The sequence below is a fragment of the Kiritimatiellia bacterium genome (assembly GCA_025054615.1).
In the GTDB taxonomy this organism is placed as follows: Bacteria; Verrucomicrobiota; Kiritimatiellia; order CAIVKH01; family CAIVKH01; genus JANWZO01.
On sequence record JANWZO010000015.1, the window covers coordinates 1 to 57,671 of the forward strand.

Annotated in this window: 47 protein-coding genes and 2 tRNA genes (1 of these 49 running past the window's edge); 16 read left to right on the forward strand and 33 right to left on the reverse strand. The window is 60.1% G+C overall.

Annotated elements, in window-relative coordinates; all coding sequences use genetic code 11:
* The 13 genes from NZ740_07845 to NZ740_07905 form a co-directional block, all read right to left on the reverse strand.
* The coding region (locus NZ740_07845) for a glycosyltransferase family 4 protein (GenBank protein ID MCS6771921.1) at positions 1-659 on the reverse strand (659 nt) is incomplete at its 3' end.
* A gap of 43 nt (positions 660-702) precedes the next feature.
* Positions 703-2,202, reverse strand: coding sequence for an O-antigen ligase family protein (locus tag NZ740_07850; protein ID MCS6771922.1), 1,500 nt, complete (start codon positions 2,200-2,202; stop codon positions 703-705).
* Positions 2,203-2,261: 59 nt separating this feature from the next.
* On the reverse strand, positions 2,262-3,755 hold the full coding sequence (locus tag NZ740_07855; protein ID MCS6771923.1) for a hypothetical protein: 1,494 nt from the start codon (positions 3,753-3,755) through the stop codon (positions 2,262-2,264).
* Positions 3,752-4,804 (reverse strand): glycosyltransferase family 4 protein, encoded by a 1,053-nt coding sequence (locus tag NZ740_07860; protein ID MCS6771924.1) that lies wholly within the window; start codon positions 4,802-4,804, stop codon positions 3,752-3,754. Before NZ740_07860 ends, NZ740_07855 begins: the two co-directional genes overlap by 4 nt.
* Positions 4,797-4,931: a hypothetical protein gene (locus NZ740_07865; protein ID MCS6771925.1), complete on the reverse strand. Its 135-nt coding sequence runs from the start codon at positions 4,929-4,931 to the stop codon at positions 4,797-4,799. The genes NZ740_07860 and NZ740_07865 overlap by 8 nt, the downstream gene beginning before the upstream one ends.
* Positions 4,932-5,814: 883 nt before the next feature.
* Positions 5,815-6,699 carry a glycosyltransferase family 2 protein gene (locus NZ740_07870; protein MCS6771926.1) on the reverse strand — a complete coding sequence of 295 codons (885 nt, stop codon included), beginning with the start codon at positions 6,697-6,699 and terminating at the stop codon, positions 5,815-5,817.
* 158 nt (positions 6,700-6,857) lie between these two features.
* Positions 6,858-7,097 carry a hypothetical protein gene (locus tag NZ740_07875; GenBank protein ID MCS6771927.1) on the reverse strand — a complete coding sequence of 80 codons (240 nt, stop codon included), beginning with the start codon at positions 7,095-7,097 and terminating at the stop codon, positions 6,858-6,860.
* Positions 7,090-8,619: an oligosaccharide flippase family protein gene (locus NZ740_07880; protein ID MCS6771928.1), complete on the reverse strand. Its 1,530-nt coding sequence runs from the start codon at positions 8,617-8,619 to the stop codon at positions 7,090-7,092. Before NZ740_07880 ends, NZ740_07875 begins: the two co-directional genes overlap by 8 nt.
* Positions 8,616-9,386, reverse strand: a complete 771-nt coding sequence (locus NZ740_07885; GenBank protein MCS6771929.1) for a cephalosporin hydroxylase family protein — start codon at positions 9,384-9,386, stop codon at positions 8,616-8,618. The genes NZ740_07880 and NZ740_07885 overlap by 4 nt, the downstream gene beginning before the upstream one ends.
* Complete coding sequence (locus NZ740_07890) at positions 9,383-10,294, reverse strand: NAD(P)-dependent oxidoreductase (protein ID MCS6771930.1); 912 nt, start codon at positions 10,292-10,294, stop codon at positions 9,383-9,385. Before NZ740_07890 ends, NZ740_07885 begins: the two co-directional genes overlap by 4 nt.
* Complete coding sequence (rfbC, locus tag NZ740_07895; protein ID MCS6771931.1) at positions 10,291-10,821, reverse strand: dTDP-4-dehydrorhamnose 3,5-epimerase; 531 nt, start codon at positions 10,819-10,821, stop codon at positions 10,291-10,293. Before rfbC ends, NZ740_07890 begins: the two co-directional genes overlap by 4 nt.
* Complete coding sequence (locus NZ740_07900; protein MCS6771932.1) at positions 10,818-12,053, reverse strand: class I SAM-dependent methyltransferase; 1,236 nt, start codon at positions 12,051-12,053, stop codon at positions 10,818-10,820. The genes rfbC and NZ740_07900 overlap by 4 nt, the downstream gene beginning before the upstream one ends.
* Complete coding sequence (locus tag NZ740_07905) at positions 12,050-13,474, reverse strand: DUF362 domain-containing protein (protein ID MCS6771933.1); 1,425 nt, start codon at positions 13,472-13,474, stop codon at positions 12,050-12,052. The genes NZ740_07900 and NZ740_07905 overlap by 4 nt, the downstream gene beginning before the upstream one ends.
* 143 nt (positions 13,475-13,617) lie before the next feature.
* On the opposite strand from NZ740_07905, the gene NZ740_07910 reads away from it, so the two are divergent.
* From NZ740_07910 to NZ740_07940, 7 genes are all read left to right on the forward strand, one after another.
* Entirely contained in the window at positions 13,618-14,187 is a 570-nt protein-coding gene (locus NZ740_07910; GenBank protein ID MCS6771934.1) for an HAD family hydrolase, read from the forward strand.
* A 72-nt stretch (positions 14,188-14,259) separates the two neighbouring features.
* Entirely contained in the window at positions 14,260-15,285 is a 1,026-nt protein-coding gene (locus NZ740_07915) for a glycosyltransferase family 4 protein (GenBank protein ID MCS6771935.1), read from the forward strand.
* A 96-nt stretch (positions 15,286-15,381) separates the two neighbouring features.
* Complete coding sequence (locus tag NZ740_07920) at positions 15,382-16,362, forward strand: exosortase/archaeosortase family protein (protein MCS6771936.1); 981 nt, start codon at positions 15,382-15,384, stop codon at positions 16,360-16,362.
* Positions 16,317-17,066, forward strand: a complete 750-nt coding sequence (locus NZ740_07925) for an exosortase-associated EpsI family protein (protein MCS6771937.1) — start codon at positions 16,317-16,319, stop codon at positions 17,064-17,066. The genes NZ740_07920 and NZ740_07925 overlap by 46 nt, the downstream gene beginning before the upstream one ends.
* A 69-nt stretch (positions 17,067-17,135) precedes the next feature.
* Positions 17,136-18,107 carry an SDR family oxidoreductase gene (locus NZ740_07930; GenBank protein ID MCS6771938.1) on the forward strand — a complete coding sequence of 324 codons (972 nt, stop codon included), beginning with the start codon at positions 17,136-17,138 and terminating at the stop codon, positions 18,105-18,107.
* Between the two features lie 215 nt (positions 18,108-18,322).
* Entirely contained in the window at positions 18,323-20,833 is a 2,511-nt protein-coding gene (locus NZ740_07935) for a glycogen/starch/alpha-glucan phosphorylase (GenBank protein ID MCS6771939.1), read from the forward strand.
* A 3-nt stretch (positions 20,834-20,836) separates the two neighbouring features.
* A complete protein-coding gene (locus NZ740_07940; GenBank protein ID MCS6771940.1) occupies positions 20,837-21,454 on the forward strand; it encodes an exonuclease domain-containing protein in 618 nt (205 codons plus the stop codon).
* Positions 21,455-21,704: 250 nt separating this feature from the next.
* Here the strand turns inward: NZ740_07940 and NZ740_07945 are convergent, their stop codons facing one another.
* The 7 genes from NZ740_07945 to NZ740_07975 form a co-directional block, all read right to left on the reverse strand.
* Positions 21,705-23,690, reverse strand: a complete 1,986-nt coding sequence (locus NZ740_07945) for a hypothetical protein (protein ID MCS6771941.1) — start codon at positions 23,688-23,690, stop codon at positions 21,705-21,707.
* Between the two features lie 70 nt (positions 23,691-23,760).
* Positions 23,761-24,330: a hypothetical protein gene (locus tag NZ740_07950; protein MCS6771942.1), complete on the reverse strand. Its 570-nt coding sequence runs from the start codon at positions 24,328-24,330 to the stop codon at positions 23,761-23,763.
* A gap of 40 nt (positions 24,331-24,370) precedes the next feature.
* Positions 24,371-24,970, reverse strand: a complete 600-nt coding sequence (locus NZ740_07955) for a PEP-CTERM sorting domain-containing protein (protein ID MCS6771943.1) — start codon at positions 24,968-24,970, stop codon at positions 24,371-24,373.
* Between the two features lie 140 nt (positions 24,971-25,110).
* Positions 25,111-26,298 carry a M48 family metallopeptidase gene (locus NZ740_07960; GenBank protein ID MCS6771944.1) on the reverse strand — a complete coding sequence of 396 codons (1,188 nt, stop codon included), beginning with the start codon at positions 26,296-26,298 and terminating at the stop codon, positions 25,111-25,113.
* Between the two features lie 48 nt (positions 26,299-26,346).
* Complete coding sequence (locus NZ740_07965) at positions 26,347-26,907, reverse strand: LemA family protein (protein ID MCS6771945.1); 561 nt, start codon at positions 26,905-26,907, stop codon at positions 26,347-26,349.
* 10 nt (positions 26,908-26,917) lie between these two features.
* Positions 26,918-27,301, reverse strand: coding sequence for a zf-TFIIB domain-containing protein (locus tag NZ740_07970; protein MCS6771946.1), 384 nt, complete (start codon positions 27,299-27,301; stop codon positions 26,918-26,920).
* A 183-nt stretch (positions 27,302-27,484) separates the two neighbouring features.
* Entirely contained in the window at positions 27,485-29,278 is a 1,794-nt protein-coding gene (locus tag NZ740_07975; protein ID MCS6771947.1) for an SLC13 family permease, read from the reverse strand.
* Between the two features lie 207 nt (positions 29,279-29,485).
* Here NZ740_07975 and NZ740_07980 point away from each other — a divergent pair, with 207 nt between their 5' ends.
* The 7 genes from NZ740_07980 to NZ740_08010 are packed head-to-tail and all read left to right on the forward strand — an operon-like array spanning position 29,486 to position 36,851.
* Complete coding sequence (locus NZ740_07980; protein ID MCS6771948.1) at positions 29,486-30,463, forward strand: peptidylprolyl isomerase; 978 nt, start codon at positions 29,486-29,488, stop codon at positions 30,461-30,463.
* A gap of 27 nt (positions 30,464-30,490) precedes the next feature.
* Entirely contained in the window at positions 30,491-31,492 is a 1,002-nt protein-coding gene (gene pdxA / locus NZ740_07985) for a 4-hydroxythreonine-4-phosphate dehydrogenase PdxA (GenBank protein ID MCS6771949.1), read from the forward strand.
* Positions 31,480-32,298 (forward strand): 16S rRNA (adenine(1518)-N(6)/adenine(1519)-N(6))-dimethyltransferase RsmA, encoded by an 819-nt coding sequence (gene rsmA, locus NZ740_07990; GenBank protein MCS6771950.1) that lies wholly within the window; start codon positions 31,480-31,482, stop codon positions 32,296-32,298. Before pdxA ends, rsmA begins: the two co-directional genes overlap by 13 nt.
* Positions 32,295-33,755, forward strand: a complete 1,461-nt coding sequence (locus tag NZ740_07995; protein ID MCS6771951.1) for a TolC family protein — start codon at positions 32,295-32,297, stop codon at positions 33,753-33,755. Before rsmA ends, NZ740_07995 begins: the two co-directional genes overlap by 4 nt.
* Entirely contained in the window at positions 33,752-34,954 is a 1,203-nt protein-coding gene (locus NZ740_08000) for an efflux RND transporter periplasmic adaptor subunit (GenBank protein MCS6771952.1), read from the forward strand. Before NZ740_07995 ends, NZ740_08000 begins: the two co-directional genes overlap by 4 nt.
* On the forward strand, positions 34,951-35,646 hold the full coding sequence (locus tag NZ740_08005; GenBank protein MCS6771953.1) for an ABC transporter ATP-binding protein: 696 nt from the start codon (positions 34,951-34,953) through the stop codon (positions 35,644-35,646). The genes NZ740_08000 and NZ740_08005 overlap by 4 nt, the downstream gene beginning before the upstream one ends.
* A complete protein-coding gene (locus tag NZ740_08010) occupies positions 35,643-36,851 on the forward strand; it encodes an ABC transporter permease (GenBank protein ID MCS6771954.1) in 1,209 nt (402 codons plus the stop codon). The genes NZ740_08005 and NZ740_08010 overlap by 4 nt, the downstream gene beginning before the upstream one ends.
* Positions 36,852-36,869: 18 nt before the next feature.
* On the opposite strand, the gene NZ740_08015 is transcribed toward NZ740_08010, so the two are convergent.
* From NZ740_08015 to NZ740_08025, 3 genes are all read right to left on the reverse strand, one after another.
* Complete coding sequence (locus tag NZ740_08015) at positions 36,870-39,722, reverse strand: alpha-amylase family glycosyl hydrolase (protein MCS6771955.1); 2,853 nt, start codon at positions 39,720-39,722, stop codon at positions 36,870-36,872.
* Positions 39,723-39,818: 96 nt separating this feature from the next.
* A complete protein-coding gene (locus NZ740_08020) occupies positions 39,819-40,886 on the reverse strand; it encodes a hypothetical protein (GenBank protein MCS6771956.1) in 1,068 nt (355 codons plus the stop codon).
* A 55-nt stretch (positions 40,887-40,941) separates the two neighbouring features.
* A tRNA-Gly gene (locus NZ740_08025) sits at positions 40,942-41,016 on the reverse strand.
* Between the two features lie 814 nt (positions 41,017-41,830).
* Between NZ740_08025 and NZ740_08030 the strand changes: the two genes are divergently transcribed.
* Positions 41,831-43,270 carry a hypothetical protein gene (locus tag NZ740_08030; GenBank protein MCS6771957.1) on the forward strand — a complete coding sequence of 480 codons (1,440 nt, stop codon included), beginning with the start codon at positions 41,831-41,833 and terminating at the stop codon, positions 43,268-43,270.
* Between the two features lie 1,009 nt (positions 43,271-44,279).
* Here the strand turns inward: NZ740_08030 and NZ740_08035 are convergent.
* Complete coding sequence (locus tag NZ740_08035; GenBank protein MCS6771958.1) at positions 44,280-44,516, reverse strand: thioredoxin family protein; 237 nt, start codon at positions 44,514-44,516, stop codon at positions 44,280-44,282.
* Positions 44,517-44,645: 129 nt separating this feature from the next.
* Here NZ740_08035 and NZ740_08040 point away from each other — a divergent pair, with 129 nt between their 5' ends.
* On the forward strand, positions 44,646-44,978 hold the full coding sequence (locus NZ740_08040) for a helix-turn-helix transcriptional regulator (protein ID MCS6771959.1): 333 nt from the start codon (positions 44,646-44,648) through the stop codon (positions 44,976-44,978).
* Positions 44,979-45,136: 158 nt separating this feature from the next.
* On the opposite strand, the gene NZ740_08045 is transcribed toward NZ740_08040, so the two are convergent.
* The 9 genes from NZ740_08045 to dnaE form a co-directional block, all read right to left on the reverse strand.
* Positions 45,137-45,406: a hypothetical protein gene (locus NZ740_08045; GenBank protein MCS6771960.1), complete on the reverse strand. Its 270-nt coding sequence runs from the start codon at positions 45,404-45,406 to the stop codon at positions 45,137-45,139.
* Between the two features lie 493 nt (positions 45,407-45,899).
* Positions 45,900-45,991, reverse strand: a tRNA-Ser gene (locus tag NZ740_08050).
* A 150-nt stretch (positions 45,992-46,141) separates the two neighbouring features.
* A complete protein-coding gene (locus tag NZ740_08055) occupies positions 46,142-47,986 on the reverse strand; it encodes a trehalase family glycosidase (protein ID MCS6771961.1) in 1,845 nt (614 codons plus the stop codon).
* Between the two features lie 19 nt (positions 47,987-48,005).
* Positions 48,006-50,444 carry a hypothetical protein gene (locus NZ740_08060; protein ID MCS6771962.1) on the reverse strand — a complete coding sequence of 813 codons (2,439 nt, stop codon included), beginning with the start codon at positions 50,442-50,444 and terminating at the stop codon, positions 48,006-48,008.
* A 74-nt stretch (positions 50,445-50,518) separates the two neighbouring features.
* The gene (locus NZ740_08065) at positions 50,519-51,565 is read right to left on the reverse strand and encodes a polysaccharide pyruvyl transferase family protein (GenBank protein ID MCS6771963.1); all 1,047 of its coding nucleotides are present in this window, start codon (positions 51,563-51,565) and stop codon (positions 50,519-50,521) included.
* Positions 51,562-52,386 (reverse strand): LamG domain-containing protein, encoded by an 825-nt coding sequence (locus NZ740_08070; protein ID MCS6771964.1) that lies wholly within the window; start codon positions 52,384-52,386, stop codon positions 51,562-51,564. The genes NZ740_08065 and NZ740_08070 overlap by 4 nt, the downstream gene beginning before the upstream one ends.
* Positions 52,383-53,549, reverse strand: a complete 1,167-nt coding sequence (locus NZ740_08075) for a mandelate racemase/muconate lactonizing enzyme family protein (GenBank protein MCS6771965.1) — start codon at positions 53,547-53,549, stop codon at positions 52,383-52,385. The genes NZ740_08070 and NZ740_08075 overlap by 4 nt, the downstream gene beginning before the upstream one ends.
* Before the next feature lie 161 nt (positions 53,550-53,710).
* Positions 53,711-54,502, reverse strand: a complete 792-nt coding sequence (locus NZ740_08080; protein MCS6771966.1) for an undecaprenyl-diphosphate phosphatase — start codon at positions 54,500-54,502, stop codon at positions 53,711-53,713.
* A gap of 114 nt (positions 54,503-54,616) precedes the next feature.
* Positions 54,617-57,671 carry the 3' portion of a DNA polymerase III subunit alpha gene (gene dnaE, locus NZ740_08085; protein MCS6771967.1) on the reverse strand. 497 nt of this gene lie beyond the right edge of the window, so the window shows 3,055 of its 3,552 coding nt (coding positions 498-3,552); its start codon lies beyond the right edge, outside the window — the gene reads right to left on this strand; the stop codon is at positions 54,617-54,619.

Here is a 57,671-nt window from a genome sequence, read left to right on the forward strand (position 1 = left end):
AGGACCGTTTCGGGGTCTTTAATCCTATTGAGTGAACCGATGCAAAGGGCGATCGGCTCGCGATACGTCGGTCGGTTCTCCAGAAAAGCCGTGTCCATGGCATGTGGGATCAGCGCGATCATACAGCGCGGGTTATGTCCGCGAGCCCAGTCTCGCGCGAACGTGGTTTCGGCCACCAGCGCGTCAGCGTCGAACAGAGCGCGGCGCTCATCCCGCAGATAGGCCCGCAGACGGAAGGGCAAAATATCGCGAAATTCTGAAGTTTTTTCGATAATACCCTGAATGAACACGACGGATGGATAGGCCTGTCGAATGGCAAGGCGCGCGCAACCGCCTTCCACGCCAAACCCGATCACGAGGTCCGGAGGGTCGGCGCGGAGTTCACGTGCAATTCGAATCGCGCCGGGAATGTAACCATGCAACGGATCTGTCCGGATAGGTTCGCGTTTCGGAACAAAGACGTATGTGACCTCGTCTGCCCGGACTTCGTGGCGACGCGTCACGGCGCGGCTGTCCACCAGCACGCGGACGTTCACCTGACCGCTCCGGGCCAGTGCGGTTGCAAGCGCGCGCACCCAGGGCGCCGGATGTTCCGTGTGATAACGGGGCCGGAGCTCGGCCAGCGGCAGCAGGGCGGAGGCCGGATAAGGCGCGATCATCGCGACTTTTAGAGGTGGGCAGTGGCTGTCCATGTGGTGCCGTTCAACTGATAATTACCCGGCGAAAATTGCCGGTTTCCACAGATTGAGGAGGACCAGAGGATGGCGAGCGGTTTGAATTCAATATGGCATGCATCATCATCAGATTGACAAACATCGCCGGAAACGATTCGCGGACATCGCCAAAAATGAGGTAATAAGAGAGGACGCCGAATATATGATTCGCCAGCAGAAATAGGTAGGCTCTTCGCGCAACTCCGCCGCCAATAAGAAGCCGACGGCTGCGGAACATTTCAACACACGTCAAAACCATAAAGAGAGAGCCGAATAGGAACCCGAACAATCCGGTGTCCAACAACAGGGAGAGGGGTCCGCTGTGATAATTGTGTCCCACAAACGATGACAATACCCAATCGGACCGCACGCTCGGGGAAAACAACTCGTTGGGATTGATGGTGAATCCCTTGCCAATCAGCAGATATTGAGGCACCTCATTCCACGCCAATTCCCATACCAGCAGGCGGGTCGTTGTCGAAAGGTTCGCTTCCAATTTGATCACGAACGGAATGTTGATGTTAGGCAACCAGGAGATGGCCCGCTGAATTGAACTCGGCAAATTTGGGGCGGCCACATACAGACCGGCAATCGATATTATCAGAATCGCAATGCCGAACCAAAATCGCCCCCATCGGATACGGTCACCTTCAATCATCCCGACAGTGAAGAGCATCGCCACGACATATAACAACCTCGCTCGAAATCCGGAAAGCCCCGCCATGATCGCCGAGGCGGCGATGAGGAGGCCAAAAAGCAATTTGGATGCCGGCGTGGAACGATCAACCAAGATAAAGGTGATCATCAGGAGGGAGGCAGAAACGCCACCGAGCGCATGGAAGCGGGCGGCTCCCCCGGTGTCTAGAGCCTCCAGCGATTGAATGAGTCCGCCGATATACGGCTCGATAAACAAATACTGATGGTAAATCTGGCCCCCGCTCAGAAGGAACACCACCTGAGCCACGGCGGGCAACAGGCTGAACGCCAACATCATGTAAAGCGCACGACGAAGAAGGTGTTCCGAAAGCGAAATTGATTTTGCCGCCAGAAGCAGTCCACCCGTAATGAAAAGCTTCAGGTAGCTCATCCCCCCCCACGATTCCGCGCCAAATGCGCGAAATCCAAATCCGCGGACATAGGCCGTCATTGCAAGCACGCCTAAAAACATGAGCAAAAACAGGTCCGACCACGTCCGCTTGCGGGCGAGCTCTTTACGAATGGAGCCACGGGCAATCAGCGTCGCCAGCAGGCCTGCCATCAGAATGTGGGCGACATGCAGCCCTGTCGGCAAGCCCGGGATAATAAGCTGGCTATGGACGATTCCGATCACCAGGGCCAGCCAAAGATCCGGACGGCCGACTAAAAAAACAACGAGCGGTGCGAGAACAAGTGCCAGATGAACTAGATAGCCGCGCGTTGAGAAGCCGTACGCCGCGATTGCCACCACAATCGCAACAGCCACGATGGAAAGGATTGCCTGGGGAAGCATGCGCGCCGACCCTGGTTGACCTACCGAAACACTGCGATCATTAGGCTCATCATTCGGCTTCAGAATGTGGCGAAAATTTTCCTCCGGCGCGATCGCTGTGCTGCCACTTTTTCGACCTCGACCGAGTTCAATATCGATTGCATTAGCGACAAGTTTATAAGGATCGGGGGAAGGGACTCACGCACGTCACCAAATACGATGTAAAAACTAATAACGCTGTAGATGTGGTTGGCCAGTAAAAAAACGTATGCCCGCCTGATCAGCGGGAATTCTTTCACATCCGGCAAAAACCGTGCGAAGTAAATACAGGAAGAAACCAGAAAAAGCGTGCCAAACACAAATCCCGGAATACCGGTGCACACCAGCAGGGATAGAGGGCCATTGTGAAAATTGTGGCTGAGATAAGAGAAGAGCACCCAGTCTGCAATAACGCTCGGCGACTGAAGCTCAATCGGATTTATCGCAAATCCTTTGCCGATCCATAAGTATCGGGGCACGTCATTCCAGGCCATCTCCCATACGATCTGACGATTCATCGTCGACATGGTGGCTTCCAGTCGTATGTGCCAAGGAATTTCAATTCCCGGCAGCCATGAAAACGCCCGCTGGACCGAACCTGGCAGGATCGGTGAGAGCAGGTAAATCGATGGGGTGAGGAGCGCTAGGAATACAACCACCGGCCAGAGACGTCGGAATCGGATCTCACCGTCCCTCAACAACTCCAACACCGCCAGCATGAACAACATGTACAGAATTCGTCCGCGAAAGCCCGACAAAGCGGAAAAGGTCACGCAGATCAGCGCTACACCCAGGTATAATGCACGACTTATGATTGATCGCCTTTCAATAAGAATCGCACCGATCATGAACATCGTGAACGAAACCTGCCCCAACATGTGCAAACGAACGGGACCACCGGTTTCCAGCGCCTGAAGCGACGACACCAATCCGCCGACATAAGCCTCGAGAAACAAATATTGCTGATAAATTTTGCCTCCGCTGAGTAGAAAGACAATCTGGCCGATCGCGGGCAGCAGGCTCATCGCCAGCATGAAGTAGATTGCGCGAACCAACTGTCTTTCGGAAAGTTCCAAGGCCTTTGTCAGCAGGAAAAAACTTCCGACGATCCACAGTCGGATATAACTCATCCCTCCCCACGTCTCAGCTCCTAGCGCTCTTAGACCCAACCCCCTCACAGCCGCCGTCACGATCAAAACGCCCATAAACGCGATGAGAAAAAAATCGGTCGCGCCCCTGCGCCGTCCCAAACCGATTTTTTCGATCGCAAGCCGACCGGCCTGCAGGCCGACCATGCCGGCCATCAGCGCATGAACCACCTGCAAACCCTGCGGCAACCCGGGAAAAATCAACCCGCTTTGGGAAAATGCGTAGATCCATATCATCCAGACTGCCGGGTGGTTGATCAGATAGATGAGAACCGGCACCGCGATCAACGCAAGGTGGATGGCATATGCTCCGCTCGCAAACCCATAGGCCGCGATCAGCACCACGACGAGAACCGCCAGGGTCGATACAACAAATTGCGGAATCATGCTTTCGCTTTGTCTAGAGATCGATACAGAGTCCGATGACGGTCGGCGAGGCGCGGCCAGTCACACCGTTCAACTGCGCGAGCCCGCGCGGCGCGTCCGAGTTGGATACGACGCACTTCATCCCCCACCAACGCGCGAATCGCGGAAACCGCCGACTCTGCAGATCCGAGACGAATATACACCGCGGCATCGCCCGCGTACTCCCGTGTGGCCGTAAGGTCGGTAAGTACCATCGGACAACCAGTGGCGAGAGCTTCGAGAAGGGCGTCATTGCCCATATCATTGTGAAGCGGGAGGAAGAAGAGTGTCGCACGCCGATAGAGAGCAAGCAGCGCCTCATCGGAGATTCCGTGCAAAAATCGCACGTTCGCGCGCGACGAACCAAGCAGGCGGGCGGCCTCAGCGAGTGTGTCGCGGTTCGCGACGACGACGAATTCCGCCTCCAACCCTTCGTCCGCGAGACGCCGGACGCTTTCCGCCCAGACCGCGTAGTCGCGCAGCCAGTCGCCGACCGTGAGTATCAAAGGGCGGCCCGGTGTCGTCGGTTCCGCGGGCGGTGTGAAGAAGGAACAGTCCACCCCGAGCGGAATGTACGTGGGGCGGGGAATTTTCGATGCGGACGCGAACGTCTCGACATCGCCGGTGGTTTGCACAATCACCGCGTGACAGGCTTCGAGCGCAGTCCTATACATCGCGCGCCGAGGGTTGCCGTCTTCTTCGAGAATGCGCTCCAGTGGTTGATTGCAGGTGGCAACAAGCCGGTGATCGCGCTTCCAGCGATGGTCGCGAAACATTGTCTTTTCGGAGAGATAGTGATGAATTACGCACGGCCTGTCGCTGCGGTAGTAGGGTAGTAGACGATACTCAGCGTAATACAACCAGCGCCAGTTGAGACTCCAATCAAGCCAGTGTGGCGTCCAGCGCGGCCGAGGAGGACTGACATCGATGACGATTGGGTCCGACAGCTCCCGCGCCAGCCCAAGAACCGCCGTGTGCAGCCCATGATGTCGGAACGAAAATCCGAAGAAAACAGCGCAAGGATCATTCACGGCGGAGTGTCTCCACATCCGCAGCTTTGAAATCAGCGAGGAAAAATGAGCGGCGCACAGGCCGGATCATGTAGCGATATGCGGTTCGCAACGCGGATTCGGAATCGGGAAACGTCAACCATCGCATGCCGGGCGGGGTCCATCCCGCGGCTGCACAAGCGCGCCACAGCCGATTGAAGGCCTCGCCTAGAAAGGGCCAAAGGAGTTTACGCGCGCTCCGACGTACACGCGCCGCAAGCGGCATGCGCTCTGCAGAATCTTCTTCGCGTGCACCTGGAATCATAGCCAAGAAATGCGCGCGGGCGGTGGAATCCTCGAAATGGAGCAGTTGTTGGCGCAGCTGTGCGTGGTAACGCGCGAGATCGAGCGGCGGGAAAACGCATTCCGAGCCATGCCGAAGGCGGTATTCTTGGATCTGGGTATTGACAGCAGGGCCGGCGATCTTCGGAATCAGAGATCTTCCTTTCAGGATGAGGCACCGTGACAAATGACTTTGGGAATCCGACCGCTCCGCGCTCGAGTATATGAGATCGGATGCACAACTATTGTTCAGCACCATCCCGAGTTTTACACTAAGTGCTTCAGTGTGTGAGACATAATTTTTCACCCCATCGGCTCTCATATCGTTGCTCCTCTCACCGCTGTGTAAATCGCTTGCTCTATCAACGAACTCAAATACGTGCACGCAGGTAAGCACCCGGCCTCATTACACCGAATTCGGAAGTTCGCATTCTATAGCCTAATTAGATGCCTGCTCTATTCTTGGAGTCTTCGCGACAAGAAACTGCAGCGGCACTTATTTGCAACATCTCTCATAGCGGTACGGATTCTAGACATCGCCCCCAATCTGTATCTATGAGATACTCATCGCCATAAGCGATCCACATCTCATTTCCTGGTCCATCTTCTCTCATATGGCCCTATTGAATCCCGCCTACTTGATCGAGTTGGATGTCCTTTTGCGGAACATTGGACCGCATTCCTTACCCCATGCATAGGAATTCGCATGTTTATGTATCTTTCGCTATCCCTGCGAGCGACTCTCGAAATATCCGATGCCGAATATGAAGCGCATGATACGCGGATAATACATTAAGCAGCGCAGCTGCTCGCGTTGGGCTATGTTTCCAAAATACATTCAGATGAGCGAGGATCATTTCACGATACATTTTCTTCAGCTTTTTTTTATCCGGTAATCGCCCAAAGCACCGGATCAAATATCTTCGAGTGTACTCCTGATGCGTGGCGCACGCGCTATCCGTCATGCGCGCCAGGCGAAGTGGCTCGTCCACGAATATAAACTCCCCGCGAAATGCAAGCTCCAAAAGCAGAACCACATCTGCCCCAATAACTGGGAGCATGAGTCCGGTGTCGGCGAGGACGCTTCTTCGAATGAGGCCATAAATTGGATTCGCATATCCCAATCCATACATTAGAACGATTGCTCGAGACTGAGCATCGCTTGTCCCGCGCGTATCAATTTGGTTTTCAAGCACGCGCCCAGTCACATTGTCCGTTTCATCGATCCAAAGCGCAGCGGTATGGCATAGGCAGGCTTCCTTCCGATTTTCCAGTTCCCCCACACACCGAGCTATACAGTCAGGGTGCATTAAATCGTGGCCTGATGCCCAACAGAAATAATCACCGCGAGACGCTTTAAATACGAAATTGAAGTTTGCAAGCGATCCGATGTTGTGATTGTGCGCGTAGACCTCGATGCGGGAGTCTTGTGCGGCATAATCACGCGCAATCTGAAGAGAGTTATCGGTGGACGCATTGTCCGCAATAATAATTTGGAGATTAGAATAGGTTTGAGCGCAGATCGATTCCAGCGTGCGTTTAAGATACCGTTCTTCGTTTCGAAGAGGGATGGCTATGCTAACTAGTTTATTCATGGTCAAATAATAGGCGGTATGTCTTCCTCGAGGATACCTTTAATCCATCTGATTTCGGTTGTGGGGTGTTATTCTTTATTATAATCTTTATGAGAATAAGAAACATACACAAACAACTTGAGATCAAATAATTCAGCCAGGATCAGAGTGATTGTTGTTCATAGCGGAGGCTCATTTCGATGTGTGGACCTCAAGCACGGCTCGGCACATTGAATGTAAGTCGCCTTGAATGTGGCGCAGAGAACGCACAGCGCGTCACGCGCGGAGGATTCGATCGAAGGGTAGGAGACCACCACACGGACACTGTCGGGTCGCCCCTCGGCGCAGGAGGCGAGCGCCGCGCGCATCTGCTCGGGTCGATTTCGCGTGGGAATTACGATGGCGTAATCGTTACTCATGCCGTCGCTTAACGAAGGATAATACGCGCTGCTTGGTTGCCGACCATCCCAGCGCGCCAATCATCAGGACAATAAATGCAGCCATTGCGAACGGCGCTCCAATCACAAGTCTCGAAAGAGGCGAATCGACGTTCAGCACGTGCGCCGCCGCGCGCGCGGCGAGCATGAGGCACGCTCCTGTAATCGAGCTCCATCCGAGCAAATGAAGATAACGTATCCACGCGAATCGATCAAGATGATGCCGAAAACTTGCAGTCGCGAGCAGGATGAGAGTCAGCCCGCAGTAAGCCAACCAGCTCGCGGCCGCACCAGCCAAGCCCCACGATGCTGTCAGGCCTGCCAAGGCGAATGGATACCACACCAGCGAAAAGGCGTTAATCCATGCGGGCCAATGGACAAACCCCTTCGCCACCATCAGGATGTAAAACACCGAGGCGTACGCTTGCGCGACGCAGCCGATGAGATAGATCGACATGACCGCGGCGCCCTCTCGGGCAATCTGATCATTTCGCGTCCAAAACCTCAAAACCTCGGGGGAGAAAAAACAAAGATAGAGTCCGAAGCTCATGCACAAGGCGGCAACGATTTTGGCGTTTCTAAGCACGTGCCGCGTGATCTCGGCGGGTTCCGCGGACGCCACAACCTTGCAGGTTTCGGGATAAATCGCCGTCAGAAAAGGCGTGTAGACGAGGCTCGCTAATTTTCCGCCAGCCGAACCTGCATTGTAAACGGCAAGCATCGTGGCGGGCACCCATTTGGCAAGCAGGATGCGATCCATTTGTGTGATCAGCACTCCCGTGCCCGAGGTCCAGATGAGGCCGGCCGACAAGCCCCACAGGCGCTTCAGCTCCGACCATTCGAAGCGGGGTCCGTTTTCCTCAGCGGGCAGTATCGAATGGGCAGCGATTCGTTGCGCGACCACCAGCGCAACCGACGCCGCCGCCTCTGCAGCGCACAGAACGGCTATATTCCGGGTCGCGATCGCAGCGGCGGCCCCGGCGGCAGCATGCACTAAGGAGCCCGCCACGGTCACGAGGTTGCCCAATACCTGCCGCTCCGAGCCTATGAAAATGGACTGATACAAACCATAGAGGAAATAGGCGGCAATCTTCAGGGCCAGGAAAGTTAGCGCGAGCGCGACTGTTGGAGCGTTGACTTGCTCCAATGTGACCCAATGGCGAGCGATCGCGCCGGAGGCAGACGCGATGACAGCTGCGCACATCAAGCCAATCGTTCCGTAGAGCACCTCAAATGTTCGAGTCAGGCGACGGCTCGTGGCGGCCTGCTTTGGATCCGCGAGGCGCCGAGCGAGTTCACGCTGGAGGGCCAGAGAGATCCCCTGAGAAAAAATCGCGAGCACCAATTGCAGCGCGGCGAAAAATCCGATCAATCCGTAGCTCTCCAAACCCAAGTAATGAATGTAAAGAGGAACCAGTAGAAACGAAAGCAGGGGCCCCGTCAGCTGGCCGATCGCATTCGCGAGGGTATTCGCAAGCAAGATTTTTCGTCGCTGCACCGTCATCGCAGCCTGCGAAGCCAGGCATCAGGCCAATGAGTCACATTGCGGCTTAGGCTGCTTTCATTGAACGGCCACGGCGGTTGTTCGAGTATGAATTCCGGATGCGCAGCCGCAAAATCGCGCGCCGCGCGGGCTGGATTGTCTTCCGCCCAACGGGGGTCTCCGCGTGGCACGTCCGTAAGCTCTTGCATGAAGCCATCGGTGGCCACAATGTAGGAGTCGCGCGTCACCAGCGGAGCGTAGGCGCGTAATTCCTCGAGTACATGTTGATAGCTGTGATTCGAGTCCAGAAAGACCATGACCGATTCCCCTGGATGAACGAGGGACCGAACGCGCCGAACAATATCCGGGTCGGTTGAGCTGCCTTCGATCAGGGTGATGAGGGGAAAAAGTTCGTGCGCTTCAAGAGCCTTCCGATTGTGCGGACGGATCTCAATGTCCACCCCGATCACGCGGCCCCGCCCCATCGCCTTGCAGAGCGAAGCGTAGAAAACGAGCGATCCCCCATGAGCGATTCCGGTCTCAATGATGACGTCCGGTTTTATGCGGTAGATAACCTCCTGTGTGCGCATCAGGTCATCCGGCAACTGGATGATGGGCCGCCCCATCCAAGCGAAGGTATAGGTGTATTTTTGGTTCCAATTTACCTTCAGCCAAAGCCGGCCAATATGGTCGAATGCCTCCTCTCCATACAGAGGAAGCGTGCGAGCCTGACCTTCGCCATCGATGATTCGCAGCGTTCCAGCCCGGGTATCGATCTCCATTTTCATTGGATTCGTTCCTTCCACCAGGCCATCGTGTCGCGCAACCCTTCCTTAAGAGATTGGACCGGCGACCAGCCGATTTGCCTCAATTTCGAATTGATGGCAACGATGCGCGGAGGGTCGAGCAGATTTTCCGGTCGTGCTCCCCAGCGAATGAGGTCGGACCGCCCCGTCAGCTCGGCAGCCATCTCCACCACCTGCCGCACCTCCGCCGCCTCTCCACTCCCGATATTCACGGGTCCTCGAAGATCCGATTCGACGACTGCCGCAACGGCCGCCGCGGCGTCTGAAATGTGAAGGAAATCCCGAACCTGGCGCCCCGAGGTCACTGGACATGGTTTCCCCGCGAGGAGATTCGCGAACAAATCGGAGACCAAACGATTCGCTGGCTCGAATGGGCCGTACAAGTAGAACAATCTGCACCAGGCGAAGGACATGCCCGTTTGGGCGGCCATTTGTTCCCCGAGCAGAAAGACGGATGCTTTGGCCGCTGCATAAAGCGTCGTAGGGCGCAGGGGCGTCTGTTCATCAAGGTCGCCAACCGACGTGTCATATTCGGCACAGGATCCGATTCCGACGAACCGCTGGATGCGCAAGCGCGCGGCCGCCTGCAGGAGTCGGATAGAAAACGAGAGACAGACCAGATTCTCCGGCGCCGTCAGGTAGCGGCCGGGCACGGCGTACCAGGCGGCATGCACGCAGGCGTCCATCCCGCGAATTGCGTCCTCGAGCATTGATTCGCTGGCAACTGCCAGATCAAGCGGCAGCCGCTCCACATCGGGGGCGAGGGCATTGAGCCGATCCGTCGGGTCGGCGGGCAGGTAAACCGCCCGAACCGCGTGCCCGCGCGCGAGCAATGCGCGCGCCAGATGGGCGCCGACAAAGCCTGAGGCACCCGTCACGAGAATTTTCATGGCGCAAAGTCTGGATACGACGCGTCCTTTTCGGACAGGAAGGGAAGCTCGGTGGGCCACTTGATGCCGAAGGCGGGGTCGTTCCATCGGACGCCGCGCGCCGCCTCCGGGCGATAGGCTTCTCCCATCTGATAGAAGACCTCACTATTATCCTCCAGCGTAAGAAAGCCGTGCGCGCACCCCGTCGGGATAAACAAGGCCCGCCGATTTTCGGCGGACAATTCGATGGCAACCCAGCGGCAATAAGTCGGAGAATCGCGCCGTAGGTCGAGCGCCACGTCCCAGATCCGCCCGCGCGTGCAGCGGACCAGTTTGGGCTCCTCATGCGGCGGGGCCTGGTAGTGCATGCCCCGCAGTGTATGGCGACTGCGGTTGAAGGAGATGTTGCATTGCACAAGTCGGGCGTCGAGCCCGTGCCGCGCGAATTCATCTCGGCACCACGTCCGCGCAAAAAAACCGCGGGGGTCTTCGCGCGGCTCAACGTCGACAATCCAGACGCCAGGTATGTGCGTCGGCGTGAAGATCATTCGAACACCAGTACATCCGGAATTGCGACAAAAAACTTGCCGCCCCAAGCCCGGATTCCCGCCATCTGCTGCATCACCTCATCCTTGAGGTTCCACGGCAGGATGAACAGGTAATCCGGTTTGTAATCAAAGATCCGATCGACGGGGTGAACCGGAATTCGCGTACCGGGCAGGTATAACCCCTGTTTGCGGGGGTTTTTGTCCACTGTGAACGCGATGAAATCCGTGCGTATGCCGCAATAGTTGAGCAGCGTGTTCCCCTTTGCTGGGGCTCCATAGCCCGCAATCTTCTTGCCCGCCCGCCGGGCCTCGATGAGAAAGGTCAGCAGATTTTGTTTGATGCGCTCCACCCGCTCGGCAAACCGCCGATAGGGCTCCAAAGTATTGAAGCCCGCGCGAATCTCTCGGTCGCGCAGCGCGCCCACGGAGGGCTGAGTCGGTTGGGCGGCGTTCTCCTCGTGGGTGACGAACAGGCGCAGGGAGCCGCCGTGGGTGCCGAGCTCCTGCACATCGAAAACCCGCAGACCATGCCGCGCGAGCGCAGCCTCCGCCGCTATGAATGAAAAATAGGAGAAATGCTCATGGTAGATGGTATCGAACTCATTGTGCTCGATCAGCCGTTCCAAGTGGGGGAATTCCAAGGTGATGACGCCGGTGGGTTTGAGCAGGATTTTGAAGCCGGCGATGAAGTCGTTGAGGTCCGGCACGTGCCCGAAGACGTTGTTACCGATGAGCAGGTCCGCATGAAGCCCCGATGCCGCCATGCTCTTCGCGGTTTCCGTTCCGAAAAATTTAACCAGCGTCGGTATGCCCTTGGCGAGTGCGGCCAGCGCAACATTCGCGGCGGGCTCAACGCCCAGCACGGGGATGCCTCGCTGCACAAAATATTGGAGCAGGTAGCCGTCGTTGCTTGCTAATTCGACCACTCGGCTCTCGCTGGTGATTCCAAAACGGGGTATCACCTCGTCCACGTACCGAGCGCAGTGATTGAGCCATGTCGTGGAGAAGGAGGAGAAGTAGGCGTAGTCGGTGAAAATGTTTTCAGGCCTGACAATCAGCGGAAGCTGCACGAGCCAGCAGCGGTGGCAGACCCGCACAGTCAACGGAAAAAAGGGCTCCATCTCGTCGAGCTGTTCCGGCTTCAGATAGCTGTTGGAGAGCGGAGAGGCCCCCAAATCAATAAACACATGGTGCAACGGCTCGCCGCACGAACGACAGGAATAAATTTTCATGCCCGGCACCTTTCTTCCGGAACAGATTCACAGTGGCCGCGCCAGCCCGAAGCGGGACGGAGAGCCCGAGGGGGAGCGACCCCGTCGGTAACCACCTCGATATCGGCCGGGCCGAACCCCGCCAGAGGGTGGGGCCGAGTGTCGAATGCGCGGCAAATGATCGGGATTCGGCGTGGATCCAGGCCCATGGCCGTTGTGACCGCCCAGTCGTGGGCCGCGGCGTTGAGTGCGGCCGTGACGAGCCCAAATGGAACAGGGTCCGGCCGAAGCGGGCCATCCCCCTCGCCGGCAATAATGCCGTCGCCGACATGTAGGGTCACGCGCTGGGGCATTTCGCGCAAGCGACCCTCGCGATCGGCATAAAGCAAAATCGTGTTCAGATCAAGGCACATGCGCCAGACTGTGTCATTCCCGTGCCACCCGCCCTCAACATTCGCAGGCAGCCCGCGAATCCGGTCGAACCATAAAATCTTGTAAGCGATCCGATTCATTACCCCGTACAGGTTGGGCTTGTCGAGCGCGTGTCGGTTCATCCAATCGAGCACATCCTCCAGCAGTGCCTTGGGCAGGGTGCGCCGTTCGTAGTTGTCCCCGCCGGAATCCGCAGCGCCCTTCCGGTGGTGCGGCAGGAATTCCTTGCTGCCGTTGATGCCAACGAGGTTCTTCAGCGCCAGGGTCACGCCCGCCTTCATGTGCGTCTTGACCTTCGGCACGTTGATCACGAGGTCGGCCTCCAGCACATCGCGAGCGATCAGATAGCGATGGCGTCCGGGCGCGTGGGCGACCGGAAGGTCATCCGGGTTGTACATGGTCACGCGGAATTTGGAGAAATCCGCGGAGATGGGTTCCAGAAGGCTCTCCGCTCCCAGATCTACTAGCCGGTACTCCTCCATGGGCCGCAAACGGGTTTGCACCCGAACCGAGTGCGATCCGCGCACGGTAATGGTCCGGCGGAAATCTTTCACTTCGATGGGGACGCCCTGGGTCCGGTACCACTCCGCGACTCGCTCGAATCCCAAGCCGAGAAGAGCATCGAACCGGCATACCTGCACCGGCGCGTCGCCAACCACGAGCATTGCGGGCCGCGCCCGCAGCGCGTAGTCAATGACCGCCCGCAAAATCGACGCATGCGTGATCAGGCAGTCCGTTCCGCCCGGCCCTTCGTTGGCATGCAGCACCCAGTTGGGCTTAATCACGATCCGAGAACCGGGCGGAACCAGCTCACCGATGGGATTCCAATCGGGTCGTCCCAACCGTTTCGCGTCCAGATTCAAATTCGCGAGCGCGCGCCGAACCGCCGCATACACCGGGTTGGGCGTCTTCCCCAACGGACCGTTGTATTCCGGATACGACTCGGATGGATTGTATGGCGCGGCGGAGATAGGTGGATAACCGAGCGCGCCGTCCTCTAGCCATACCATGGCCACCCGAGGATCCGATCGAGGGTCTGGAATGATGGAGTCCACTGAAAACCTTTAGTAAATCATCCCCGAAAACAGGATTGAAGCGCGGAATCAAACCTTGGGATTGCCCCCGAGATACAGGCCGCTACGCTACATGGGCCATGAAACACGGCAGAGGAACGCCCTGTGTCTTTTTCGACCGCGACGGAATCGTCAACCATCCGCCGGACGACGAAAAACGCTATGTTCTACATGAGGACGAATTCCACCTGCTGCCGGGCTTCACAGACGCGCTCCGCGTGGTGCTGGCAAAGGGCTACAAGGCCGTCATCGTCACGAATCAATCCGGCGTCGGACGCGGCCACATGACCCAAGCCGACCTCGACCGGATCCATTCGAAAATGCACGCCCTGCTCGCCGCGGAGGGTCTCGCCGTTCACGACGTCATCGAATGCACTTCCACCGACGACACGCATCCAAACCGCAAACCCAATCCTGGCATGCTCATTGAAGCCGCCCGCAAGCACAACCTGGACCTATCACGCTCCTGGATGATCGGCGATCAGGAGAAGGACGTGATTGCGGGCCGGCGCGCCGGAGTTGCCAAAACGGTTAAAGTCAAAGGCGGCCGCGCGCCGACCGACGCCGATTATCATCTTCAGTCGATGAACGAACTGGCGAAATTTCTCGCAGAACATCTCCCGCCAGCGGCGGCAGACAGTCGCACCTAAGATTCGATGACCCCCGCCGTCTTTTTCGGTTTCGCGTTTCGCCATCTCGGTCTGCACTCGTCGTTTCTGGCCATGAAGCGAGTGTTGAGCGACCAAATTGTTGTCGATGTCACTCCCCCAGAACTCGTATTCAGGCTGCCGAATCGTCTGCACACGGCCGTTTACTGGCGGTGGCTTTACTACTGCGAGTACGCCATCCGCCGCTTCTACTGGCGCTCCGAGCGTACGCTCGTGCACCACTTCCATTCCGAAAATACGATGTTGCGGGATGACCGCTGGAAAAGACACCACTTGCTGGTGGCTACCGTACACCAACCCTTTGAAGAGCTGCTTCGACCGGTCCCTGGTCACCCATCGCGCCCGAAGTTTCTCAACGCTCTCCGCGCGTGCGATGCCGTCATTGCGCTCTCCGAATGCGAGCGGCCGGTTATCGATCAATTTTTGGGCGACCGCCGCACCGTCGCGATCCCCCAGGGAGTCGATTGCGCCTTTTTCCGCCCTCCGACATTTCCGCGGGCGCATGTGGAGCCCCCGCGAGTGCTCACCGTAGGGAATTGGCTTCGCGATTATGACACCTGGTGTGAGACAGCGAAGATCGTTTTAGACCGCCATCCGACGGTCCGCTTCGCGGTGGTCGCAAACGCTGAAAATCATAGGCTAATACGCACACGGCTCGCGGAACGCCTGTCTCGCATCGAGCTGCACCACGGGATTTCGGATGATGAGTTGGTCAACCTGTATTGGAACAGCCGGATGGTTTTCCTACCGTTGCGACACGCCGTCATGAACAATGCCGTGCTGGAATCGCTTGCAACGGGCACGCCGCTGGTTGCCACCGACATTCCATCAGTCCGAGAATATGCCGGCCCCGCCGGCATCTACGTGCCCCGTAACGACGCTGAAAGCGCGGCCGAGTCAATCCTTGCGCTACTCGGCGAAACCGAAGAGCTGGAAACCCGCTCCGCCCAAGCCCGCGAACGCGCTGTTTCTCGCTATGATTGGCCCATCATCGCAGACCTCCATCGCCAACTGTACCGTCGTCTGTATGGCGAAAGCAGCGATTCACTGAGCCAAAGAGGAGCAGCCATCGGGGCGTGAATCGCCTCCGCCTCTCCGTGAAAGGAAGGTTGACCCTTGTTGAGGGCTGCGGCCGGGTTGACCCTCCGGCGGGCCGTGTGTACCTTTCTGTTGCTCATGAACGATCCGATTTTGATCGAAAAGTGGAGACTGGCGCGCCTTTCCAAGCAAACCCTCATACAGCTGGCGCTAACGTCGGTCATTATCGGGCTCGCCTTTCTGCTATTTCATTTCCAAGGGAACACCACTGACGTCCGCGCCTTTGGCCGATCGGCGATTCTTTGGATGGTCGAGCGGTGGGACGATGACGACGGCACCGGCGATTATTCGCATGGCTGGCTGATCCCTTTCGTCAGCGCCGCAATTGTCTGGCTGAAGAGGAAGGAACTCGCGGCGGCTCCCAAATCGGTTAGCTACATCGGGTTGGCGGTGGTTGTCCTCGCGCTGCTATTTCACTGGTTGGGCGCCAAAGCCCAACAAACCCGCCTTTCCCTGTTTGGACTTGTCCTGTTGATCTGGGGAATCCCGTTCTACTTTTATGGGTGGCGGGTCGCGAAAATCCTGATTTTCCCCTGCGCCTATCTCACATTCTGCATTCCGCTCAACTTCCTCGATAGCGTCACTTTTCCGCTCCGGATTTTCGCCACCATTGTGTCAACGGCCCTGCTCAACGGGCTCGGCATCGCGGCGGAAAGGTCCGGCTCCGCCATATACTCCGCGGCGGCCGGCGGGTTCAGCTTTGACGTCGCGGACCCCTGCAGCGGGATCCGTTCGCTGTTAGCCCTAACCGCGCTTACGGCGGTCTACGCCTATTTCACGCAAAAAACGCTCCTCAAAAAGTGGCTCCTCTTTCTCTCGGCCATCCCGCTGGCCATTATCGGCAACATTGCCCGAATCGTCGTCGTAGCGATCGTCGCCGAGGCATTTGGGGAAGAGCTGGCATTGGGGCTGTTCCATGACTACTCGGGCTATGTCGTCTTCTCGGTCGCCATTGGGCTAATGCTCGGCGTGAGCGCACTTCTGAACATGGATCTGAGGGAGATGCGGGAACGATGGAAACAAGTCCTCTTAAGCCCTACTTCGTCGTCATCGGCCTGATGGCGCTGACTTCGCTTGCGTTGGCGTACACCGTCGACGTGAACCTCTCCGATGAGGCCGGCGTCCGCGTATATCTGCCTGATCGCGTCGGCGAGTGGACTGGCGACGAGCTGCGATTTTGCCAGAATCCGAGTTGCCAAGCGACTGTCTTTCTGAGCCAGGTCCCGGAATCGGGCACATGCCCCAAATGCGGCGGCCGGCTTCACACCATGTCCAAGATAGAGGCCGACCTTCTGCCCTCAGATACGGAGGTCTTGAAGAAGCAGTACAGGTCGCCAAAGGGCGAAGTAGTCATGGCATCGATCGTGATGAGCGGTCGCGAGCGGGCCAGCATCCATCGACCCCAAACCTGCCTGGTCGGGCAGGGCAATGAAATTGTCCATAGCAGCGTCCTCGAGGTCCCCATGGAGGGACGAGACCCGTTGGATGTGATGGTGCTCGACATGCTTCACCGGCGCCGTCTGCCGGACGGCCGGTATCATTCCCACGAGAGCTATTACGCTTACTGGTTCGTGGGCAAAGGGCGCGAAACGCCGTATCATATCACCCGCATGATCTGGATGGCGTCGGACCGCATTTTTCACAATCGCGCGCACCGGTGGGCCTACATCTCCGTTTCCGGAAACCGCGACAGCTCGGGCGCCTATAAACAGCAGATCGCCGCATTTGTGCGGGACCTTTACCCCCAGATGGTTATCCATTGAGGGGGCGTTCCCGCCCGAAACGTTGCACCGCTTGACAATCGGGCTTCGCCTTCATACATCCGCCGAAATATGTCCCAACCAGCCCACGACTCGAAGCCCGTCTCCGTCATCACCGGCGGGGCCGGCTTCCTCGGATCTCACCTGACCGACCTGTTGCTCGCCCATGGGCACCGCGTGATTTGCCTCGACAACCTCATCACGGGAAACCTCGACAATATCGCCCACCTTCGGGCAAACCCCGATTACGAATTTATCCAGCACGACGTCACCGAATACATTCACATCCCCGGTCGCGTTGATTACGTCTGGCATTTCGCCTCGCCGGCGAGCCCCATCGACTATCTCGAGCTTCCGATCCAGACGCTGAAGGTCGGTGCGCTCGGCACCCACAAAACGCTCGGCCTGGCCCGAGCCAAAAAAGCTCGCTATCTGCTTGCTTCCACTTCGGAGTGCTACGGTGATCCCCTCGTCCACCCTCAGCCGGAGACCTACTGGGGAAACGTCAATCCCATCGGGCCCCGCGGCGTGTACGACGAGGCCAAGCGATTTGCCGAAGCCATGACGATGGCGTATCACCGCTACCACAAGCTCGACACACGCATCGTCCGCATATTCAACACCTACGGACCCCGCATGCGCCCGAAAGACGGACGCGTCGTCCCGGCCTTCATCACCGAGGCGCTCAAAGGCGAACCCATCACCGTATTCGGCGATGGTCGTCAGACGCGCAGCTTTTGCTACGTCTCCGATTTGATCGACGGGGTCTACCGACTCATGATGAGCGATTTCGTCGAGCCGGTGAATATTGGAAACCCCCGCGAAATGACCGTCCTTGATTTCGCCCACGAAATCAAACGGCTGTGCAACAGCTCGTCGCCGATCGTGCATAAGCCACTGCCGGTGGACGACCCGAAAATCCGCCAGCCCGACATCCGCCGGGCTCGCACGATCCTCAATTGGGAGCCCAAGGTCGATCTCACCGACGGCCTCCTGCGCACGATCGCCTACTTCCGCGACCTTATCGACCGCGGTAAACTGTAGCCGGCATCGCTTCTGAATACAGGCCGAATCCGCCGCCGAGCTCCGCAGAGGGTACTCAGTCAACATCGCCCAAGATAACCGCGTGTTTTAAAAAGATGTTGCGGCCACATAACTCCTCGGAAAGAATGTTTGGGATGGGTTAGTATAACCAGCGCGGAGGGGTGAGCGTTCGCATCCCAGTCCAGCGCGCAAAAACGTTTTGATGGATATCCGTTATGGCGAACCAAAGCACATCCCTTTCGAACACCAAAATCTCGGCGAAAGCCATCCGCGACCGAATGCTGTTCCACCTGATCTATACGCGTTGCAAGGATTGGCGCAGCGCGACGGATTACGACAAGGAGATCGCCTTCGCTTATGCCATCCGCGAGCTCGCGATGGATCGCATGATCGCCACCCAGCGCGCTTACATCGACCACGACGTGAAGCGAGTCTACTACCTATCGATGGAGTTCCTTCTCGGCCGGCTCCTCGAAAATAACATCGCCGCGCTGGGCGTCACGGAAGCCGCGCGGACAGCGCTCCGCGAACTAGACATCGATTTCGACACCCTCGTCACCCAAGAGGTGGATGCCGGGCTCGGCAACGGTGGCCTCGGTCGGCTGGCCGCCTGCTTCCTCGATTCGCTCGCCTCCATGGAATACCCCGGCTACGGATACGGTCTGCGCTACGAGCACGGCCTGTTCCGCCAGGAATTCGAAAACGGTTGGCAGAAGGAGCGGCCTGACGACTGGCTGAAGTACGGAAACCCTTGGGAAATGGTTCGTCCGGAGTACACCGTCCCCGTGCTCGTGTATGGCCGCATTGAACACGTCCCCACCGTGGGTGGCGGCCGGAAACCCGTCTGGGTCGATTGGCAGATGCTCGAGGGCGTTCCCTACGACATGCCCGTCATCGGATTTGGCGTCAACACCGTCAACGTCCTGCGCCTGTGGAGTTCCCGCGCCACCGAAAGCTTCCGCCTCGACGTTTTCAATCAGGGCGAATACGTCCGCGCGGTGGAGGAGAAGAACTGGGCCGAGACGATTACCAAGGTTCTCTACCCGTCCGACGCCACCCACGCCGGAAAGGAGCTGCGCCTCATTCAGGAATACTTCCTCGTCACCTGCACCATCCGTGACATCATCCGGCGCTACCGCAAAAACCATTCTTCATGGGACGCTTTCGCGGAAAAGAATGCCATCCAGCTCAACGACACTCATCCGGCCCTCGCCGTGGCGGAGCTCATGCGCTATTTCCTCGATGAAACTGACCTGCCCTGGGAAAAGGCGTGGGACATCACGGTCAAAACCATGGGCTACACCAACCACACGCTTCTCCCAGAAGCCCTGGAAAAATGGCCGGTCTCCCTCATGGAGCGCGTCCTGCCCCGTCACCTCCAGATCATCTACGAAATCAACCACCGCTTCCTCCAGCAGGTCCATCTCCGTTGGCCCGGAGACATTGACCGTGTGCGCCGTATGTCCCTCATCGAAGAGGGAGAAAATAGACAGGTCCGAATGGCCCACCTTGCGATGGTCGGCAGCCATTCCATCAACGGCGTGTCCGCCCTGCACACGGACCTGCTGAAGCGCTACACCGTCGCGGATTTCGCCGCGATGTTCCCCGAACGTTTCAATAACAAAACCAACGGCATCACCCATCGCAGATGGTTGCTGGTCTGCAACCCGGGTCTCGCGCAACTGATCACCAGCCGCATCGGCGACGGCTGGATCCGAAACCTCGACGAGATCCGCAAGCTCGAGCCGTTCGCCAACGACCCCGAGTTCCGCGAAGAATTTTTGCGCGTCAAACGCCAGAACAAGGAACGGCTGGCCGGCGTCGTCCAAGACCTGGTGGGCGAATGGATCGACCCCTCGTCCATGTACGACGTACAGATCAAGCGCCTGCACGAATACAAGCGGCAACTCCTCAACGCGATGCACATCATCTACCTGTACCATCGCATCAAGGACGACCCGAACATCGACATCACGCCGCGGACCTTCATCTTCGGTGCCAAGGCCGCCCCGAGCTACTACATGGCCAAACTGATCATCAAACTGATCAATTCGCTCGGCCGCGCGATCAACAACGACCCGAACGTCGCCGATCGACTCAAGGTCGTCTTCCTGCCAGACTACGGCGTATCCCTCGCCGAGCTGATCATTCCTGCCGCCGATCTCTCCGAGCAGATCTCCACCGCCGGCAAGGAGGCCTCCGGAACCGGCAACATGAAGCTCGCCCTCAATGGCGCCCTCACCATCGGCACCTTGGACGGCGCAAACATCGAAATCGCCGAGGAGGTCGGCGCCGAAAACATCTTCATCTTCGGCCACAAAACCCATGAGCTCATCGAGCTCCGCAAACATTACAACCCCTGGGACTGGTATCACCGCAACCCTGCCCTTCGGCGTGTCATCGACGCCATCCGCGACAACGAATTCGTGCCCGAAGAGGGCCCCATCTTCCGGGATATCTATCGTGCCCTCATGGAGCGCGGGGACGAATATTTCCATCTGGCCGACTTCGACATGTATGTCCAATGCCAGGCCGAGGTCTCGCGCGTCTTCAACGACCCCCATGAATGGGCCCGCCGCGCCATTCTCAACGTCGCCCGCATGAACAAGTTCTCCAGCGACCGGACCATCCGCGAATACGCCACTCAAATTTGGAACCTCACGCCGTGCCCCATCACCCTGCCCGAGGGGAATCCGCTGGAGAACTTCGGGCCTCAACACGCCTGACGCATGCGCGAGCGCGCTTACCGCAGCACCGCCTACATCTGGTTCGACGCGGAATACTCCTCTCTCGACCTCGAGTCCGCCGTTTTTTTGCAGATCGCCGCCGTCGCGACCGATCCCGACCTGGAGCGCCTCTTCCCGCCGGATGACGACCTGCGGCTCTTCATCCGCCTCGATCCCGGTAGGAACGTGAGCCCCTGGCTCGAGGAAAACGCGCCCCAATTGCTCGAGATCTGCCGCTCCCAACTCGCCGTCTGCATCGAGGAGGCCGACGCCCGGCTCGCCGCCCTGGTCTCTCGCATCAACGTTCCCGGCGGCGAAGAAAAGCGGCGGCCCATCCTCGCGGGAAACAGCATCCACGCCGATTGGCGCCTCGCCTGCAAATACCTGCCCCGATTCGTTTCCCTCCTCCACTACCGCCACCTCGACGTCACCGCCCTGAAACTTCAATGGCAGGACTGGCGGCAGGGCCCGGAATTCGACAAGGACGACATCGAGCTCGTCCGCAGCTTCCTGCCGGGGCCCAAGCACCTTCTCGATGGACGTCGGCACGACGCCTACTACGACGTCCTCGCCTCCATCGCCGAACTCAACTATTACCGGCACCAGTTCCTCGCCCGCTAGCCTCAACTGCTCATTTCGGGCCTCCTGACGGCTCCCCGATCAGTAGGCTAAGAGCCGCGGAGATCCATCGCCTGTCACAAAATTCCATCGCATGTAAAAAATTGCGGGGCGGCTTCCATCGCATGGAATTTCCAGGGCATGGAAAAAATCTCTCGATGCAAAAATCTCTCGATGCCAAAGCGCATCTCCGGGAAAACCGATCGAACGGCAGGCCAGATCGCCCGACGCCGCAAACCCCTTGCCATGGATTTTAGAAAAACGTGATGGATTGGATCTCGAGGACGAGCGGGCCGGGTCCGTTGGCATCCGCAGGCAGATAAAGGTCTACTGATTGCAACGCCTGCAGGTCGATGCGCCGGTTTCCCCGCTGGTTGCCATAGTGCTCATGGACGTCGAGCTCGTCCCATTCCCACCGCACGGCATTATCGCCGGCCGTCAACGACCGGGCATACGAAACATAGACCTCCCCGTCCGCCCCATCGCGCCCCGCATACGCCTGTTCGCCGACGGGGCCGGCGCCGGTTTCCACCAGTTGCAGGCGACACGACGCCGAGCGCGAGGCTTGGATGCGCATCTCCACGCCGCGTCGGCCCAACAGAGAAAAGCAATTGGTGTCCGCTACGTCAGCGGCCGTGCGCGGAGGGACAAGCGAAATCCCGCCGCCCCACCCCGCAGGATCCGGATCGAAGCGAATCAGGATGCGCCCCCCGCCGGTGGCCACATCGAATCGCGTCGTTGATTTATCATCGAACCAAGGACGCAGGGAGCACGCGCTGGCCGGCGTCTGAACCGGCTCCCGCGCCGGCGAATCCGGAATGCGAATCGGCCGGTAAATGGCGAGTGGAGACAGATCCGCCCCTTGATTCAGGCGGTCGCGGCGGGGCTTGCGGCGGTGGAGCCGCTCCATCGCACCGACCAGTTCGAGGTAGGGCTGGTCGTTCAGATCCACAAGGCCGTAGTTCGAATTCTCGCCGTCAAAGCGCCCGCCGGGCGGCTGATCTGCCCAACAAAACCAGTGCCAACCGACGACCGCCGGGTGGCGCGACGCAGCGCCAACATACGCCTCGTATCGCGCCGCCCGATCGCGCTGCGTGGGCACCGTAACCGGGGCGCCCTGCGTGTTTTTGCAGCCCGATCGATTCTCATCCGCTCGCCACGAAAATTCCGTAATCAGGATGGGTTTTCTCGTCAGCGCATGAAGCGCATCGAAGTATGCGGCCTGAAATTCGCCTGCCGGCTGATAGTCATTGAAGCTGATCACGTCAGCATATCGGCCGCATGCCGCCAGAACTGAAGGATAGACACGCCCCGCGAACCGCACGCCGAGATTGAGCGAGCCGGGCGGCGCATGGCGTCGGAAGACCTCATCACTCAACTGGAAGTATCGGTCGGCGACCACACCGGCCCAGGCTTCCACGATCGCAGCCGCAGCCGGACGGCGTTTCCGAAGCCGGATTTCGGGAGCCGTTCGAATTTCCGCGAACGAGGTCGCGTGCGTCTCCCAGTCTCGCAGAAAAAGGCGAAAATCGTTCGAGTACGTCGCGCGGAGCCATTCCGCAAGGACAGCGCGCCCGGGAGCGCCTGGCGACAGTTCCAAATAGCGGTCGAGCAACGAGCGACCTCCCGCAACCGGCCATCCCGCTTCGCCATACCAAGGCAGTTCGTTGTTCAGGAAGAAGCCGATGACGTCCCGTCGATCTCGCCATGGCGCCAACTGCTCGGCGGCCATTCGGTCCATCTCCGCGGCATATTGGGGCGCCCATACGTCAACCAACCGCATGTCCGGCTGACCGCGATAGCCACCCAGCCACAGGCAGGGGGTGTGCCAGAATACGCCCGGATTTTCGAATGCCGCATCGGACCAGGCACCCAGCGTATTGAAGCCCCACGCCGACAAGCGGTCCAACGTTGACCGCCGCCAGGCGGCCTCATCACCGCCGTGGGCCGCCGGACCGTCATAGGCCAGCGGATAGCGAATGCCCCCGCGCGTGTAATCCAACTCAACCGGAATGACGGCGCAGACCCCGACCGATCGGAAAAGCTTCTCTCCGTGCGCAAACCACAATGCGCCTTCGCGCTCCACGACGCGAACCTTCACATCCGGCGCCTCCGCGACCTCACGCGGAACCATGTCAATTCTTCGGCAGGCGGTCATCGCGGGGGCGAGGACGACGACGGAGAGCGCGAGGGGCACGACATGAGCCAGCCAGAGATGGACACGAAACAAAAACGGCATGTGAAACAAGGCGCGGCGGACGGCCGCCGATTCGAGGGCGGCTCGTCCGCCGCTGTATGGAGGTATCGGATTATGGAATTACCAGTTCAACTCGCTTAATGAAGAGATGGATCGGTGCCTGAATCTCAAAATTTCCCTGAATCTCCCATCCCTCCAATCCACCCTCCATAAAATCCGGCACACCATTCGCACGATTATTGATCAGATCCGATGCGGCAATCGGAATGTCGATGGTCTGGAAGTCATTTTCAACCAATCGGGTGGCCGGGATGCGATACACATGGTGTTCAACACCCTCCGGATCCCTGTCTTTCAAAACAATATTGAATCCCGACGCTTTATTTTGGGGACCCAGCCGGGCTATCACGCGAATAAAGGCAGATGGCGGTAGCACTGCCTTTTGATTCAGAGATGAACCCGCGCCTCCCTCGTCCGTAGCAGGTGGACTTATTTCCATCACCTGATTGACGAATTGAATAGCGCCAGGATTTTCCCATGTGCCGTATCGATACTTTATTCCCTTTCCTTTATCCCCCGACAAAAGAACGTGAACGCCTGAAGCAGCGTTCGCGAGCGGCAGCTCAGCTATGGCTGCTAGCCCTACGCAACTCAGAATGAGTCTCCTCCAATTCATATTCATAACCACCCTATGCAATCACCTCAACAGGCCCTCGTTTCTACTAGCCGGTTGTGGTACGACGGATAAGTCCCAGAATGACAGCTCCCGCGGAGAGCAGCAACAAGGTTCCAGGCTCTGGGACCAACCGAAGATCTTCGAATTCGAACGCGAAGCGGTCTGAGCTTGAGAAATCGCCTTGGACCTGAAATTCATTCAGTCCCACGTTTAAGAAATCCGGATTGCCATTGGTAAATGTCGGCGAGTTCAGCGGAATTGAGGAGGTCGTAAACGTCGACGAGTTAAATAGCGTCGCCGGGAAATAGTAGCCCCACAGATCCGTTGGACTGGTCTGAATAATCACGTTGAACCCGCTGGCCGCATTGCCGGGTGCGATGCGCGCCGAAACTCGAACCTCGTATTGCGAGGGATCGAACGTGACCGGGCTGCTCAATGTGACCCCGGCACCGCCGGATTCCGTCGCCGGACCTGCAATCCGCACATACGTCGGAAACAACGTTTCTACGCCGCTCAACGGGTTCCATGAACCATAAGCCCATTGGAACCCGACGTTGTCGAAATCAGACAAGATGATATGAGTTGCCCGAACTGTCCCAATGGATAGGGCAAGGCTCGTCAACAGAAACAATGCACATTTTTTCATGTCATTCCTCCGCATTAATCTTTTGTGCGGAAATTACAAGCCGGGTGCCCCGCGCGGAATGTTTTGAATTGCGAAAACTTTGAGCAATTTTGCGCGTCCAACCCTGCCCGGATTTGGGGCGAGTCAGTACGAAAAGCGAATCAACCCATACGATGATGGTGCCCGCATCGGGGACAGCGAATGGGTGCCCCCGTCCACGCCGGCGGGATCCACAGGCGAAGCCCGCAGTCGCAGTCCAAGGGCGTCCCGCCCTCGGCACTTCTCAGGATGTTCCGGACGGATCGCCAGCCCTCCGCCGCATTCGCGGCCTCGCCCGCCGTTGGCTCCCGGACGGGCGCATCTGCTACGGAAGCGAGGGCAAAAGATCCCATAACGCCGGTTCCGCCGTGCAGGCGCTTGTACGCCTCTTCATAGGCGCGAAGGGACGCAGATTGCCCCATCGACCTCAACACGTGAATTCGATCTTCCGTCGGCGGGTGGGTGCTGAACAGACTGTTCGCATGGCCGCGCGCTCGGAACGGGCTGACGATGTACATGGGGGCCAGTACCCGGCTGACTTCCGCATCGGCCCGCTGACCGCCAGCAATCTTTTCCAGCGCGGAGGCCAAACCCTCTGGATAGCGCGTATATTGCGCGGCACACGCATCCGCGAGGTATTCGCGCCGGCGCGACGTCGCGAAGTAGAGAAGCTGCGCAAGCAGAGGCGCCACAATCGATAATATGACCGCCAGCAACACGATGACCGCCACCCCGCCGTCCCGACTCGATCGGCGACGACCCGTCGCGGTAAAGCGAAGACCTCGCGCGAACATATCGCAGAGCAGAATGATGGCCCCGACAGTCGTCCCCGCGATGGTCATGAACAGGGTGTCGCGGTTTTTGATGTGAGCGATTTCATGAGCGGCCACCCCCTGCAGCTCATCGCGGTTCAGCTTCGCGAGGAGTCCTGTCGTGAAACCCACCGCCGCCCGCCGCTCATTGCGGCCGACCGCAAAGGCGTTCGGAATGGGCGTGTCGATCAGATAGATTTTCGGCGGCGTACCCAATCCAGAGGCAATCGTCATTTCCTCGACAACATTGAACAACTGCGGCGCGTCCTTTTTCTGGATTTCGCGCCCCCCCGCCTGCGCCATCAACATCGCCTCCCCGCCAACAAAGGACACGGCCAGAAGTAAGAGCCAAACCCCTAACGCAAGGACGACGCCGGTCGGACCCGTAGAAGGATGCACCAATACGCCAAATGTCCAGCCGAGGACGGCGAGCAGCGCGCCGAGCGATAGAACCAGCGCCACCGATTTTCGGCGATTGGCTCGAATAACTTCGAACATCGCAAGGAGCGGCCCCGCGGCGGATTTTCCGCGAGGGGCGCGAGCGGTTCAGAACTTCACTTTCGGCACCTCGCGCTCGGCCACGTTTTGAATCTCGAAAAACTCGGCCTTTTGGAACCCGCCAATCCGCGCGACGATGTTCGACGGAATGGTCTCGCATGCGGTGTTGTAGCGCATCACGGAATCGTTGTAGTATTGGCGCGCAAAGCCGATTTTATTCTCCGTCGAAGCCAGTTCCTCCTGTAGCGCGCGGAAATTCGCGTCCGCTTTTAACTGCGGATAATTTTCCATCACCGCGTAAAAACTGCGGAGCGCGCCAAGAAGCGCTCCCTCGGCCGCCGCAATCTGGCCGACCTGCCCGCCGGCCGTTGCGCTGACCGCGGCCGCGCGCGCCTGCGTCACGCGCTCGAACACCTCGCGCTCGTGTGTCGCATATCCCTTGACCGTCTCGACCAGATTGGGAATCAGGTCGTGCCGGCGTTTGAGCTGAACGTCGATTTGCGCCCACGCGTTCTTGACCTCGTTTCGCAGCCGCACAAGTCCGTTGTAGAGGACGATGAACGCCAATATCAGCGCGGCGATAACACCCAGAGTGATCCAGCCAGCCATCTTTACCTCCTTATGTGCCGGGGTGACCGAACAAGCTTTCGTAAAAATCCGTCAGTTGCGCAAGAGCGCGATCATCGGCGATCGTCCGAGTGACCGCCTTGACCTCTCCCTCGTCAAACCACCAGCCGTGGTCATGCGGGCACACGTCCAGCGTAATCGGGGCCTGTTGCGCGCGCGCCTCCCTCATCCAGTCGCCGCACGCGGGGCAGCGCCGAGGGCTCCGAGCGCCCACGGAGAGCGGGATCAGGGCGTCGGCCGCAGGATCGCCCCGCAGCAACACGCCGAGTTCACCGCGGTCCATCCAGATGCCCCGACACGCGGGGCACCAATCGACCTCCACATTGCGGTATTCCAGCGCAACGAGCGGTTTGTCGCACGTGGGACAGATTCGCATACGCCTATGCTACGCCCCAACCCCATCCTGTCCAGCCCGCGCCAACAGGACCGACGTGGCTCGAAATCGAACCCATTTTTCCATCATAGAAATTCCATGCGATGGAACCTCTTCGATTCCTTTTTTCCATCGAATGGAAAATTCTCTAGGGGAGCGGCGAGTAGCATGTTCGCGGCTCGTCCGTCAAAACGGCCAGATCAGCGGGGCGAGCGCGACCGCTGCCGCACCGATGATGAGATTGAGCCAGAAGCCGATCCGAACATAGTCGCCAAAACGGTATCCGCCAGGACCGAGGACCATCAGATTGGTTTGATAGCCGATCGGGGTCGCGAAACTCGCGGACGCGGCGATCATCACGCAAAACACATACGGCAGCGGGTTCACCCCAAGGCGGGCGGCAGCGTCCATCGCCACGGGAAACACCAGCGCCGCCGCGCCATTGTTGGTGATCACCTCCGTGACGAGCGTGGTCGCCAGGTAGACGAAGGCCAGCGTCATCCACGGGTCGCTGCCGGAAAAGCCGAGCAGCAGGTTGGTAATCGCGCGGGCGGCGCCCGTCTGTTCCATGGCGGTGCCAAGCCCGATGGCCGCGCCGATCACGGTGAGGACATTCCACTCGACGCTGCGGCGCGCCTGCCCGATGCTGCAGCAGCCGGTCATCACCATCAACATCGCCGCCGCAATCGCGGCATTCAGCATGGTCATCCAGTCGAGGGCGGCAGCGCAGATCATCCCCGCCAGAATTGCGAGGGCCAGCGGGGCCTTTTCGAATCGGCGCGGCGCAGTATCGTCCAGCGAACGGATCAGATAAAAATCACGGGAATCACGCTGGCGGGGAATGAATCCGGCGTGGGCCTCCACCAGCAGCGTGTCGCCGGGCCGCAGCACAATGTCTTCCAAGCGGCCGCGAAGCCGTTCGCCGTTTCGCGCTACAGCAATCACTACGGCGTTATAGACATTTCGAAACCGCCCATCTCGGATCGACTTGCCAATCAGCGGGCAGGTGTTGGACACCACGGCCTCGACCAGAATCCGCTTGTGACGTGGCGCATCCAGCTTGAACAACTGGTCCGGGGCCGGCTGCAAACCTTTCTGGTGGTAGAGCGAGCGGATCGATTCAATGTGGCCGACAAAAACCAACCGATCGCCCTCCCGGAGAACCTCGCCAGGGGAGACCACCGAAAACACGTGGTCTCCCCGAATCAGCTCCGCAAGAAAGGCGCCCGGCACCTGGGACAGCCCCGCCTCCTCAATGGACCGGCCGATCAGCGGGCTGCCGGGGCTGACCTCCAGTTCGAGCGTGTACTCGCGCGTGTTCTCGAAGACCTCATCGAGGGACTTTCGCTCGGGCAACAGGCGGCGGGCCGCCAGCACCACAAAGAGAAAGCCCACCGCTGCACAGGGGATGCCGAGCTTTGTGATTTCAAAGATCGGAAGCCCCCCTAGTCCGAACCGTTTCTGATACAGGCCATCGACCACGAGGTTGGTGCTCGTGCCAATCAGCGTGCACATCCCGCCCAGAATCGAGGCGTAGCTGAGGGGAATCAACAGCTTCGACGGCGGAATGCGAATCCTTCGGCTCCACTCGGTCACGGCGGGAATGAACATGGCCACCACCGGCGTGTTGTTGAGAAACGCGCTCATTGCCATGACCGGCGCCATGAGCCGCGCGACCGCCGCTCGAAGACCGCGGGGCGCGCCAAGCACATGTTGCGTGATCCAAGATAACCCCCCCGTCTCCTGTAGCCCCGCCACCACGACATAAAGCACCCCAATGGTCACCAGGCCGCTAGACCCGAAGCCCGCCAGACCTGCCGTCGGGTCCACAATCCCCGTTATCAAAAGGATCGCAAGCGCGCCGAGAAACAGAAAATCGGCGGGGAATCTGGTGAACATCAACAGGCCGAACAGAGATGCGACGACGGCGAGGGTGATCCAACCGGCCGGCGATAGCGCTGAAATGGCTAGGCTTTCCATACAGGATTTGAAAGCCGCTATCCTACCGAACTGGATCCAACTGTCGAGAAACCCCATCCATCCAGAATTGAATAGCCTTGCGGGCCGGAACTTAATGCGTCCCTTTCAGCCGGAAATCTATCGCCCAAGCGACAACGGCCAAGACGTAAACCCTCTCAAGGCCGCTACGGCTTGCGGCCTTGTGGCGCTTCTGCAATAAGTTTTTTTATGGACACGAATTCGCGGATCCTGGCGGCCGTCTGTCTCGCCTTTTCCTCTGTGGCAGCGGCTTCGGCCAAATTGACGGATGACATGCCGGTAGACGGTTTTGCCGCGATCGTCAACGAGCGCGTCATCACGATCGGCGATGTGATGGATTTCCTTCAGAGCAGCGATCTGCAGATGCGCGACGATTTTGCCGGCATGGAACTTCAGCGCCGCAGCGAGGCATTTACGGCCGCGAGGGATCTGTTGATCGAGCAGGCGCTCATTGTCGAGGAGTTCAAAAAATCGGGGGCCACTCTTCCGGACCGGATTGTGGACGGTCGAATACGGACCCTCATCGCGGAACGATTTGGAAACGACCGGTCCCGGTTTCTGGCCGCGCTGGCCCAGGAACAAATCACGCTAGAAGAGTGGCGCGAGCGGGTCCGGGAAGGGATCATCGTGTCCCTCATGCGCCGCCAGGAAGTGATCGAGCGGGCAAAGGTGTCGCCCGGCTTGTTGCGGGCGGCATACGAGGCGCGAGCCGACCGCTGGAACGTGCCAGAACGGATCCGCGTGCGGCTGATCACGCTCCGCTTGCCCGAGTCTGGCCCGGCCGCTGTGGATGCGCGCCGCCAGTTGGCCGTCAGGGCGCGCGGCAGGATTCTCGCCGGCGAATCGTTCGCCGACGTCGCGCGGGAGATTTCCGAGGACAGCAAAGCCGCTGCTGGCGGCGACTGGGGCTGGCGAAGTGCATCTGACTTCGCCGGGCCGCTACGCGCGGCCCTTGAGGCGCTCAAACCCGGCGAGGTCAGCGATGTGATTGAAACGCCGGGTGCGATCCACCTGGCCTTGGTCGAGGAGCGGCAATCCGCCCGGATGCGGACATTCGAAGAAGTTCGACCGGAACTGGAGCGCGAGTTGCGGCAGGCGGAGATCGATCGGATCTACCGGCGATGGATCGAACGATTGCGCCGTAAGCACGTCGTCCAAATCTTTTAGCGGTCAATCTTCCCCCTCTGGTTGTTCGTGAGACATCAACCAAAAATCCGAATCGGCATTACGTTGGGCGACATCAATGGAATCGGGCCCGAAGTCGCGCTGAAAGCCGTTTATCGCACCCGGCAGTCCTCGGGAGTCCAATTTGTCCTGATTGGACATCCCGAGATCCTCGCCGAACAGGCCGCCGCTCTTGGCCTGCCCGTACCTCGGACGGGCAAGCTGGAGGACCCGCCCCGCATGCGGGTGTTTTGCTGGTCGCCAGTTCGCCTGAAACTGACGTGGCGACCGGGCGAGTTGGATCCCGATGCCTCTGCGGCCGCCGGCGAATGGATCATGGCCGGCGTCGATGCCTGCCTGCGGGGCCAGCTCGACGCGCTCGTGACAGCGCCGATTTCCAAAGAAGGATTTCACCGGGCGGGCATCAACGCGCCGGGCCATACGGAAATGCTCGCGGAACTGTGCGGCGTCTCGCGGTTTGGCATGATGCTGTTCGGTGGCTCTTTGCGGGTCGTTCTGGCAACGCGACATATCCCGCTTCGCGAAGTTCCAAACGCGCTGACTCGGGAGACCGTTGAGGAGGCCATCCGGTTGACAGCCGAGGCGCTGCCCTGGCTGGGTGCGCGACGCGCGCGAATTGCGGTGTGTGGCCTCAATCCGCACGCGGGAGAAGGCGGCGATCTCGGCGATGAGGAGGAGAAGATCATCAAGCCTGTCATTTCGCGCCTTCAAGCCGGCGGGCTTCGCGTCGAAGGCCCCTTGGCGGGCGACGCGGTCTTTCATCTTGCGGCGAAGGGGGAGTATGACGCGGTTGTGGCGATGTACCACGACCAAGGCCTCGCGCCGCTCAAATTGCTCGCCTTCGACCAAGGCGTCAACCTCACGCTGGGTCTGCCGATCGTTCGCACGGCGCCCGATCACGGCACCGCATTCGGGATCGCAGGACAGAACCGGGCCAGCGCGGCCAGCATGGCGGAAGCCATCCGTTGGGCCGCCCGGTTGGCGCGGAGGCGCAACCCGTGGCCGCGCTGAATCCCGCGTTGCGCACATCGGATGTTCGCGCCCTCCTGGCACGACTGGATGTTCAGCCGAATCGACTCCTCGGCCAGAATTTCCTGATCGACGCCAACATTCTCCGCATCCTGCTGGAAGCGGCAGATCTTTCGCCGGCTGATGGCGTATTGGAGATTGGTCCCGGTCTCGGCGCGCTGACCGCCCCGCTTCTCGAGCGTGCCGGCCGCGTCGTCGCCATTGAAAAGGACGCCGCGCTGTTTGCCCACCTGCAGGCGACGTTTGGACATCATCCCCATTTGACGCTGATTCACGCCGACGCGTTAGATTGCGACCTGGCCGGCCTGGTGGCCAACGGGCTGAACAAGGTCGTCGCCAACCTGCCGTATGCCATCGGCACGCGCGCGCTCGTGGAGCTCTGCGGCGCGCCCGTGAAGCCAACGCGATTTGCCGTGACCGTGCAGCGCGAGGTGGCCGAACGCCTCAAGGCCCGGCCCGGGAGTCGCGACTACGGCGCGTTGAGCGTGCTGGTGCAGCTCCACTATGCGGTCGAACTCCGAAAACGTGTTGCGCCGAGTTGTTTTTATCCCGCGCCAAGCGTGGAGTCTGCCATCGTGGTCCTCCTCCGGTTAGAAGGCGGGCCGCAGCCGACGGATGAGCAGCGCTTTCGCTCTCTGGTGAAGGAATGTTTTGAGCATCGGCGCAAGCAGATGGGCACCCTCGTGCGTCGTCCGGAAGCCCTTGCTCGGGCGGGTATCGAGGCGAAACGCCGCCCGGAAACGCTGTCCGTCGAAGAGTGGGTGCGTCTGGCCGATCTGCTCGAATGAACTCGGAGCGGCAGCAGGTCCCGTTTGCCGGTTGCGTTCGGCGGTTCCTCGCGGATAATTCGGCTGTGCGTGCAATGTGGCTGCTGGCCGGATTCAGCGCCCTTGCCGCGTGTGCGGCGGCCTACGGCGCTGAGCGGCTCGATCTTGAAACCGCAATTAACAGGGCGCTGGCCAACAACCGCGAATTGGCTCAGCGCGCGCTCGCAGCCCGCGGCGCGGAACGGGGCGCGGCCGCCGCGAGGGCCGAGTTCGCCTGGCGGCTTCGGCCGGAGATCTCCGCGGAACGCGCCGATGACGCAGACCGACTTCGCTACGGGTTTTCCGCGGGCCGCAAGTGGGAGCCCGGCTTTGAAATCGAAGCCGGACCGCGGATCGAACATACCAGCGGATCCGGCGACACTGGTCCATCGGCCATTTGGCGAGTTGATGTCCGACAGCCTCTCTTCCGAAATTTCGGCGCGTTGATCCAACGCGAAGGCGTTCTGGCCGCCGAAAGCCGTTTCCGCGCCGCACGGCGCGCTCTTGAACAGCAAAAGGCGGACCTCGCGCTTCGCGTTGTCGAACAATTTGAAACCTTGGTGAAGCTGGAGCGCCAAATTGCGGCGGACGAGGCCGCCTTGCAGCGTCTCGAAACGCTCTTTCGCCTAACCCAGGCTCGTGAGCGGCAGGGACGCGCCACGCGCGTCGACACGCTCCGCGTCGACCTGCGGCGGGGAGAAGCCCTCGCCCGTCTCGAGACGGACCGCGAACGGATGTCCTCGCTTCGGCGCGATTTTGCCGAGCTGCTAGGCAGCCCTCCGGACACTCTTTATGAGCTGATTCCCTCTCCTCTAATCGAACTGAATCTTCCGCCAACGGAAGAGGCGGTCGCCCTCGCACTGTCGAATCGGCTCGACTATGCGCAGGCGTTGCAGGATTACGCGGATGCTGAGAGGTCCGAGCGAATCGCGCGACGTGGACTCCTGCCCGAGGCCTCGCTGATTGCACGGGCGGAGACGGAAGACGAGTTCGAAGGACGCAGCGATGTGCGCTGGTCGATCGGCGTCTCCGGCGGAAGCGACATCGTGGGCGTCCGTGAGCGGGCGCAGATTGAGCAGGCCGTTCTCGCGCGGGAAAGCGCCCGCGAGGCGGTGCGAATTCGCGAATGGGCCATCGCGCGGGAGGTGCAGCAGAGCGCCTCGGCCTATCGGCGCGCGCGCCTCGATGTGGATATCGCAGAGCGCAATCATGCCCTCGCGGAACAGCGCGCGCGGCTGGCTCGACGCCTGTTCGATCTCGGGCGAGTGGAGAATCGAGCGGTCACGGATGCAGAAGACGAACTCGCCGCGGCGGAAAGCCGCCGTCTGACGGCGCGGGCGGAAGCAGTGCTCGCCGCGTACCGATATCTCCATGCCCTCGGCACCCTGCTCGAAGCGCCCGCGGAACTTCGGCCCCGCCGGGACGAGGTGCCGCCATGATACGGCTCGCTGCCCTTCTCGCTGCCGCGCTGGCCGCGGCCGGTCCCGTGGGGTGCGGACGCGCCCCCGAACCGGTCGAGACCTGCGCGGTGCAAACCGGACCGATTCGCGTATGGACGACCTATACGGGCAAGCTCGAGGCGCGCCGCGTCGAGATTATCCTGTCGAAATTCCAAGGATCGGCGACGATCGTCGAACTCGCCCCTGAGGGCGCTCGGGTGCAGCCGGGCGATCTACTGGTGCGCTTCGACAGCTCCCAGGTCGAACGCGACCTGCTGAAACTACAGCGAGATTATGAGGTGGCCCGGACCGAACTTGAGCGGCTGGAAAAAGCGGAACAGCCGCTCGAGTTGCGCGAGCTGGAGGCCCAGCGGTTGGAGGCCCTCGCCCAATACGAAACCGAGCGCCGGTTCCTGGAGGATTCGCGGTCGCTCCTCGCCGAGGGTCTCGTCTCCGAGCAGGAAATCGAACAACAGTCGCTCAAAGTGGATCAGTTGCGCGCGGCATTGGACAAGCTGGACCAGCGGATCGCCCTGACGAAGGAATATCTTCACCCGGCGGCCCTAGCCAAAGCGCGCGCCACACTCGCCGCTGCGGAACAAGAGCTCGCGCTCGCCCGCCAACAGCTTGAAAGCTGCCGCGTGGTCGCGCCGGCCGAGGGAATCATCGTCTATCGGCCGCTCCACATCGGCGGTGAATACCGTACAGTCCGCGTGGGAGACAGCCTTTATCGCAACCAGCCCTTCATGAGCATCCCGGACATGCGGGATCTGGTGGTGGAGCTGTTGGTTCCGGAAGCTGAGCTGTCGCGGGTCCAGGTGGGGGCGGAGGCCGTCGTGTCGCCGATCGCCTATCCGGATCTGCGCCTTCGCGGGCAGGTCGAGACGGTGGGGTCCATGGCCGTCTCCGCAATCGAACGCCCGGGCTTCCAAAGGTTCTTTCGAGCGGTCATTGGTCTGAGGGATACCGACCCCCGGCTCCGCTCCGGCATGTCTGTCCGCGCGGATATCCTCTCGTATTCGCGCGATGACGCCCTGCTGGTGCCGCGAACCTTTGTGGCCTTCGACCAGGGTGAGCCCTTCGTGCAGCCCATCGACCCCCGCGCACCTCGGCGTCGGATCGTGCTCGGCTGGGGCGACCTGCGCCATTTCGAAGTGCTGGAGGGCCTCTCGGCCGGCGACAGGCTCCGGCGCCCGTGAACCGTGCGATTCCACAAATCCCCGTGCTGGAAATGCGCGGCGTGTGGAAAACCTACGCCACGCCAGCCGGACCCCGCCATGCCTTGCATGAAGTGAACCTGACGATTGAACAGGGCAGCTTTGTGATGGTCACAGGCCCTTCCGGATCAGGAAAGTCCACCCTCCTCCATCTGGCGGGACTGCTCGACACACCGACACAGGGCGTGGTCTGGTTTGCCGGACGCCGAGTTTCAGACCTGCCCGAGCGCGATTTGTGCCAGATGCGAAAGGCGCGAATCGGAATGGTCTTCCAGCGGTTCTGTCTGCTGACGCGTCGCACAGCCCTGGAAAACGTTCGATTCCGTTTCCGATACCTCGAGGTTCCCCCATCGCGAGCGACCCGACTGGCGGAAGAGGCCCTCGCCCGCGTGGGTCTTGCGGATCGCGCCAGCCAACCGGTCCGGTTGATGTCCGGTGGCGAAATGCAGCGGATCGCCATCGCGCGCGCTGTTGCACAACCACCCGATCTGCTAATTGCCGACGAACCCACGGGCAATCTCGACCGCGAGTCCGCCGAGCGGGTCATGGACGTCTTTCGGGAACTGCATGCCAGCGGAATTACTATCCTGTTGGCGACCCACAATGAATCGCTGCTGCGCCACGCCACCCGGCGCCTGATCTGCCGGGACGGCCGGATCGAGAACTCGCCATGACGCTCGCTCTTCGCGCCGCGCTCACTGATGTGGAGGAGAACATCCGCTCCCGCCCCGGCCGCACCAGCCTGGCGTTCCTTGCCCTCGCCGTTGGCATGGCGGCCCTCACTGCGGTCGCGTCGCTGCTGGGCGGCCTGGAAGCGCGCGCGAAGGGCATCGTAGAAGAGCTGGGCGCTGACGTGTTCGCGGTCCTGCCTGAAAAATCCGGCGACGTTCCGCCCGCGGCCGCACTGCGGACGACGCACGCGGCGGTCCTGCGGCAAAATTTGCCGGGAGCGAAGGTGTGCAGTGTCCGGCTTTTTGAGGATGTGCCCGCAGGCGGCGAGCGCCGGGTCCGCGTCGTCGCGGCAGAGGCCTCCCTGCTGGAGGTTCGACCTTGGCGCATGGTCGACGGTCGCTTTCTCGATGAGCAAGACGTGGCCATGCGAGACCGCGTCGCCGTCGCCGGGGAAACGGTCGCCGCCGAATGGGGTATTCGCGTCGGTGATTCGATTTCGCTGGGTGACGGCGTATTTCGTGTCGCCGGCATCGTGCGAATCGAATCCGGCGCCCTCGAAGCGGAAGGTTCGCATTCCTCGCTCTTGGCCGGCGGCCGCATGTTTTTCGTGCCCCTGTCCGTCGACCCCGAATGGTTTGGCCGCAGCGCCGCCGCCGGGGAGGCGCTATCGGTAATTTTTGCGCGCGCCCCGCCAGGAGAACGAGCGGAGTGGGCAGCCGGTCTAGTCCGCGAACTCCTTGCCCAACCTGATCTCGGGGCACCTTCGATCAGCATCGTCACCGCCGATTCGCTGATTGCCCGGATCCGATCTCTGCAAAGCGCCATCCGCTACACGGCCGGCAGCGTGGCGTTATTATGCATCGCGCTGGGGGGCGCCACTTTGATGAGCCTGCTGGTTGCGAACGTGCGGGAGCGTGTGCCGGAGATCGGGCTTCGGCGGGCCCTCGGAGCCACCGCGTTCGACGTTGCGTCCCTCTTTGTGCTCGAGGCGTTGCTCCTGACCGTTGCGGCGGCCGTTGCAGGTGCGCTCGCGGCAATAGGATTGCTTGGGGCGCTTCGCAGCCACATCCCCGCGCCCATCCGGCTGGATCCGGCGTTGGCGGCCGCGCCCCTCGCGTTTGGGCTACTGGCGGGCGCAATCTTTTCCTACTGGCCCGCGCGCCTCGCGGCGCGAATCGCGCCAGCCGAGGCGCTCCGCAACGAGTGATCTAATCCCGGTGCCGGATCAAAATCCGTTCATTAGAATCAGGGATCGAATGCCGGCCACCTGGATCGTTGCAGTCCGACCGCCCTCCAGTGGCGCATAGCCGGGCAATCCGTTCAGGTTCACGGTCTGGTGGTCGCCGATGACCCGCCAGCGGCCCGGCGGCAGGGGCACATCGAAAGCAACCGAGCGGTCCGAACTATTTAAGAGAACGACAAATGAGCGCCCCGGGTGTTGGCCTTTCGCGTTGACGATATAGCCCAGAGCGCGCGGCTCAGATGGATCGATCCACGTGTAGTAACCCGGCGGCGGGGTCTGGGTCACCCGAAAGGCCCGACCCGCCTCGCTTTGCCGCATGGCGATCAAATCCCGATAGTAGCGCATCGCTTCGGCTGCGAGCGGCCGTTCGCGATCATCCCACCGGATCGCGTTGACGGCGTCTCCCTTGTCGAAGGTATTGCTAATACCGTACTTGCTCCGCAGGAATTCCTGGCCCTCGTTGACCATCGGGATCCCGAGCGAAGTGAACAAGACCGTGGCGGCCAATTTGTTCATTTGGACTTCATAGGACTGCACGTATTTGCCGTTACGGTCCGGCCGAAGGCTCAACTCGTCCACGAGGGCCATGTCGTCGTGGCTCTCGACGTAGTTGATGGATTGGAGCGGGTTGGAAGACCAGATCTCCGTGGAACCGGTGATCGTCTTCTTGAGCCAGTCCCGATCGGCGCGGCCGCGCACGAAATCTTTCGCGGCATACCGGAAATCGTTGTTCCACGCGGACCACGTGGTTCCGCGAAGTTTGGCTTTATTTTCCCCGCGTATGGACCACGGTTCCGAAATCAGAATGACATCCGGCTTGATCGCGCGTGCCTCGCGCTCGATCTGCCGCATCGTTTCCATGTCGATGAGCTCCGCGAGGTCAAATCGAAATCCGTCCACCTTGTGTTCGCGGATCCAGTACAGGATGTTGTCGACGATGAAGCGCCGCATCATCGGCGCCTCGGTTCGCACGTCATTCCCGCACGCGCTGAAATTGATAAACCGATAATCGGGGGTGAGACGGAAAAAATATTTTTTATCGATCAGCGCAAAGAGATTGGGGCCACCGACATGGTTGTAGACGACATCCTTGATTACGGCAAAGCCGGCACGGTGCAAGCCGTCGACGAAGCGCTTAAATTCGTAGTATTGGGATCCACGCAACGGCTTGCGAGCGTAGGACGCCTCGGGTGCGAAATAATGGACGGTGTTATAACCCCAACTGTAATCCCGCGTACCGTTTTCAAACTCGCAGGTGGGCAGGAATTCGATGGCATTAAATCCCATGGCCTTGATGTGGTCCAGGCCGGTTCCGGTCCCGATGGTTGCCAATACACCCTCATAGGTCCCCCGCAGATTCGGCGGCACGCCCGATGAAGGATGGATCGTCAAATCGCGGACGTGTGCCTCATAAATCACCAGGTCTTCCGGCCGCGGCGTGGTCCAGTTTGTCGCGGTCCAGCCCCCGAACCATTCATTGGTCGCCTCGCGGTCGATCACAATCGAGTTGTTCATCGAATGGGCGGATGCAAAACAGTAGGGATCGCTGACAAACGCCTGAGCGTTAAACGCCTCTCCGTCGCCCTGAGGACCATCCACGTTGAACGAGTAATATTTGCCGACATCTAGCCCCAGGAGGCTGATTTCCCAAACGCCGTCCTCCTCGTCCTTGATCATGGGATAGCGTTCCGCCGGCTCCAGCCGGCGATAGGCCGGCTGACGCTGCTCGTACTCCGGCGTCGTGAAAATGTTCAGGGTCACGGCCGTCGCACGAGGTGCGAACAACCGGTAGGTCGTGATGCCCCGCTTTTTGTCGAGATGGGCGCCGAGCGCGCGCGACGTGACGATGGAATCGAGCAGTTTGCCGACCGACACGACCTGCCTGATGCGGCGGTCCGCAATCCCGTCCAACACGACGTTGTAGGTCGTCGATAAGTTCAAAGGCTCGGCCGTAAAGAGCTTCAGCGTTGTCACGCCGGGATCGGCGAAATCGACCTTCAAATTGATGTTCCCGTTCGGGTCGCGCACGCGATTCGGTGCGCGGGCCGGCGGAGTCGTCCACCGTTCGCGATCGACCACAAACCGAAAGAGCGGAAACCCATCGCCCTCGGGATATGGCAAGCCCTCCACCGGCACGGAAACCTCCCAAACGCCATCGTCGTCGTCGTCCTCTAGCCGCCACACCCCATTTCGCCCGCCATCGGGATTCCACCAATTGAAGTTTCCGGCCACCGTCACCATCGCCGTCGGGGCGAGCGCAAGACCATAGGCCCGCTCGTCAAAAACGAACTTTAGGGTAGGTCCGGCGATCAGATAACCGCGTTCGAGTTTGTCCGGGTTACCGGGAATCACTCGCATCCCGGTAAGCGGGACCGGCGGCTCTAGCGCCGCGCGTACGCCCCGAGTGTCCGCCAGGGGACGCTTCAGATACACGGTGATTTCATTCCGGCCGTCCAGCCGCGCGGCGAGCACCACTTCCGGCGGGCGCTCCAGCAGCAAATCGTCGTTCACTACAAGGGTGCGGTTTTCGCCCGGCTCCCATTCGCCGTCGACGATAAATTTGAATTCGTACCGGCCCGGCTTCTCGATGGGGAGCGATCGAATGTCGAGGACAAAGAGCGACCGGTTCGTGCGAACCATCGGAAAAGCGCGGGTCCACTGGTTCCACGTCCCTGACACCTCGACTTTCGAGTTTGTCGGCGCGTCGTACCGAAGCCAGCGTGTTGCTTTGGCGCCCGGAATCATGCGGGTCGATGCGCTGAGGGGCGGTTCGTCCGCCAACAAAAAACCGGCAAAACCTATTACGAAAGTCAGCACAACCCCAGCGATACGCATCGGCGGAATCCTCGGATTCAATACGGGGCATTCAATCACGCCACTTTGGACCCTTCAAGCGGATGAGTCGGGCGCCGAAGCGAAGATCCAGCGGATTCAGGGATTCGCTCCAGCCTGATCTGTCGTCACCACATCAGGCCCAGGGCCCGCTGGATCCGACGGGGACGCATTATGAGGATCGCTTGACGGCGCCGGCGGGTCCTGCCGCACCGCATTTTCCGCGCGGTTTTTGTTCAGTTCCTCCAATTGGGCCCGCAAGCGATCGCACTCCCCGCGCAGCTCCGCCAGTTGCTGTTCCCACTGGGCGAGCGCCGCGCGATGTCGGTCTTCCGCGGCGGAAGACGCCCGCACAAGCAGGCCGATATGTTGTTGCAACCGTTCGGCCTCAGCGCGCGATCGAGCGGCATCCTCGAGGGCCATGTCCCGTTTTCGAAGGGCTTCGTCGCGTTCCCGCCCCGCGGCATCTCGCGCGGTCTCCGCTTTTGAAAGCGATTCTTCCCATGCCGCGCGTTCCACCTCGCGAGCAGCATGCACCGAGGCCAGCTCTTCCCGGAGCCTCTGATTTGCCGACCGTTCGCTCTCCCAGGAGGACCGCGCGGATTCCAACTCACGGATCGCGGCGGCCAGCCGGTTTGAGAGCGTCCGGTATTCATTAGCAGAACGGGTCAGGGCCTCCTCTTGCTGTTGTACAGTTCTTTTGAGCTCATTGATTTCCGCTTCACAGGCTTTCTGTTGGCGGTCTCGTTCCGCGTGAGCGTCTCGCAAGGCCTGTTCAAGCAAGACGACACGGGTCAGCAAATTCGTATGTTCTGCTTCCAGCTCGGCCAGCCGCTCCAGAACCGCCGCGGCGGCGGCCGGATCTTTCGGTAAGGTTTTGTCGGCGCGACCGCGCAAGGCCTCGAGTTGGGAGCGGCAATATGCTTTGCGGAACTCCACAATGTCTGGGTGCCAAGCTGGGTCCTTTTCCGAAATCGTCTGATACAGTTCCAACGCGCGCTGGTATAGCGACCGGGCCTCTGTATAGGAACCTTCGTCCCGGGCCATGTCGGCCCTGACGAGAGCGACATATGCCGCGGTTTGCAATTGGATGCTGTTCGTTTCTCCGCCTGCCGGCAAAACACCCGCCGCGAAAACGGCCAGTCCAAGCGCCAAAACGCTTTTCACGTGTGTCTCGCCGCTTGAAGCTTTTGCGGCCACAAAGCTACGTCTGAAAAACAATTGGAGCGGGAGATGGGATTTGAACCCACGACATTCACCTTGGCAAGGTGACGCTCTACCACTGAGCTACTCCCGCAACGCCATGAACAATCGTCTGTCGTCCGGCTCGATAAACTATCTGTATGTAAGCCATGTGTCGCGAGATGTCAATGGTGGCCGTTGAGATGGAGGCCGAACCGGCCGTGGCCGCGATGGCGGTGTCTCTTGGACCTCGAGCGAACCGCCTTACTGGGGCCAGAACACAAAACTTACCGCCAAAGCAGATCCGTGCTATCTCGCCTCAAAGGTACCGCCGTCTTCCTCGACCCTCGAAGCGGCTCGTGTCGGAGTGAAGGATGATCTTTATATCGTGGGCGAGCACTTAATCCTGACTGCAGATTCTTCGCCTGAATCAAAACATCGGAATCGGGCAGATTGGTTGAATCTCGATCGCTTCAATCGCGTTGAGGGTGCGGCGTACGTCTTTTTAGAGGAATGCCCGTTTCTCGCAGCGTGCGCTTCATTCGCCTCGCCCTATCGAAGTAATGCGCGCGAAGTGACCAAGAGAATAATGTCATTAGTGCCGACAAATACCGGCGTCAGAAACTTCGCGCCGGCAGACGACAGCGTGTGTTTCCCGTGGCGACGTTGCGAAAGAATTCAGTCCGGACCCTAGCCCTCGCCGAAGCCGCACGAGGAAACGGAACCATCGAAATCACAACGAGTAGCGCGAAAAACGGTGGACAGATACTGCCACTCTCCGCAGGCTCATCCTTCGGGTTAGCGCACTCGAAAGCCGGAGATTTGGCGTCTGAGTAATTTTTTACGCGAATCTAATACCGTTGAGGGTCCAGCTTGGGTATAGTTTGAAATAAAATATTGGCATATCAACTTTATCGAGGGGGAGGAGCATGAAAGTTTTCATTGTCGTGTGCGCCGTTCTTGGCGTGTTTTCTTTTCCCACTCGCGCAAGTGTTGTGGTTGTTACCAATGTCGTGACGAATGGTACGTTGGCCACGACCTACGGCGCGTCGATCATGGATCGCGACGTCGCGCGGTGGATTGAGGAATCGATACCCACCAACTCCAAAAAATTGATCATTTTGACGCAGTGCTTCGGCGGCAACATGGTGGACAAGTTTGCAACGATCTCGAACACCACGGTGATTAGCGCGACGAGTCCGGGACAAAAATCCAAGTACGGTTACTACGACAAGGGAGCGAGCATGGCGTTGAAGCCGGGGCCCAGTCGCACGGCGCAGGACGTGCACAACGAGGGTTTTGCCAGCAAGCATACGAACGAGACTCCGATTATAGGAGGAACACTATCGCCGACGAATTTTTCGTTGGACCCTGTTTCGCCGACGGGGACGGTGAAAAGTCGCCATATCGTGTTTTATGCCGGTGAGCCCGACAGCAGACCGGAACGCGATTTTGATCAATACCTTCGCATCAAAAAGTCGTTTGAAACGGAAACGAACACAACGCTCGAGTCCGCCGGCGGCCAATTGTCCATATCGAACATTCTGGATTTTGTCGGCAACGCAGCGTCGCTTCGCCGAGTGATTACCAATGCGGCCGCTGCGATCACGAATTCGCCAACGCCGGACGACGAACAGTTCGTTTTCTATGTCACCGACCATGGCGATTATCATGTGACGGCGGACGTGCGCACAAATCTGCCTCCGATGTCGACACTCACCATCAGCAATTTTCCATCGTTCAGATCGAATGCGATCACCCCAAAAGCTATCCTGGAAGACGCCCACGCTGTTCCCAGTTTTTCCATCTTCATTCCATTCACGAATGTGGTTCATCCCGCGAATGAGCCCCTTTCGCACTATGTTCCGTATTTCAGTTCTTTCGGTTTTCAACTGCAGGTGTTTGACGCGACGAATGACGTGACGCCGCTGAACACGTTCAATTTTTCCTTGGAACAAGCCTGGGAACTCAACGGCAGCGGTTTTATCGGCGATTTTCCCGGCGAAGGCATCGTGCGTCGATTCACGATGGATCCGAGCGTCTTTGTCAGCAACTACTTCGACCGCACGCTGACATTTCGACTGACCAGTTTGGTTTCGGGCACGTGGATGATTCAGCGCATCAGCCAGGATAGCGGCGAACTCTCCAAATTGTTTGAGCCGCTGGTAGAGAGCATAGAACGAGTTTTTAGCGGCTTTGTAGTGCGATGGTCGGGATACCGTCCGGTCCGGCTCGAATTCACACCGAATCTTGTGCCACCGACGGCGTGGATGCCGCTCACGTTTTATCAAGCCGGCGGCGGCGTCACGCATTCATTCTATTTCGAACCTACGAATGATCTAGGGTTTATCCGGGCCGCAGAGCAGTAGGGTCTTCGCGTCTGACGCCTCACATAGCGTTGTCATGACTCTTCGAAGCGGCAGCAATAAGGGATCTGGCGCTGGAGGTGTACCCCAAAGGCTACGCGGGGAGGCCGAAATCGGCGGTCGTGCATCTAGCCCGAACCGATGGCGTAGAGGTCGATACCGGGACTCTGCGGCGGTGAGTTCCCTAGAAATTTCAACAACCTTTAGCCGGGCCTGCTGTTCCGCTTTTAGAGTCTCTTCCTCGATGTATAGCCGGGCTCGGTGAGCCCGTTGGTTCGAGCTCGAAATGTCCGGGGCCAACGACCCTGCTTACAGCGTATTTTTCGCCCACCCGTAGTTCGGCTCGGTGAGCCCGAAAAATTCCTGGTGCCAACGCCGCCGGCTACAGGAAATGCTGTCGGTCTTTAGCCAAAGGCCTCTGGGTCTGTCGGCACAAGCGGGCGCAACTTCGGGCGAGGCGAAAGCGTCAGGCCCGCGTTGACATAGATCTTCAAGGCGAAGGGCGACTACGCCTCACAAACGAGCGATGAAAACGTCGGGCTTGAGGGTGAGGATGGCGAACATGCTGCAGGCAGAGAGCGGGTCGAGCGGGAATGCATGTAGTGGCGGCGCGGATAGCCGAACGGTCTACGTCTTCAGCAGCGCCTCCACCCCTTATCTGGGCGCAGCGGAAAGTTAGATCCCTTTCTTCTCCGCCTGAAAGGGGAGCGCCCTCAATTTCCCGCGCCAAGCCGTTGGTCACGCCGCTCGACGAACCACGCGATCAGAGGCTTATGAGAGAAGTTGAAGGCGGCGGCGGGTCGGGGACGGCGGACCTGCGCCGCCAACGCGAAGTCTCCTTGGCTAGCAAGCGCCGGGGGATTAACGCCGGATGTCTGTCGTCGGGCACCGAGCAAATAATTGCGCTTGGTGAATTCGCTGGGCCGGCGGCTTATCCCCCGGAGCGAATGGTCCCGATCGCGCTTGTTTTCGCGCGAGCCGTGTCGCCGTCGGTTGCAACTGATTACTTTAGTTATTTCAAAGCGTCCAACGACGCGCCGAAATTGATGTGGTACGGTACGCCGTCGAGCACAAGCGCAGGCACGGATTTGACGCCGGCCGCTTCGGCCTCTCGTATTCGGGCCTTGTTTTCCCCGAGGTGAACGATTTGGACGTCGAATCGCTGCGGGTCAAGCGCGGCGGCCACATTACGTTCGGCGGCCACGCAAACCGGGCACCCGGCATGATAGAATATTGCTTTCTTCTTCATGAGGGACTCCTTTCATAGACGACTCTTATTTCTGCTTGAGTCTCACCGTACACGGTTGAGCATTGGGTGCCAGAGGGCACAAAATGGTGACCGGTTGACGGCTCAGATTGCTGCGTCTAGGTAAGAAGTATGAAACGGAAATTCCTTCCGCTCTCGGAGCGATCCGCCTATCGCAGCCTCGAGGATGTGGTGGGCTGCAAGTGGTCGGCAGGAGTAATCGCGGCGTTGGCGGATGGCGTGCGGAGACCGGGCGCGTTGGAACGGTACATTCCGGGTATATCGAAAAAAATCCTCAACGAACGGTTGCGCAAATTGCTAAATTACGGATTGATTGTGCGCACCGAATATCCCGAGCGTGTCCGCCACGTCGAGTATTCCCTGACACCGATGGGCCGCAAAGTCGCTCGGATCATCCGACAATTGAAAGAATTAGATCGTTCACTCACCGCGGCTCGCGATTGAAGCTGTAGTCCGATTAATCAAGCTGATTGTTATCGCCGCGTTGTAGAGACTATCCCCAAACCTGTTTTTGGGGAAGCAGAGGGCATGTGAGATCAAGCAGACTTTGGTAGTGGTCACCGCCACTCGTAAGCCTTGCAGATCGACCCACACCCCGATGTTCACGCCTTTTCCCATTTTTCTCGCCTCGTTGCCATCGCCAACCCTCGTGCTTTGACGAACGTGCCGTCGATGAAACCCTCATAGAGCTTGAAGCCCTTCGCCATTTCACACAGCGACCTGCCTGGCGCTGGACAGGATTCAGAAGATTCCTCGGAGAACTCTTCGTTTATCTGCGGCAGGCCGTCCGCCCCGCGGGTTGAGAGATGCGTTGGAAATATAGCGGCACCGCCAATCGAATCGAGCATCAAGAGGTGCGAGCAAGCCGTCATGCGCTATCGATCTAATTCTATTGCTCAAAAGAATCGGGATTGCCTCACGACGGTTGCTCCATCATTGTCGGACGAGGTGGAACTCGTTCCTCCACAATGTGGGCAAATTCGAGAGCGCGGATTTACCCGCGCCGTTTGTGCAGGGCGCGGTTTCAACGGCGCCGGCGCGTGCGGTCGGCGTGATACCCGACTCTGCAAGTAGGGACGTCGTGGAAGGCCCGGTTACACACGGGCCGGATACGGTCGGCGAGGAAACCGACCCTCCAGATGGGAATGACTCGGAGTGGAACCTGTCTTTCCAAAATAGTGAGCGGGGGGAATTTGCCCCGACAGTTTATGTGAAATCGTTGCGCGAGATAACTACGGCGTCGGGAGCGCCTCCGATCTCCCGCCAATCGGAAAAAGGGCCATTTCAAATGAGTCAAAAAGAGGGAACATTTCCAAATGAGTTTTGACGTGTTCGCGGTCCGAGTGACAACTACGGCCGATTCAATGGCGGAGAGGGTGGGATTCGAACCCACGTTCCCCCTTTCGGAGGAAACACGCTCTCCAGGCGTGCCCAATCAACCACTCTGGCACCTCTCCGGTGGGTTCCAGCGGGCAAGCCTACCGCACTGTTTTCATCCGTCAATCGTTTGCAATGGAAGTTTGAGCCGCGGACGGGGTTCGCTATGGTAGCGGTGGCGAAATGGACGCAAGGCCGCTTCTGTCGAATCCGGACCGGGGTCCCAATGTTTAAGTAGGCAACGGCAATTCCGGGCCGGGCACCGATCCGCTTTCGATTAGAGCAATCATCCCGAGCAGCCCGCCCCAGTGGTAGAACCGGTCGCTCCACTCGTAGGGGCAGCCCCACCCATCGATTCCGCTGTAATTCTCGTGCACGTGGCCGTCGCGCCGCCACTCCCGCAGAAACAATTCTTTCGATTTGGCCGCCAGCTCCGCGGCCGCCGCCCTAAGACCCGCGCGGCGCAAACCCAGGTATACAAGGAAATTCATCGGCGGCCAGATGCGACCCCGCCAATAGTGCTGCTCCGGAAACGCCGGATCATCGCGAGAAATCGAGGGCAGGACCCAGTCGCCCCAAAATTCGTTGGGGTTCATCAAGTGCTCCGCCACCATCCGCGTGGCCTGGTCCGCAGTAGCCGCGTCCGCCAGCAGGGGGTAGAACAGCGTCGGCGACAGGCGATGGCTCCACGCGCCGCTGTCGGTATGCCGATTCATGAACAGGCCGCGCTCGTCGTTCCAAAGCAACTGCAGGGCAGCCCGCCATGTCGCCGCGCGAGCGCGAAGCTCCTGCTCCTCGTTCGCGCGCCCCAACACCCGCGCCAGGTCGGCAAGGTCCTCGCAATCCCGGATGTACAGACTGTTCAGGCCGACATCGTGGAGGTTCATGCAGTGGGTCGATGGGTCGACCGGGACCTCGTCATACATCGGCGAATTATCCAGGCCGGATTCAAGCGCGCAGCCGTAGGTCTGGCCCACGCCTTTGGTTTCCCATTCGTTGTCGAGAATCGGGTCGTAGGGGTTCGACCCCCATGCCAGCAACTCACCCACGCAGCGGGCGCGAAGCCACCATCGGTTCCAAACTAAGAGGGAGTCGAACACCTCCTCCAGAAATTGGCGATCGCGCGTCCATCGGTAGACCTCGCGCACCATCATGGACCCGACCGGCGGTTGCGAGCGGTCCCGCGTTTTGAACCCGTGGCCGTTCGACGTGTTGGGCACAAACCCCTGCGGCAACATTTCGCGCAGAATTTCCCGCGAGTTCGCGATGGCCAGATCCGGCTCGTCGATGGCGGCCATGTAGGCGGCAAAGAATGTATCCCAGCAAAAGAGCACCCATCCGCCGTTGTATTCATTCCAAAGCCGGCTCACCGGACTGATCACTCGCCTACCGTTCGGATCATAAATGGTGTTCCATGCAAGGCAGGCGCTGAGCGCCGCGTGCGTCTCGGCTTCGGGGCCGAACCGTCGGGACCGCTCATCCAACGCGGCCCGCGCCCGGTTGAGCAGGCTGCAGATTTCATCGACGGGGCGCCATCGGCCGGTGGAGAGTCCCACGGGCTGTTCCAACGCAATCGCGAGATAGGGAGCCTGGGCGGTCAATTGCGCCTCCTCCACGGGTTCCCCGCCGACGGCGAAAACATTCGTGGACCCGTCGGGCCAAACCGCATCGAGCCGCGCGCCGTTTCGGCGAACACTGCCAGGCCGGTTCCAAAGAAAGGCGCCCTCTGCAACCAGGACGGCGGGTTTGCGATGGTTCTGAAAGGGGGTTGCCAGGGCGATCCAGTCGCCATCCACTGCGGCGGTTTGCACAAGGATTTCGAGTCCCTTCCAAAGAATTCGTAATTCCGTGTAGGCGCCATCGTAGGACCGAGGTCCGGGCCGGACAACCTCACGGTCGGCTTCTTTTCGGCCAATTAGAGCTTCACGCAGGTACATCCCCGAACGGTACTCCTTGATGCCGATGTTCACGGAGAAGCCGCAGGGGAGAAGGACGTGGGATAACACGCTGTGCGTATTCCACGTGTTCCACCCTTCGCCGAAACGAGAACTTCGAGCGGGAGCAATCGAATTCACGGTGTGAGGCCTTTTAGGTTCATAGGCCGGTTTGCGGGAGAATGACGGCGATCTGCGCCGACGGCCGCCGGAACGAAGTTGCCGGAACAAGGGGCCCGGCAAGGCGTTCGCCGTTTACCGTTATGCCGGGCTCCTCCCCGGCATGCGCGCGGCGAGCCTCGATCTCGACCCGGCAGCCTCGAAACTTCCGCGTGCACGAAAATCCGGCCCACTCCGCCGGCAACACCGGCTCGATCCGCAATCCCCCCAGCTCGGGCCGAATGCCGAGCAGATACTGGGTTGCCGCGATGTCCATCCAGGCGGCCGTGCCGGTGACATGCGGGATGTTTGCCCAACCGAACCGCGGATTTTCGGGGCCGATGATGCTGCTCGCCCACGCGTACGGCTCCGCCTGGTAGCGGTCGAGCCCGGCGCGGCGCAGGGCCAGGTGGGGCACAAGCTGGCGGAAGTACTGCCACGCGCGTTCTGCGCGGCCGAGAAGGGCCTCCGCAATGATCGCCCATGTGTTGGCGTGGCAGAAGATCGCCCCGTTCTCGCCGCACCCGAGCGAGTAGCCGACAAACGCATCCATGTCCTCCGGATAAGTTGGGAAACTCGGATGCAGTTTTTTGATCCCGCGCTCGGTGTTCAGGATTTGATACACAGCGTCCATCGCGCGGATTTGCCTGTCGCGGTCGCCCACATTCGCCAGGACGGACCAGCTTTGGGAATTCAGCCAGATTTTGCCGTACCGACACGTGCGCGAGCCGACGGGCGCACCGTCGTCGTCGAACGCGCGGATCCACCACTCGCCATCCCAGCAGCGAGTGGAAATGGCGTGAAGCTGCCCGTCGAGCGCGGAGGAAAGCCGGCGTTCCGTGTCGGATTCTCCGCGGGCGCGGGCCAGTTCGAGCATCTGGCGGAGGACGTACACATACTGCATCGCGGCGAATACCGATTCGCCCCTGCCCTTCCGCGCAAAGCGGCCGATGCAGTCGTTCCAATCGCTGTGGAGGGTCAGCGGGATGCCGTGCGCGCCGAGGTGTCCCGCGGTGAAATCGAGCGCAGCGAGCAAATGCGCCCAGACTGTGGCTTCGGGCCCGCGATCAAGCCCGTTTTCGGCCAGGTACGGCACCTTTTCGTCGAGAAGTCCAAGATCGCCGGTCTCTGAGACAAGCGCGTAAGCCAGCATGGGGAGCCAGAGGTGGTCATCGCTGTGGACGGTGCGCCACGGCGCCTGCTTGTCCTCCGGAAAATACGTGTGCACCACATGCCCGTCGGCGAACTGGTGCCGCAGCAGCCGGAAAAATTCCTCGCGCGCCCAATCGGGCCGCCGGTACGCAATCGCGAGCATGTCCTGCGCGGTGTCTCGAAACCCATAGCCGCGAAGGCCCGAAGCGGCCTGGCTGAACGAGCGCGAGTAGCGGCCGGTATGCACGCAGTTGACCGGCGACCACGTGCGAATTTGCCGCTCGATATCCGGATCCGGCAGCCGGCAATCAAAGGCCGAAAAGTGGTCCGCCCACCACCCGTCCAGGTGACGGCGCTGTGCGTCGATCCAACCCGGCTCGCGCGCGCGGGAGAGGATTTCGGGGAGGGCGCGCAACGCCGCAGAGTAATCCCCCATCGCGCGCGGCACCAGGCCGAGGAAAAAGCTGACCCGCTCCGATGCGCCCGGTGCCACACGGACCGGAACGTGGAGGGCGCCGCAGGGATCGCCGCACCAGATCTGCTCTCCGCCGCAACGACCCAGCTCTACGGCCAGGGGATCTCGCTCCGACCGGTACGGCCCCAGGAAGGCCTGCCGGTCGCCCGCGCTTCCGGCGACGGCCCGGTTCGAGGCAAAAAACACGAGAGGGAGGTCAGCCAGTCGAGGGTGCGACTGGTGATGATACAAATAAAGCTGCGCAGCCGCCGCATCATCCCAGCGGGTTTTCAGCATGTTGCGAATGTAGTATCCCCACTGATACTCCTGCAGCCATTCGAGCAGGCCAAATTCGACGTAGGCAAACAAATCCACCGACGCATCACGACTACCGAGATTTGAGAGCTGTGCATCCCAGACCAAGATGTCCTCTTCAGGCGCGATGAAGAGGGAAAGCCCTACGGCGAGATCCCCCCGGCGCCCAAAAAACCGGCTCGAACCTGGCGTGTGCTCCGCTCGCCACTCATCCAGCGGCGTCTTGGTCGGCATCCATGTCGGCGACCAGACGGTCCCCGCGGACTCGCGCACGTACAGGTAGAAGCCCGGGCTGTCCACCGGCGACATCCACGAGCGGTAGCGGGTGATGCGGAAATTGATCGGACTTTTCCACCAGAGGCATCCGCCGCCCGCATGCGACACAAACGCGTGCAGGTTCCCGTTTGAAAGGTAGTTGATCCACGGCGCCGGAAGGTCCGGCCGGCGGATCACGACGGCCCGCCGGGGGTCGTCAAATGCATATACGTCGTCTTCGACTCGTTGGGGCTGGGACATCATAAAGTTTCCAACCGATGGATTTTACAAACCATGGAAGCGCTAAAGTGATCTTTTTCCATGGTATGGAAATTTGCTCAGCTCGGCGACGTTGCGAGGGCCGTTCGGAGGAAGGCGCGAGATTCGTCTCGGGCTCGAGCCAAACGGGGTTCAGATTCGGAGTAATCCAGCTCGGGATCCGGCAGCGGATCCGAGGTGCTGCCGATTTTCACAAGACGACTGGACAACCCGATGTCGCTCAGCAGATCGCCCATTTTCATCGCCTTGCTCGAGGAGAGAAACGCGGTGAACGGCTTACGGTAAATCAGTGAAAAAATGATGCCGTGGAAGAACCCGTTGAAGATGTAATCGGCCGCCGCGTAGTAGCCGATCCATTCCGCCGGCGAGAGCTCCATTTTGTTGATGGCGCCGGCCAAAGGATACGCAATAGCAACGACGGGTTTTCGAACCCGCTCGGCGAAACGGCGGACATATTCCGCCTCGGCCTCCGAGCAATTCGCGTAGACGAGCACGTATCCGGACTCGGGCGGAGGAACCGCGACACGCTCGTAGCTGTCGAGTAGGAGCGTGGGGTCAACTGTTTTCACGGAGGACAGCCCGCATTCGTCGCGCAGAATGCGCATCGTGTGTTCGTCCCGCACGCCGAGCGCGCTGAATGCGGACAACAGTCGCGTGATTTCCCCGCGGTGGGCGCCCGTGGTGGCGGTGAATCCGAATGTGGCGGCGTACGCGACGCGACGGCCCCCCTCCGCGAAATCGAGGAAATAGGAGGGATCGTAGCCGCGGAATGAGTTGATGTTCCAAACCTCATCGCTGCCGGTGATGGTGCACGCGTACCGCCCGCGGAGCTCGTCGAATCCCTCGCGCGTCTCGAACGGCCGCGGACTCAACGGAATCTCGCGGCGGAGAAAGTCGTCGAACCTTTCCTGGCGGACTCGGTGCTCGCGCTCATAGGGATTGTTTTCGAAGAACGCCTTGCGATAGGCCTCGATCGCTTTGGTCGGCCGATAATCGATGGTTTCGACGCTATGCCCGCAGTCCCGCAGATAGCGGGAGAGCGCGTAGGCTTGCAGCATCGCGCCGTAATTCATGACGTGGTGATACGTGAGGATTCCGATTTTCATACGCCCTCCATGCGCCCGCACAGTGCTAGCACCCTCAGTTCGGCTTCATCCAACGCGCGCCCGTAGACGGCCAGGCCACCTAGCAAGCCGGAGAAGCCCTCGCAGGCGGGCATTCTCTCATCTGGATATCCGTGCCACAGCGCCATGGCCCGTTGGGCGACTGTAAAATCCGCGCCGCCGGAACCGCCGTCAAAAATTGAATCGTCGAACAGGAAGGGATTCGCATCGCCGTTGGTGTCGAGCTGCCCGTTCACATAGACGCGTATGTGGCGGAGATCCCAGGTGAACGCGATGCAATGCCAATGTTCCGGGTAGCATTCTGTCCGGCCTGTGGCATAGGAATAACAGGCTGGGTGGCCTGGCGTATGGCCGCCGCTTTGCGACAGATATCCGTGAACCCGAAGACGGCACTCAGTGCGGTTCATCGATGGAGAATGGCTCTGCCGCGTCCCATTATAGAAGAGGGCGTACTGTCGCAGATGATCATGTTCGTTCCAGACACCGGCGATGAATTGCCAGGGGCGATCGCTGTCCGGCCTGATCCACGCCACCATCGAGAGGGGAGAGCGGCCATGCAGATCGAGCGGGCCGATGTCTTTACGCGGAATGCGGAGCCACTGGCCCCATTCGATGCGCAATGAACTGGGGCCGAAAATTCCCTCTGGCGCTCTACGGATGGGCCCGCGCATTTCTCGGAGCAACAGCGCGCTGTGGCCACGAGCCGCATGCAGGGATCCCTCGCCCTGAAAATCCCAAAACGCGATAAGTGAGGAAATGTCCTCCGGCCGTACCGGCTCCCTCCGCATAGCCGGGACGCTCATTTTGAAAGTTCCGAGACCAGGAATGGCTGGACGTAGTCGTCGTTGAGTTCGACGCCGAGGCCCGGCCGGTTCGCGTGCGCGGCATCGAACGCGCCATCCCGCGCGATGGGTTCAAACGGCTCGTGCACCATGTCGTACCGCCCGTCCTCCCAGAACGGAAACCATTCCTGCGGCGAGGCGTTGGGCGTGGCCAGCATAAGATGAAGCGATGCGGCGGTGCAGATCGGTCCGGCGCAATTATGAAGCTGGACCCGGACTGAATACGACTCGGCCAAGGCCGCGATCTTTCGCGTCTCCGTGATGCCCCCCGCGAGGCAGACGTCCGGTTGGACCACATCGAACAGGCCCTTTTCAAGGTAGGGCAGGAAATGCTGACGAAGATAGAGCCGTTCCCCACCCGCCAGCGGCAGGCGGGGGAGCGCCGCTCGAACGCGCGCGGTGGCGTCGGCGTGGAGCGTGGCCACCGGTTCCTCGATGAAGGCGGGTTCAAGTTCTACCAGTTCCGCGCACCAGCGCACGGCGTCGTCCGGCGCAAGGGCGCCGTGCAGATCAAAATACAGGCGAACGTCGGGCCCTATCGCCTCCCGCACGGCTTTCGCACGCGCGACACCGCGTTTGCCGGCCGCAGGGTCCAGTTGGACGGCGGCGGCTTGGGTTCGACCCGCGTGTTCGCGAAAGGGATCGAATTTCAACCCGCGCCAGCCGGCTGCAACGGCAGCGGCGGCCTTCGCGGCAAACTCTTCGGGCGTCTTCGCGTCGCCATACCAGTGGTTCGCATAGAGATCCAGCGAATCCCGAACACGGCCCCCTAGCAGGTCGTGGAGCGGGCGACCGACCGATTTGCCCTTGATGTCCCAGCAGGCCAGGTCGAAGCCGGCCATTGCGCCGTATAGGGCCAGCGAATGGCCCAGCCCCCAATAGCTACCGCGGAAAACGGATTGCCACAGCGCCTCCGGCCGTGCGGGGTCGCATCCGAGCACGAATCGCTCGCCCACTGCCCGCGCCGCGGCAAGCACACTCTCGCCGCCGACGCCGTAGGGCATTGCGATCTCCCCCACCCCGCAAAGTCCATCGTCGGTGCAGAGCCGGATGGCGAAAAGCTGGTGATGCGGCGGGCGTTTCCGCAAATCGATGTGATACAACTGTATGCGTTCGACCTTCATTCGCTTGCCCCATGCAGGGGCCGGACGGCAGCGGGCTGACGCCCCGCAGGACGCCGACCTTCTACGAACCTCGGCTTAAGGCTAGTATGTTCCAGCGTGCGTTCCCAGAAAATTTCTATCGATCCGCCGGATCCGCGGAGACGCCTCTACGGAGCTACCGACTAGAGCAACAGCCAGACCGCGGCGGCGACCGCCAGCCGATACCATGCGAACGGCGCGAGACCGTGACGGGAAATCCAGTGCAGAAAAAAGCGGATTGCCGCGGCGGCCGACAGATACGCCACGATAAATCCGATGGCAAACCAGGGGATGGTCTCCGCCGTCAGCAACGAAGCATTTTTCAGCAGATCGTAGGCCACGGCCAGCGTCATCACGGGCACGGCCGCGAAGAACGAGTATTTCACCGCACTGGCGCGGTCCAGCCCCAGCATCATCGCGCCGAGGATCGTGCAGGTCGACCTGGACATGCCGGGCCAGAGGGCAAGGCACTGAAAGAGGCCAATGCCCAGCGCCATCCGCCACGTCATGGCGGAGAGACCGACAGCCGGACGGTCACTATGCAGCCGCTCCGCAACCAGGATCCACACCGCGCCCGCCGCCAGCCCGACCGCAACGGTGTCCGGGCCAAACAGGTGCGCCTTGATCGCAGCGTGGCTCGCCCGCCCGACCACCACCGCGGGAAGCGTGGTCAGCCCGAGAAAGAGGATTCCATTGTAACCGCTGAAACCCGGGCCTGAGGGCTCGCTGAACAATTCCGCGAACGTTCGCGTGTACATGGTGACCACTGCCAGGATCGCCCCGAGTTGGATGAAGACCTCGAACAGCTTCGCCGTTTCTCCGTCGAAGCCGAGCAGGTGGCCGACGAGAATCAAGTGGCCGGTCGACGAAACGGGAAGGAACTCCGTGAAGCCCTCGACCAGGCCCATGACGACGGCGATCCAATGCTCGTTCATCCGGCGTCAGGATGCGCTACACGCCCCGCTCCGCCAACACAATTCGAACCGTGCGGTCCGGGGCGGACTCCACGAGCGCCGCTCCTCTCCGCGCGACGCACGGTGGCAATGCGGTCAGCCGCCTGGCGATCGACCATTCCCCGAGCGGCTCCGAGGTCGAAGATAGGGCGCAGGGTTGACGGAGATGAACACGCTGCCCTCGCCAAGCACTTTTTCCAGCTCGTGGATCACTTTTTGCGAGGCGTTTGTTTGATATGCGGTGCCGGCTTGGACGAAGACCTTCTGGCCCCCGGGGAATTCAATACAGACGGTGACGGGCGTTTGACCGGGGTTGGAGCGGAGAACCTGACGCACCGCACCAAGGACCTCCTCGGTTGCTCGCGCCTCCGGCACGTGAAGGCTGATCCTCTGCACAAAAAAGCGGTGCGCCTCCTGCAAGGGGTAAATTTCGTTCGCCCGAATGTCCAGCTCGTCGCCGTCGCGCGCCAGCTCGCCGCAAACGAGCACTGGCGCCTCTTCGCGAACGTGCATGGCGTACTGTTCATAGGCGGCGGGAAACAGGACGACGGGTACCGCGCCCTCGAGGGTCTCTAGGCGAAACGTCGCCATTGGCTTCTGGTCCTTCTTCGTGAACCGCTTGGCAATCTGTGTCACGAGCCCGGCGATCCGTGTCGCAACCTTGTCCGGCGCGGATCGCAGGTCATTCAGGGTGTGGAGGCTGTATCGTTTGATTTCATTTCGGAAAGACGCCAGCGGGTGCCCGGAGATGTAGAAGCCCAGCAGCTCCTTCTCGCCCGCGAGATTTTGGCTCGCCGGCCACGGTTCGGCGGGGGGAAGCATCGAGTCATCGGCCACCGCGCTTGAGCTTTCCAATTCCTCAAACAGGGAGATCTGGCCAGATTTCCTGTCGCGCTGAATGGCCTCGGCTCGCGCCATGGCCGTTTCGATGCCGGCGTACAGGCGCGAGCGCGGCAGACCGGTGAAGTCGAAGGCGCCGCAGCGGACCAGACTTTCCAGGGTCTTTCGATTGACGAACTGGCTTTCGACCCGCATGCAAAAATCGACAAGCCCCCGGAAAGGTCCGCCGCGCTCGCGCTCTTTTACGATCGCCTCGACCGCGCCGATGCCGACGTTTTTGATGCCGGCGAGGCCAAACCGGATGGCGCGGCGCCCGGAGCCGTCGGGGCGAAGCGCGGTAAACCGCACGCCGCTTTCGTTGACGCTCGGCGGCAGAATCTCGATATCCAGTTCGGCGCATTCGGCCAGCAATTCGCCAATCCGGTCGTTGTCGCTGATTTCGACCGAGAGGTTTGCCGCCATGAATTCGACCGGGTAATACGCCTTCAGCCAGGCGGTCCGCCACGCAATGACGGCATAGGCGGCGCTGTGGGATTTGTTGAATCCGTAGCCGGCAAATCTGTCGATGATGTCGAAAATGGCTTCCGCCTTCGCGCGGGGCAGGTGGCTGTGCCGGGCGCAACCTTCGATGAACTTCTCGCGCATGGCGGCCATTTCTTCCTTGTTTTTTTTGCCCATCGCGCGGCGGAGCAGATCGCCCTGCGCGAGGGTGAACCCGGCGAGCACGTTGGCCGCCTGCTGCACCTGTTCCTGGTAGAGGAAGATGCCGTAGGTGTCTTTGAGGACGGGCTCCAATTTAGGGTGAGGGTAGTCAATTTTCGCGCGCCCGTTTTTCCGAGCGCCGAACTCGTCGACAAACTGCATGGGGCCTGGGCGGAACAGCGCGATCAGCGCGATCAGGTCTTCGAATCGGCTGACGCCAACCTTGCGCAGCATGTCGCGCATGCCTGCGGATTCCACCTGGAAGATCGCGACCGTGTCGCCGCGGCTCAGCAGGTCGAGGACTGCGCGGTCATCGTCCGGCAGGCGCTCAAGGTCCACCTTGACCCCATGGTTCCGTTCGATCGCCTCAAGGGTCTCCTGGATGATTGTAAGCGTCTTGAGCCCGAGGAAATCCATCTTGAGCAACCCGACCATCTCGAGCGGCTTCATCTCGAACTGCGTGCACGGCTCGCCCGATTTGTCGCGCGAGAGCGGAATCAGCTCGATGAGCGGCCTCTCCCCGATGACCACGCCCGCGGCGTGCGTGCCTGGGTTGCGCGGGAGGCCTTCCAGGACACGGGCATATTTGAGGATCCGCTGCGCAGCGGGCTCATTCTGGCAGGCCTGCCGAAATTCCGGATTTTCCTGCAGCGCGCGGTCGAGCGTCATGTCAGGCGCTTCGGGGATCATCTTGGCGAGCCGGTCGGCTTCCGAGAGCGGCAGCTCCAAGACGCGGGCGAGATCCCGGATGACCGTTTTGGCGCCTAGCGATCCAAAGGTGATGATCTGCGCGGTGTTCTCGCGGCCGTATTTTTGTTTGACGTAGTCAATGACCTCTCCGCGGCGCCACTGGCAGAAGTCGATGTCGAAATCCGGCGGCGACACGCGGTCCGGATTCAGGAAACGCTCAAAAAACAGCCCATATTTGAGCGGATCGATCCCGGTGATCTCGAGCGCGTACGCCACAACGCTTCCGGCGCCCGAACCGCGCCCGGGTCCGACGGGGATTTTGTTCTGGTGGGCGAAGTGGATGAAGTCCCAGACAACAAGGAAATAGTTGATAAATCCTGTTTTTTCGATGATCTCCACTTCGTGGAAAAAGCGCCGGACGATCGCCTCCTCCCGCTCGTTTTTCGGATTGTAGACATCGTCGATCCCATAGCGCTTTCGGAGCCCTTCCCGGCCGAGTTTGATCAAGTATTCCTTTTGGGTGTAGCCGGCCGGCACCTGATAGGTCGGAAAATGGAGCTCGCCCTTGCGGATCAGTTCGACGGTACAGCGCTGCGCGATTTCCACCGTGTTTGAAACGGCATCCGGCACCTCGTTGAACAGACGCAGCATCTCCGCGCCAGATTTCATGTAAAACTGGTCCGACCCGTACCGCAGCCGCTTGGGGTCGCTCATCGTTGTGCCGGTTTGCAGGCAGAGCATAACCTCGTGCGCCTCCGCGTGCTCCGGCAGCAGGTAGTGCACGTCATTCGTCGCAACGAGTGGGAGCGAGAGTTTTTTGGCAATTTCGAGCAGCCCCCGATTCACGACGCGCTGCTCTTCAAGGCCGTGATCCTGCAGTTCGATGAAATAATTTCCCTTTCCGAAGATTTCGGCATAG

Excerpts from the sequence above, each read along its gene's own strand:
- NZ740_07850 (MCS6771922.1), bottom strand. The coding sequence starts at position 2,202 with ATGCTTCCCCAGGCAATCCTTTCCATCGTGGCTGTTGCGATTGTGGTG.
- NZ740_07855 (MCS6771923.1), bottom strand. The coding sequence starts at position 3,755 with ATGATTCCGCAATTTGTTGTATCGACCCTGGCGGTTCTCGTCGTGGTG.
- NZ740_07865 (MCS6771925.1), bottom strand. The coding sequence starts at position 4,931 with ATGCGATGGTTGACGTTTCCCGATTCCGAATCCGCGTTGCGAACCGCA.
- NZ740_07870 (MCS6771926.1), bottom strand. The coding sequence starts at position 6,699 with ATGAATAAACTAGTTAGCATAGCCATCCCTCTTCGAAACGAAGAACGG.
- NZ740_07875 (MCS6771927.1), bottom strand. The coding sequence starts at position 7,097 with ATGAGTAACGATTACGCCATCGTAATTCCCACGCGAAATCGACCCGAG.
- NZ740_07880 (MCS6771928.1), bottom strand. The coding sequence starts at position 8,619 with ATGACGGTGCAGCGACGAAAAATCTTGCTTGCGAATACCCTCGCGAAT.
- NZ740_07885 (MCS6771929.1), bottom strand. The coding sequence starts at position 9,386 with ATGAAAATGGAGATCGATACCCGGGCTGGAACGCTGCGAATCATCGAT.
- NZ740_07890 (MCS6771930.1), bottom strand. The coding sequence starts at position 10,294 with ATGAAAATTCTCGTGACGGGTGCCTCAGGCTTTGTCGGCGCCCATCTG.
- rfbC (MCS6771931.1), bottom strand. The coding sequence starts at position 10,821 with ATGATCTTCACGCCGACGCACATACCTGGCGTCTGGATTGTCGACGTT.
- NZ740_07900 (MCS6771932.1), bottom strand. The coding sequence starts at position 12,053 with ATGAAAATTTATTCCTGTCGTTCGTGCGGCGAGCCGTTGCACCATGTG.
- NZ740_07905 (MCS6771933.1), bottom strand. The coding sequence starts at position 13,474 with ATGGTATGGCTAGAGGACGGCGCGCTCGGTTATCCACCTATCTCCGCC.
- NZ740_07910 (MCS6771934.1), top strand. The coding sequence starts at position 13,618 with ATGAAACACGGCAGAGGAACGCCCTGTGTCTTTTTCGACCGCGACGGA.
- NZ740_07915 (MCS6771935.1), top strand. The coding sequence starts at position 14,260 with ATGAAGCGAGTGTTGAGCGACCAAATTGTTGTCGATGTCACTCCCCCA.
- NZ740_07920 (MCS6771936.1), top strand. The coding sequence starts at position 15,382 with ATGAACGATCCGATTTTGATCGAAAAGTGGAGACTGGCGCGCCTTTCC.
- NZ740_07925 (MCS6771937.1), top strand. The coding sequence starts at position 16,317 with ATGGAAACAAGTCCTCTTAAGCCCTACTTCGTCGTCATCGGCCTGATG.
- NZ740_07930 (MCS6771938.1), top strand. The coding sequence starts at position 17,136 with ATGTCCCAACCAGCCCACGACTCGAAGCCCGTCTCCGTCATCACCGGC.
- NZ740_07935 (MCS6771939.1), top strand. The coding sequence starts at position 18,323 with ATGGCGAACCAAAGCACATCCCTTTCGAACACCAAAATCTCGGCGAAA.
- NZ740_07940 (MCS6771940.1), top strand. The coding sequence starts at position 20,837 with ATGCGCGAGCGCGCTTACCGCAGCACCGCCTACATCTGGTTCGACGCG.
- NZ740_07945 (MCS6771941.1), bottom strand. The coding sequence starts at position 23,690 with ATGCCGTTTTTGTTTCGTGTCCATCTCTGGCTGGCTCATGTCGTGCCC.
- NZ740_07950 (MCS6771942.1), bottom strand. The coding sequence starts at position 24,330 with ATGAATATGAATTGGAGGAGACTCATTCTGAGTTGCGTAGGGCTAGCA.
- NZ740_07955 (MCS6771943.1), bottom strand. The coding sequence starts at position 24,970 with ATGAAAAAATGTGCATTGTTTCTGTTGACGAGCCTTGCCCTATCCATT.
- NZ740_07960 (MCS6771944.1), bottom strand. The coding sequence starts at position 26,298 with ATGTTCGAAGTTATTCGAGCCAATCGCCGAAAATCGGTGGCGCTGGTT.
- NZ740_07965 (MCS6771945.1), bottom strand. The coding sequence starts at position 26,907 with ATGGCTGGCTGGATCACTCTGGGTGTTATCGCCGCGCTGATATTGGCG.
- NZ740_07970 (MCS6771946.1), bottom strand. The coding sequence starts at position 27,301 with ATGCGAATCTGTCCCACGTGCGACAAACCGCTCGTTGCGCTGGAATAC.
- NZ740_07975 (MCS6771947.1), bottom strand. The coding sequence starts at position 29,278 with ATGGAAAGCCTAGCCATTTCAGCGCTATCGCCGGCCGGTTGGATCACC.
- NZ740_07980 (MCS6771948.1), top strand. The coding sequence starts at position 29,486 with ATGGACACGAATTCGCGGATCCTGGCGGCCGTCTGTCTCGCCTTTTCC.
- NZ740_07995 (MCS6771951.1), top strand. The coding sequence starts at position 32,295 with ATGAACTCGGAGCGGCAGCAGGTCCCGTTTGCCGGTTGCGTTCGGCGG.
- NZ740_08000 (MCS6771952.1), top strand. The coding sequence starts at position 33,752 with ATGATACGGCTCGCTGCCCTTCTCGCTGCCGCGCTGGCCGCGGCCGGT.
- NZ740_08010 (MCS6771954.1), top strand. The coding sequence starts at position 35,643 with ATGACGCTCGCTCTTCGCGCCGCGCTCACTGATGTGGAGGAGAACATC.
- NZ740_08015 (MCS6771955.1), bottom strand. The coding sequence starts at position 39,722 with ATGCGTATCGCTGGGGTTGTGCTGACTTTCGTAATAGGTTTTGCCGGT.
- NZ740_08030 (MCS6771957.1), top strand. The coding sequence starts at position 41,831 with ATGAAAGTTTTCATTGTCGTGTGCGCCGTTCTTGGCGTGTTTTCTTTT.
- NZ740_08035 (MCS6771958.1), bottom strand. The coding sequence starts at position 44,516 with ATGAAGAAGAAAGCAATATTCTATCATGCCGGGTGCCCGGTTTGCGTG.
- NZ740_08040 (MCS6771959.1), top strand. The coding sequence starts at position 44,646 with ATGAAACGGAAATTCCTTCCGCTCTCGGAGCGATCCGCCTATCGCAGC.
- NZ740_08045 (MCS6771960.1), bottom strand. The coding sequence starts at position 45,406 with ATGACGGCTTGCTCGCACCTCTTGATGCTCGATTCGATTGGCGGTGCC.
- NZ740_08060 (MCS6771962.1), bottom strand. The coding sequence starts at position 50,444 with ATGATGTCCCAGCCCCAACGAGTCGAAGACGACGTATATGCATTTGAC.
- NZ740_08065 (MCS6771963.1), bottom strand. The coding sequence starts at position 51,565 with ATGAAAATCGGAATCCTCACGTATCACCACGTCATGAATTACGGCGCG.
- NZ740_08070 (MCS6771964.1), bottom strand. The coding sequence starts at position 52,386 with ATGAGCGTCCCGGCTATGCGGAGGGAGCCGGTACGGCCGGAGGACATT.
- NZ740_08075 (MCS6771965.1), bottom strand. The coding sequence starts at position 53,549 with ATGAAGGTCGAACGCATACAGTTGTATCACATCGATTTGCGGAAACGC.
- NZ740_08080 (MCS6771966.1), bottom strand. The coding sequence starts at position 54,502 with ATGAACGAGCATTGGATCGCCGTCGTCATGGGCCTGGTCGAGGGCTTC.